Genomic DNA, 57671 nt, shown 5'->3' on the forward strand with positions numbered 1-57671 from the left:
TCTGGGGACGCCTCAACGTCGAAATTTCTCTTCCGAGAGCCGAAATTTCCCTCCCTGGAGGCCCGCGCCCTGCGGTTCGCGCGTCGGACGCGGAGGAATCGGCGCTACGCCGCATCCGGCGTAGCGCCCCTGCGCCAGCCCCCGTCCGCACATCGCGCCCGGGCACGCGCCAGGATCTCCAATTCCGTGGCGAAGCGCCCAGGGAGGACCCATCGCCCCCGTGGGCGCGCGCCCGGCGCGGCGCCGACGCGCACGCCATGCCCGGCGGCGGGCAGAAGGGGCCGGCATGTTTGTGATTGATTCGCGTGCGAGCGCGCGCGCGAGAGAGAAGCGCGGCGAGCGGCTTCAAAGCGGCCCCTTGCAAGGGTTTGGGCCGGCTGCATCCGCCGCACGCCGCGCCGCCTTGGTTTTGCCGCGTCTGCCGGCTCAACATCCCCCTCCCGACCTGCGGCAGTGCTTCGGCGCGTTGACGCAGGAAGGGAGGCGGGGCATGGTCCTGCGCACGTCTGGAGCACGCGCCGTTCGTTGCGGGCTCCATCTCCGATCTCAAGGGCCGCCGACGCGCAAGTCGACCTGATCTGTGCGCCGCGTCCTCCAGGGGCTAGCCGGGTCGCGCCGCTCGCGCGCTCCATCGCTGAAGGGACGGACATTGGTTCAACGACGATCAGCGGGTGCCTGGCGAGACGCCTCGAGCGCCGCCGGGCTCGGAGACGATCCGCCGCTCGGCGTCGACGGCGACGAGGAGGAGATCGACCGTCGCCGGGTTTCGGTCCGCTGGTTCGCCGCCACGCTGCTGACCGCCTTGTGCGGCACCTTCCTCATGGGCGGCGCGGTCTATGCCGCGCTTGAAGGCGAATACCGCTTCGCGCTGATGCCCGAGAAGGTGCGCGCCGCCATCCGCGGCGCCCTCGCCGCCGGCGAGCGCCCGTCGAACGCGGCCCGCAAGGGCGATCGCATGTCGCTGCTGGCCGAGGCCTCCAACGCGCGCCAGACCTTCCGCGTCTCCACCACCACCAAGATGGGCGACCGCGAGATCATCAAGGTGCGCCCCTTCACCCGCGTCGCCGCCAACCTGGCCATGACGGCGACCTCGGTGTCGACCGACATCCCGCGGTTCAACCCGACGCAGATCGTCTCCGAATCCATGAAGGACGAGGAGGGCGCCGCCCCGCAGACCGAACCCACCGGCGAGGTCACGGTGGTGATGCGCGAACTCTCGCAGGTGCCGGCCAGCGCCAAGCTCGGCGCGCCCACCCCGATGGAGAGCGTGCTCATCAAGGTGCGCGAGGTGGCCGAGCTTGCCCGGCTGCAGCCGAGCGCCGGCCTGCCCGCCGCCATCACCGGCGCGCCGCGCTTCTCGCCGGCGGCGCCCTATCTCGCCTATGCGGTCGAGGGCGACAGCGCCTTCCCGATGCCGGCGGGCGTCGACAACATGAGCTTCGTGCCGAAGAGCTCGACCGAGACTTCGGGCGGAAACGACTGGTCCGAGCGGACGGCCGTGGTGAAGAAGGGCGAGACGATCGTCTCCATTCTCACCGACAACGGCGTGCCCCAGCAGGAGGCCCGCGCGCTCGCCGGGGTGTTCGGGCGCGGACGCGACGGCGCCGTGAGCGACGGCCTGCGCCTGCGCATGCTGCTCCAGGAGAACGCCGCGAAGAACGTCCAGGCCCTGCGCGTCTCGATCTTCTCCGATGCCGGGCACGAGGGCACGGTGGCGCTGTCCGATCTCGGGCGCTACGTCTCCGTCGCCGAGCCGTCCGAAACCGAGATGGCGGGCGTCTCCGAGGAGGTCGACGACGACAGCGGGCCCGGCATCCGCCTCTATGAGAGCGTCTACGAGACCTGCCTGCGCAATGACGTGCCGCGCAACGTGATCGCCGACATCATCCGCGTCTATTCCTTCGACGTGGACTTCCAGCGCCGGGTGCGGCCGGGCGACAATTTCGAGGTGCTCTATTCCGACGACGGCACCAGTTCCAACGAGGTGCTGTACGCCGCGCTGACCATCACCGGCGAGCAGCGGCGCTACTACCGCTTCCAGACCGCCGACGACGGCCTGGTCGACTACTATGACGAGGACGGCAAGAGCGCGAAGAAGTTCCTGGTGCGCAAGCCGATGGCGGGGGGCGTCATGCGCTCGCCGTTCGGCTACCGCCGCCACCCCATCCTCGGCTATTCGAAGCTGCACACCGGCGTGGACTGGGCCGACAGCGTCGGCACCCCGATCTATGCCGCCGGCAACGGCACCATCACCTATGCCAACTGGAAGTCGGGCTACGGCAAGCACACCGAGATCCAGCACGCCAATGGCTACGTCACCACCTATTCGCACCAGTCCGGCTTCGCCAAGGGCATCCGCCAGGGCGCGACGGTGCGCCAGGGGCAGCTGATCGGCTATATCGGCTCCACCGGCCTCTCGACCGGGCCGCACCTGCATTACGAGGTGAAGATCAACGGCAGCTTCGTCGATCCCATGCGCATCAAGCTGCCGCGCGGGCGGGCGCTGGACGGCCGCTTCCTGGCCGAGTTCCGCAAGGAGCGCGAGCGCGTGGATGCCCTGCTGAACCACGCCCCGGTGCCGCCGAAGGTGGCAGGCATCGCCGCGAGCGCGCGCACCAAGGCCGCGAGCAATTGAGGCCGGCGGCTCGAGCCGCCGGATACCTCCAACCTCCCCTTGTCGCACCGGGCGCGAAAAATCTTTGGCCGCAGGCGTTTGGGACTGAGCGCCGGGCTGCAAACCGCCACAATTCGAGCTTGACCTTGGGCACTGTTGCGCTACCGCTGCAACCGGGCACCTCGCCCTGCAATCATGCCCCAGGACATCCCCCATGAGCGGCTCAGTCAGAGGCTCACTCACAGGTTTGGTACGCCCGCTCGCTTTCGCGCTCCTGCTTGCCGCAGGCCTGCCTGCCGCGGCCGCGGCGGACGCCCTCAGCGACTATGTGGCGGCGCGCGACAAGGCCATCGCCCAGTCGATCACCGCGGCCAAGGCCGGCAAGAGCGGCGACGAAGCGGTGATGAAGCGCGAGGAGGCGGCCATGAAGGATCTGGCCAAGCGCCTCGCCGCAGTGCTCGGCCCCCTGAAGTTCAAGGGTCTCGGCGCGCCCGAATATTCGATGCACGTGTTCGTCTACGGCGAGAGCGACCCGGCGCGCCAGCTCGACGGCCTCAGGTTCGCCGACAAGGACTTCAACACCCGCATCGTGGTGACGCCGGACAGCGTGTTCCGGACCTGGCTCGCTGCGCGCGCCAAGGACGAGGGCGCCCCGGCGGAACTGGGCAAGGGCGTGAAGGCGGCCATGACCACCAGCGAGTTCTACGGCGAGGCCATCGGCTTCGACGGCGGGTTCTTCCAGCCCTACATGGAGCTTCCCGTCGCCGCGGCGCCCGGGGAGGAGGCCTATGCGGTGCTCGGCCAGCAGGTCGACAGCCCCCCGGGCAACACCATGCCCAACGAGATCGCCATCGTGCGCATCGCGGACGGCAAGGCCATGGCCGGCATCACCATCGCGAAGCTCGGCGCCAAGCCCATCGCCGCCTGCGAGGCGGTGTGGAAGCCCTTCCAGACCAAGGCCGACGCGCTGCAGAAGGCGGTGGAGAAGGACAACAAGGAGCAGGACCCGCGCTGGGACGAAATCACCAAGATCCAGGACGAGGGGTCAAACGCCTTCCGCGCCTGCTTCGCGAAGGAAGCCGCCAGCCAGCCCTTCATGGCAGCCGCCGTAAAGCGGGCGGAAGGCCTCCTGGCGACCGCCCGCGGCCAGTGAGCGCCTGCGTCCCGCCCTCACCCACACCGGAGATCTGACATGACCCGCCCCGCGCGACGCCTGCCGATTGGAACCGCTTTGGTGCTTGCACTGGGCCTTGCCATGGCCGCGGCCGGCCAAGCCGGGGCGGGACCGGCCGAGGATTACATCGCCGCACGGGACAAGGCCGTGGCGGCGCTGGTGGCGGCGGAGAAGGCCGGCACCAGCCCCGAAGTTCTGGAGAAGCGCGACGCCGCCGACCGCAAAGCGCTGGAGCAGAAGATGAGGGCGCTTATCGGCCCGCTCCGCATGAAGGGGTTCACGGCCACCTTCTCGCCCGGCACCCTGCTGGAGGGCAACATCGATTCCGGCGGGCCGGACGGCCTGCTGTTCGCCCACGAGGATTCCAGCACCTACCTTCTGGTGTCGCCGGAGCCGGTGTTCGCCAACTGGCTGGCGGCGCGCGCGAAGGGCGAGGGCGCCGCCCCGGCCCTCAGTCGGGGCATCGCGGCGGCGACCGCGAGCGATGACTTCTACACCCTCGCCATCGGCTCCGAGGCGGCCTTCTCCCGCTACATGGACCTGCCGGTGACGGCGGCGGAGGGCGAGACGGTGCGGGCGGCCATCGGCCTGTTCAGCCAGGACCTGCCCGCCAACACACTGCCCGAATCGGTGGTCGTCACCCGCGTGGCGAACGGCCGGGTCGCGGTCGGCACCTCCGCCGTGGAGCTGGGCATCACCGCCCTGCCCGCCTGCGACAAGGCCTGGAAGGCGGCGGACGCGAAGACGCAGGCGCTGCGCACCGCCGCGGAGAAGTCGAAGAACCAGGACGATCCGCGCTGGGCGCAGGCGAACAGCGCCGAAGTGGACGCCTCGCTCGCCTTCCGCGCCTGCTTCGCCAAGGAAGCCGCCGGCAAGCCCTTCCTCGCCGCCGCCGTCAAGCGCGCCGAGGCCCTGCTCGCCAACGCCCGCAGCAACTGACGCCGCGGGGCCGGGAGCGGGGCGCGGCCCCGCCCCGCCGGCCGCGCTCCTTCATCCTCCGTTCACCGTCGCGCTGGAATGATGCCGGCACCGCAAACCGCCAAGAGCCTCCCATGCACCGCACGGCCCCCACGCTGCTCGCCTGCGCCCTCCTTCTCGCCGCCGGCCTGCCCGCGCAGGCGGGACCGGCCGAGGACTATATCGCCGCCCGCAACAAGGCGGTGGCTGCGGTGGATGCCGCCGTGCAGGGCGGCAAGAGCGATGCGCAGATCGCCAAGATCGAGGACACCGGCCGCAAGGATCTTCAGAAGCGCATGACGGCGATGCTGGGGCCGCTCAAGTTCAAGGGCCTGAACCAGAAGCCCATCTTCTCGCCCGAGACGCTGGTGCGCGACGAACTGGGCTCCGATTCCCCGGATGGGATGGTCTTCATGGACGAGGAGGGCGCGACCTACATCCTGGTCTCGCCCGAGCCGGTCTTCGCCGACTGGCTCGCCGCGCGCGCCAAGGACGAGGGCGCCCCGGCCGCGTTCAAGGACGGCATCAAGGCCGCCACCGGCGACGAATTCTTCTACACCCTCACCGTGAGCCGGGACGCCGCCTTCTCCAATTATGCGGAACTCGCCCCCGCCGCCAATCCGGGCGAGACGGTGCATGCGGCACTCGGGCTGTTCTCGCAGGACATCGCCGGCAATGCGCCGCCCGACACCGTCGTCGTCACCCGCATCGCCGATGGGCGCGTGAGCGTCGCTTCGGCGGACGCGGCGGTGAAGGTGCCCGAGATGCCGGCGTGCGACGCGGCCTGGAAGGCCGCTTCGGCGAAGGCCGATGCGTTGCTCGAAGAGGTCCAGAAGTCCGGCAAGGAGGACGATCCGCGCTGGGAAGAAGGCTTCCGGGCCCAGGACGACGCCTCCCACGCCTACCGGCTCTGCTTCATGAAGGAGGCCGCCGGGAAGCCCTTCCTCGCCGAGGCGGGAAAGCGGGCCGAGGCGATGCTCGACGTGATGCGGGGCAAGTGAGGAGCGGCCCGGAGCGGCCGCCTACCGGCACCGGGGCGAAATCCGCTTGAAATAAAGCAGGGGCATCGCCAGAGTCGCCGGACTCCGCTTTTCCGGAAGCCGGGTCGCCACGATGGATCGGCCGCGGGACCGGCAGGTTGTTTCGCCTGTCGGCCGGCAATCCGGGACGGGAGGCAAGGATGATGGGGCCAACGGCGTGCTTCACCGCGCGGCGGAGTGACCGCCGCCGCTATGGACTGGCGCTCGGCGCGATCCTCGCGCTGGGTTTCGCCTCAACGATCCTCGACATCGGGACCGCGCGCGCCCAGATGCCGGGCCAGATGGCCGCGGACGGCTTTGACGCGAGAATGCGGACGGCGGCGGCGCCGGGCGCGCCCGGCGCCGCCGCCCAATCGGTCGAGCCCGGCGGGGACGTGTTCGGCCTGCCGGTGCCGCGTCCGCGCAAGGGCGCGGGCGGGACCAATTACGCGACCGGGCGGGACATCCATGCCGAGGTCCTGGCCAGCCTCGATGCGGTGCTCTCCTTCTATCGCGGCGCGCTGGCCGCCCTCGGCTGGAAGGAGGACGCGCGCGGCACCGCCATCGGCCCGGAACAGGCGGTGGTGGCCTACATCCTCCCCGAGGGCACGGCGACGCTGAAGCTGGCCCGCCAGGAGGGCCTCACCGCCGTCAGCCTGGTGGAGAAGCTCAACCGGCCGAAGCCGCAGACCCCGCCCGGCCTTGGCGCGCCGGGCGCCGGCATGCCCGGCTTCGGCGGGGCCGGAGACATGCTGAAGCAGGCGCAGCAGATGATGCGCGAGGCCGAGCAGATGGCGCCCGGCGCCAAAATACCCTCTGCACCCGCTGCGCCCCCATCGGGCGACGGAGGCGTCGCGGCGCTGCGCCCGCTCGCCGGCACCGCGACGCCGGTTCCCCTGCCGGAGACGGCGCAAAGCGTCGATTTCGACGGCGAGAAGGGAACCCTGAGCTTTTCGAGCCCGTCCGAGGTCAAGGCGGTCGCGGACTTCTTCCGCTCCGCCCTCGCGCAGTCAGGATGGCGCGCGAAGCCGGGCGTCATCAGCAATGCCAACATGGTGCAGCTCGACGCATCCAAATCCGGCAAGGACATCTCCATCACGGTCATGCGGATGGGGCCGAACACCAACGTGACCGCGCGCGGCTCCGGCCTCGTTGTGGCCGCCGCGAAGCCGGACCGGCCCGCGCCGGCCAAGGACGCCCGCGCGGCGAGCGCGCCGCCCCCCGCGCCGGAAGACCTCGTGGCCGAGGAGCGCGGCGGGCTGCCGGTGCCCAAGCGTCTCACCATGTCGGAGGCGACCAAGACCCCGTTCCGGCGCGAGCTCAATGCCGGCGTGCCCATGGATCTGGCCGTGGTGCTCGACTTCTACCGGCGCGAGCTGGGCCAGCGCGGCTGGAAGGAGGAGGCCGAGGGCCGGACGGTCGCGGCCGACGCCGCCACCCTGCGCTTCACCACGCCCGAGGGGCCGGCGGTGCTCAAGCTCGGCCGCAAGGGCAGCGAGACGACGGTCAATCTCGCGCTGAGGAACCCCGAGGCGGCGAAGGCGGCCGGCATCCTCCCGCCGCCCGGAAAGGCGCGGGTGATGTTCGGCAACATCGAGCCGCAGGCGGCGACGCTCACCTTCGACAAGAAGACCATCAAGGTTCCCGCCAATGCCGGCACCAAGGCGCCGGACGGCCCGATGCTCGACCTCGCGCCGGGCAAATACCGCTATGCGATCAAGGTCGGCGGCAAGACCGAGACCGACGAAATCGAGGTGCGCGCCGACGAGACCTGGGGCCTGATGGTCGGCCCCGGCGGGATTCTGCCGCTGCAGGCCTATTGAGGGGGTGGGGCGGGGGAAATAGGGGAGTTAGGCTTTCCAGTAGTCGGCGGCGCCCTCGGGGAGGGCGGCGAGGACGCGGTCGAGAGTGTCCTCGTCCATGTTCCGCCGCAGCGCCGCTGCCACGTCGGCGATGGCGGAGGCCGGCGCGAAATTGTGGTGCCGGCGCAGGTCCTGCACCTCCGCCGTCAGCGCCGCCCGATCCGCAAACGGCCGCCGCGGCTCGGCCGGGTCCCAGTCCGCCACGAAGATGGCCCGCAGCACGGGCGGCAGCACCCCCGCAAAGCGGATCGCCTCCTCCACCGACAACCGCCGCCGGAACACCGCCAGCACCCCCTCCACCATGGTGTAGGCCTGATTGCGCGTGCCAAGGCCGGCCGTATCCCGCGCGTCTGCGAGAAAGCGGTCGAACTGTTCGGTGGCGTGTTGGAGGTCGAGGGGGATGGGCATATCGTGTTGGTGGGAGTGAGGAGCGACGACGGAGCCATTGGCTCGGGCTGTACCAGTCTTACGGAGCTTTCTCGTCCATATTGAACCGCAAGACCTCTTCGAAGACGCGATTTCGCGCCTTAGCGTCGACAATCAAGGAGGCGGCGGGCACCACATAAAGATGTAAAGGCACACCGCCTCTGGATCCAATGACAAAATCATTATAAACGACACGCTCACTTAATGAAAACACATCTTTAAATCCGGTATTTTTCATATCTCTGTAAAATTCGTCGTCTATTTCGACGACAGCAAAAGCAAAAACCTCTCTTATCGTCCTAATCCGGTCGATAAGTTCATTTGCATAAAGCCTACATTGAACTAGAGATTTGTTATTTTCAAAAATATCAGCGCTTTTCTTTTTAAATTCAATGATAACAAGTTTGTTTGGATTCCCCTCATTGTCCCTCGAATAGAAGGCAGCAACATCTGGCTTTCGTCTTTGCTTTGATTCGGTATCAACGCCAACTTCTCGAACTATTTTTGCAAGCGTCTCGTCACTATATATGCTGCTATAAGATAGAAATTTATCATCTACCAACCAAACATTGTTTTCTCGAATGTCATTCCCATCACTATGCTTGCGCAAAATTGCATTATGAAGCGCATCCTCGGCTGCATCACGCGGCATCTTCGCAAGTGAATCAATAACCAAAGCTCGGTGAACGATAAAACGGGCAAGATCATCGCTCGCGAGATGCGAAACATCGTCAAATGAGACGTAGCGCCCGTCCTCCATTGCTTCAACGAGCTGGTCTTCCCGCCGCGCCTGCTGCGCGCGATAAACCTTAACAATCTCGTCAGCATCCAACATAGCCGCGTCTCCCCCCAAAGATTTAACATCGATGAATGGGTAGTGTTTTTTCAATTTATCAATATTTGATGCTTTGAATGACTCGATATCCCCATACCCAGATTCTTTAATCACCGACATGCACTCATTACGAATGCGCAAAAATAGAGAATCTCTACTTATTTTTAAAATCATGTCTACATCGGAATCGGTCTTAGGAATCTCGAGCTGCTTACGCCCTAAATTAGACGCCCTATCTAAATATGATGATGTAACGGAAATAGTATATCTACAGATGTCAAATCGCCTACTTATTTGCAGCTCTTCTACGCAAACCTCATCCGCGCAGAGCATCGCCACAATACCTTTACGCGGCGCATCGTCACGAAAAAGATAACACTCAAATATTTCACCATCTAAATCAAAATTCCATGTTTTTTTAGCTTCAATATCACCGCCCGAGAAGACGAAATATTCCGAAAAAGGCTGTTGACTATTGTGAGTGAATTTGATTGATACAATATGTCCAGATTGTTTTTTCAGAAACAAAAGAAGACGAAGGTCGTCGCACATTGAATTAACAAGCTTTGCGACTTGAGTATTTATTTTTTCCTTCAATTCCGAAATCGTTATTGTTGTCCGAGGCAGGCCATTCGAGGGCGTTTTACGAACGTCCGCCGGGGTAAAATCTGGAGTATACCGAAACTCAACCAAACCGTTCACAAGCTGGCTTCGGACCTCCACGCGGTGGGCGTACTTAAGAAAGGCTAAACGACCAACGCCCTTACCCCCGATATCATCTTTATGTCCGGTGCAGATTTCATCGAAGTAATTAAGATTATCTTCTGTAAATCCTTCGCCGTCATCTTCTATAACTATTTTGTCAAGGACATTTCGGACATCTTCGCCAAATAGCCCCATCTGGCGATCAAAACTCAGGTCGACAGAGATGTTTCTTGCACCTGCCTGAATCGAATTCGTCACACCCTCACGGATCACGTCTCGCGCTGTGACGCCACCCTTGTAGTGTTCAGCAATGAATTTCTTGAGGTTGATCCGTGCCATGCGCTTTATCTAGCGGGTCATTCATCGGCAGGCAATGCTGCACCAAAGTCCCAAACATCACACGCGCGCCCCACAAAAAAACCCCCGGCGTTCGCACGCCGGGGGTCCGTCCTCACACCCTAGAGCCCAATCCCCTCAGGCCGCCTGATCCACCTTCGCGGCCTCGCTGGTGAAGGTCAGGTGGCCGTCGGCCAGCCCCACCTTCACCTTGGCGCCGTCGAGGATCTCGCCGCCGAGGATCTTCTCGGCGAGGGGGTCCTGCACCAGCTTCTGGATGGTGCGCTTCAGGGGGCGCGCGCCATAGGCCGGGTCGTAGCCCTTGTCGCCGAGGAAGTGCCGCGCCTCGGGCGAGATCTCGATGGTGATCTTGCGATCCTCCAGGAGCTTGCGCAGCCGGCCCATCTGGATGTCCACGATGGTGTCCATCTGGTCCCGCTTCAGGCGGTGGAACATGACGATCTCGTCGATCCGGTTGATAAATTCCGGGCGGAAGTGACGCCGCACGGCCCCCATCACCAGGTCGTAGGCCTCCTCGTCGGACACCACCTCCTCGCCCTCCTTGCCGGGCACCTTGAAGCCCATGGGCTGGCGCGGATCGGCGAGGAATTCGGCGCCGAGGTTGGAGGTCATGACGATGAGCACGTTGCGGAAGTCCACCGTGCGGCCCTGCCCGTCCGTCAGGCGCCCGTCGTCGAGCACCTGCAGGAGGACGTTGAACACGTCCGGATGCGCCTTCTCCACCTCGTCGAACAGCACCACCTGATAGGGCCGGCGCCGCACCGCTTCGGTGAGGGCCCCGCCCTCGTCATAGCCGACATAGCCGGGAGGGGCGCCGATCAGCCGGCTCACGGAGTGCTTCTCCATGTATTCCGACATGTCGATGCGCACCATCGCCGTCTCGTCGTCGAACAGGAACTCGGCCAAAGCCTTGGTCAGCTCCGTCTTGCCGACGCCCGTGGGGCCGAGGAAGAGGAACGAGCCGATGGGCCGGTTCGGGTCCTGAAGGCCGGCGCGGGCGCGGCGCACGGCGGTCGAGACGGCGGCCACCGCCTCCGACTGGCCCACCACGCGCTTCGCCAGCTCCAGCTCCATGCGCAGGAGCTTCTCGCGCTCGCCTTCGAGCATCTTGTCCACTGGCACGCCGGTCCAGCGGGAGACGACGCCGGCAATGTGGCTGGGCGTCACCGCCTCTTCCACCATGCCGCCGGCCGCGCCCGCCTTCTCCAGCTCCGCGAGCTGCTTCTCCAGCTGCGGGATCACCGAATAGGTGAGCTCGCCGGCCTTCTGGTATTCGCCCTGCCGCTGCGCGGTGGCGAGGTCGGCGCGCGCCTGGTCGAGCTTGGCCTTGACGGTGGTCGCCTCGCCCAGCTTCTCCTTCTCGGACTTCCACTTGGAGGTGAGGACGGCGGCCTTCTCCTCGAGGTCCGCCAGTTCCTTCTCGGAGCGCTTCAGGCGGTCCTTGGAGGCGCTGTCGGTTTCCTTCTTCAGGGCCTCCTGCTCGATCTTGCGACGCATGATCTCGCGGTCGAGGCTGTCCAGCTCCTCGGGCTTTGAGTCCACCTGCATGCGCAGGCGCGAGGCCGCCTCGTCCACCAGGTCGATGGCCTTGTCGGGCAGGAAGCGGTCGGTGATGTAGCGGTTGGAGAGAACCGCCGCAGACACCAGCGCGCTGTCGGTGATGCGCACGCCGTGGTGCAGCTCATACTTCTCCTTCAGGCCGCGCAGGATGGAGACGGTATCCTCCACCGTGGGCTCGGAAACGAAGACGGGCTGGAAGCGGCGGGCGAGCGCGGCGTCCTTCTCCACGTGCTTGCGGTATTCATCGAGCGTGGTCGCGCCGACGCAGTGCAGCTCGCCGCGGGCCAGGGCAGGCTTCAAGAGGTTGGACGCATCCATGGCGCCGTCGGTCTTGCCGGCGCCGACCAGGGTGTGCATCTCGTCGATGAACAGGATGATGCCGCCTTCCGCGCTCTCCACCTCGGAGAGCACGCTCTTCAGACGCTCCTCGAATTCGCCGCGATATTTCGCTCCGGCGATGAGCGAGCCCATGTCGAGCGAGAGCAGGCTCTTGTCCTTCAGGCTCTCGGGCACGTCGCCGTCCACGATGCGGCGGGCGAGGCCCTCCACGATCGCGGTCTTGCCGACGCCGGGCTCGCCGATGAGCACGGGGTTGTTCTTGGTGCGGCGCGCCAGCACCTGGATGGTGCGGCGAATCTCCTCGTCGCGGCCGATCACCGGGTCGAGCTTGCCGTCCCGCACGGCCTGGGTCAGGTCGCGGGCATACTTCTTCAGCGCGTCATAGGCGTTCTCGGCGGTGGCGCTGTCCGCGGTGCGGCCCTTGCGCAGGGCCTCGATGGCGGCGTTGAGGCCCTGCGGCGTGGCGCCGGCCTTGGCGAGGATCTTGCCCGCCTCGGTGTCCTTTTCGATGGCGAGGGCCAGCAGCAGCCGCTCGACGGTGACATAGCCGTCGCCCGCCTTCTTGGCCGCCTGCTCGGCGGTCTCGAACACCTTGGCCAATTGCTGGGACAGGTACACCTGGCCCGAGCCGCCCTGCACCTTGGGCAGCTTCTTGAGCGCGGCCTCGACATCGGCGCGCACCAGCGTGGGATTGCCGCCCGCGCGCTGGATCAGGCCGGAGCACAGGCCCTCGGGGTCGTCCATCAGCACCTTCAGGAGGTGCTCCGGCGTGAACTGCTGGTTGCCCTCGCGGACCGCCAGCGACTGGGCGGACTGGACGAAGCCCCGCGCGCGCTCGGTATAGATCTCGAAATTCATGTGTCTGTTCCTCCTTCTCGCGCCGGCCGCCTTCGAGAAGCACGGCGGCACGCTGGGGCACGGCACCGGCATCCCCGGCTACCGCCGCGCGGATGGACCACACCCGCGCTGTCGCTCATGTGGGTGTGGCCCCGCGGCAACGGAAGGGGGGCGCCCGGCCCGCCGTGGAATTTCTCCGCAACGCGCCGGCCCGTCATTGATCCGGCCCGGGTCCGAGGCGCCGGGCGGCACCGACACAAAAGCTTCGAACAGCGTGGCTATAAGGTTCCGCTCCCGCGCGGCCGCCGGCTCCGGGGGCGGATGGCGTGTGCCCGGCTCACGGGCGCCCTGGGAGGACCTCATGTCGAGCTCGGCCGAACCGCACCGCGCGTACAATGTCCTGTTCCTGTGCACCCACAATTCCGGCCGCTCGCTGATGGCCGAGGCGATCCTCAACAAGGACGGCGCCGGCCGCTTCCATGCCTTCTCCGCCGGCACCAGCCCGGATGCCGAGACCCATCCCATGGCGATCGAGACCCTGGAGCGGCTGGGCTATTCCACCGAGGGGCTGCACCCGAAGAGCTGGGACGTCTATGGCGGCCCCGACGCGCCGCACATGGACTTCGTCTTCACCGTCTGCGACGACGCGGCGGACGAGGAATGCCCGATCTGGCCCGGCCATCCCATGACCGCCCATTGGGGCATCGAGAACCCGGCCAAGGTGGACGGCGGCGAGATGGACCGCGGCGCGGCCTTCAACCAGGCGTTCCGCCACCTGAAGAACCGCATCGCGGTGTTCGCCAACCTGCCGCTCGCGAGCCTCGACCGCCTGGCGCTGGAGATGCACCTGAAGGAGATCGGGATGATGGAAGGCACCACCCGCGGCGCGGCCGCCGCCGGCTGACCGCCGGCCGACCGGACGTCCCTGCGGCGCGGCTCCGAGCCCCGCGCCCTTGCCGCGCCGCATTGGCCATGACCATATCGGCGCGGCAGCCCCGCCATCGGGGCGCGATTGGGGGCGCCCATGATCGATTTCGGCCCGAACCTCTTCGTCCTCGTCCTGCTGGTGCTCGCCGTCGCCGTGGTGTTCTCCGGCGTGAAGACCGTGCCGCAGGGCTACCAGTACACGGTCGAGCGTTTCCGCCGCTACACCAAGACGCTGATGCCGGGGCTGAACCTCATCGTCCCGTTCATCGACCGCATCGGCAACAAGGTGAACGTCATGGAGCAGGTGCTCGACGTTCCCACCCAGGAGGTCATCACCAAGGACAATGCCACCGTCTCGGTGGACGGCGTCGCCTTCTTCCAGGTGTTCGATGCGGCGCGGGCCTCCTACGAGGTGGCGCAGCTCGACCTCGCCATCCTGGCGCTGACCATGACCAACATCCGCACCGTCATGGGCTCCATGGACCTCGACCAGCTGCTCTCGCACCGCGACGAGATCAACGAGCGCCTGCTGCGGGTGGTGGATGCCGCCGCCGCGCCGTGGGGCGTGAAGATCAACCGCATCGAGATCAAGGACATCGTGCCGCCCAAGGACCTGGTGAACGCCATGGCGCGGCAGATGAAGGCCGAGCGCGAGAAGCGCGCGGTGATCCTGGAGGCGGAGGGCCAGCGCCAGTCGGAGATCCTCAAGGCCGAGGGCCAGAAGCAGGGGCAGATCCTGCAGGCCGAGGGCCGGCGCGAGGCCGCCTTCCGCGACGCCGAGGCGCGCGAGCGCCTGGCCGAGGCCGACGCCAAGGCGACGCAGATGCTCTCGGTGGCGATCACTGCGGGCGATCCGGCGGCGCTCAATTATTATATCGCCGAGAAGTACGTGAAGGCGTTCGAGACCCTGGGCGCGGCGCCGAACCAGAAGGTGGTGCTGATGCCCTATGAGGGCACGGCGCTGCTCTCCTCGCTGGCCGGCATCGGCGAGATCGCCAGAAGCGCGTTCGGCGCGGAGGCGGCGCGGACGCCGGCGCCCGGCACGCGCCGGCCCACCGGCCCGGCCAGCCCGCCGCCGGCGGAGTGAGGCCATGGGCCTCCTCACCGATCTCGGGCCGTGGGCGTGGTTCGTGCTCGGCGGCGTGCTGCTGCTGGCCGAGATCGCCGCGCCCGGCGCCTTCCTGCTGTGGCTCGGCATCGCCGCCCTCGTCACCGGCGTGCTCGCCTATGTGATCGACCTCACTTGGCAGATGGAGGTGCTGATCTTCGCCGCGCTGGCGGTGGCCGCGGTGCTGGTGGGCCGCCGCATCTCCCCGGCGCCGGGCAAGGCGTCGGACAAGCCGTTCCTGAACCGGCGGGCGGAAGGCTTCATCGGCCGGGTGTTCGTGCTCGACGAGCCCATCCTCGCCGGCGTCGGCCAGGTGCGCATCGACGATTCGGTCTGGCGCATCGAGGGCCCGGACACCTCGGCCGGACAGGCGGTGAAGGTGGTGGCGGTGGACGGCGCGACGCTGCGGGTGGAGCGGGCGTAGGGGGTGATCGGCTGCTGGGATTGGCCGGAAGCGGACGCGTTGGGGGCAGGTCCGATTTTAGTCAGTGACGCTCGGTCCGGGCAATGCCGCACTTTGCGATCCACCGCTGCGGCAACACATTGACCGCAGCGTCCGGCGGCAATTTGTAGAATGACTGTGTCCGATAGCTCCATGCGTAAGGCGTGCAGCCTTTGAGGGCTGCCGTGTGGAGAACGAACTGAAAATCTTGTGGAGCCTCGCGGATGGATGTGAAGAACGAGTTCTCTTCGACTTCGTCTGCTCCGAAAGCGCGAACCCCGCGGCGCCGCTCGCTGTCCGCATAGAGACCCACTATCGTCGTCGGCAGGACAATCGCAAGTGCCACAAACATCGGTAGCCGGAACACGCGAGCAGTCGGGCTTGTAAGGGGGATTGCAAAGATCAGCGTGGAGGCTGCGAGGCACAGAACAGCGATCCAACCCCAAAGGGGAAGGCCAAGCCTATCAGGCCAGAGAATTGCCAAAGCAGCCAAATTAAGTGGCTGACCTACGCTGCCGAAAAAAATCACCGACACAACCATATAGGCGAGCGCGGCGTGGAGTAGCTTTAGGGCAAACATGTCGAGCCGAAGTCGCTGTCACAAACGTGGGCATAACGTGTAACAGGCGGCAGGATGGTGGTCACTGCATTCGCGTCGGCAATGGGTCATCACCGACCCTATGGAACTGAGCTGGGACATCCAAAGCCTTCGCCCCAAAAAACAGGGCGCCCGGCCATCGCCGAGCGCCCCGTCCCCTCAATCCCGTCAGTTCACTTCAGGAACAGCGGCACGTCGCCGGGCGTCGCCTTGAACTTGGCGGCGGCGTCGCAGAAGTCCTTCTTGTCGCCGTTGCCCTCGGCCAGGAAAAGGCCGTAGCGGGCGCCGAAGGCCACCAATACGGCGGCGCCGAATTCCTTCTCCTGCTTCTCGTTGAAGTCCTTGTCCGGGCTGGTCAGGACGCCGGCGATGCCCTTGCCGAAGGTCTCGGTGTCGAGCGTGTAGCCGTCGCACACCCGCACGATCGCCGCCTGATAGGCGAGATTGTTGAGCGCGGTGTATTGCGGCCCCGGAAGCAGGCCGTTCTCGGATTCGAGAAGGTCGTTCCAGGCATTGTCCATCCGGTCGTCGTCCGGAAGCGCGGCCCCGGACTGGGGGGCGGCCGACTGGGCGAGCGCGGGGGCGCAGGCGGCGGCGGAAAGCGCGAGGGCGAGGAGCGCGCCGCGCAGAGGCTTGAGCATGGTCATGGGATCTCAGTTCCTGCCGTAGACGCGCCAAGTCCAATCGGCGGCATAGGCGCCGCCGTTGTAGTAGCAGGCCCGCTGGCCCGGATAGCAGACCACGTTGGAGGCCGGCGAGAACGGCGCCGGCGGCACATAGACGGGCGGCGGCGGCGGCCCGTAGACATAGGTGTTGCGGTGCGCGCTGTCGGCGATGGCCGCGCCGACCGCAAGGCCGACGATGCCCGCCGTCACGGCCGCGGCGCCCGAGCTCATGCGCGCGGCGCTGGGGGCGGCCTGCGCGAGCAGCAATGCCGGCGCCAGAAGTGCGACGGCAAAAAGTCTTCGGCTCATTGTATTGATTCCAATCCCTGTTCACGCAACCCAGGATATTGAGCGCCCCTGGCCCGATAAATCAAGCATACCGGTTGTGCATTCGGCGCGATTCAACAACGCTGGCGAGCACAGCACGCCAAGCTTGGCATTTGCATTTGGCGCGCGGCGCCGCCTCCACTGGTTTTCCCGCGGCCTGCCCGGCGCGGCGCAAGTATCTGAAAAACAACGATTGCGAGCGCGGTATCCCGATGAGGCCGCGGCGCGCAGACGTGTCCCGCCCCGCGCGGGGCGGCGGCGCGCGCGGGGCGGGACACGACGGTAAAATTTTCTCAACCCCCGGCCGGATGGTCCCCGCTTCCTCACCCCACGGCGGTGCGGATCAGCTCCTCCTCCGCCTCCGCCAGCAGCGCCTCGTTGGCCTCGCCGGCGACGCTTTCGCGGCCGATCTCCAGCAGCACCGGCACCGAGAGCGGGGAGACGCGCTCCAGGGGCTGGTGCACGATCCGCCCCTTGACCCGCGCCAGCATCTCGCCGAGCCGCTTCACGTCCAGGAGGCCGGTGGCGGCGTCCGCCCGCGCGGCGCGCAGCAGCAGGTGGTCGCTCTCGTGCCGGCGCAGCACGTCATAGATTAGATCGGTGGAGACCGTGACCTGCCGCGCGGTCTTCTCCTTGCCGGGAAAGCGCCGCTCGATCAGCCCGGCGATCACCGCGCAGTGGCGGAACGTGCGCTTCATCAGCGCGCTCTCGGCAAGCCACGCCTCCAGATCGTCGCCCAGCATGTCCTCGTCGAACAGCTCGGCGAGCGAGAGCCGGCCCTGGGACACCGCGGCCCCCATGTCGCCGGCCGCCCAGACCGCCAGCGCATAGTCGTTGGCGACGAAGCCCATGGGCTTCAGCCGCGCCCGCTCCAGCCGCCGGGTCAGCAGCATGCCCAGCGTCTGGTGGGCGAGCCGCCCCTCGAACGGATAGGTGACGAGATAGTAGCGGCCGGACTGCGCGAAGGTCTCCACCAGCAGGTCGTCGCGGCCCGGCAGGCGCGAGCGCGCGCGCTGCAGCTCCAGCCAGTCGCGCACCTGCGCCGGCAGCGCCGGCCAGCGCTCCGGCGCCGAGAGCAAGGCGCGTACCCCCGCGGCTAGGAAGGTGGAGAGCGGGAACTTGCCCCCGGCATAGGCCGGCACCCGCGGCTCCTTCGCGGTGGTGCGCGAGACATAGACCTCGTCCTCCACCAGCGCCTCGTAGCGCAGGACCTCCCCCGCGAAGACGAAGGTGTCGCCCGGCACCATGGTCTCGACGAAATATTCCTCCACCTCGCCCAGCATGCGCCCGCCGAAGCGCACCCGCCCCGCCACCCCGGTCTTGGCCGCGCCGCGCGCCGACACCAGGCGCACCTTGAGCATGGCGGCCTCGACGATGGTGCCCACGTTCAGCCGGTAGGCCTGGGCGATCATGGGATTGGCGACGCGCCACAGCCCGTCCTTGGTGCGGCGGATCTTGGCGTAGCGCTCATAGGCCTTCAGCGCATAGCCGCCGGTGGCGACGAAGGCGACCGCCGCGTCGAAATCGGCGCGCGACAGGGCGCGGTAGGGGGCGGCGGAGGTCACCTCGCCATAGAGCGCGTCGGCGTCGAACGGCGCGGCGCAGGCCATGCCGAGGATGTGCTGGGCCAGCACGTCCAGCGCGCCCTGCCGCTCGGGCGGGGTGTCCTGCGCCCCCGCTTTGACCGCCTCCAGCGCCGCCCGGCATTCCAGCACCTCGAAGCGGTTGGCGGGAATGAGCACGGCGCGGGACGGCTCGTCGAGCCGATGGTTGGCGCGGCCGATGCGTTGCATCAGGCGCGAGGCGCCCTTGGGCGCGCCCACATTGATGACGAGGTCCACATCGCCCCAGTCGATGCCGAGGTCGAGCGAGGAGGTGGCCACCACCGCCTTGAGCCGCCCGGCCGCCATGGCGGCCTCCACCTTGCGGCGCTGCTCCACCGCGAGCGAGCCGTGATGCAGCGCGATGGGATGGCTGGCGTCATTGATGCGCCACAGCTCCTGGAACAGGAATTCGGCCTGCCAGCGGGTGTTCACGAACACCAGCGAGAGCCGGTTCTGCCCGATCAGCTCGTAGATCTCGGCCAGCGCATGGTGCGCGGTGTGGCTCGCCCAGGGCATCTTCGCCCGGCTTTCCAGCATGGCGACGTCCGGCGCCGCCCCGCTTTGCGCCACCACGAGATCGGCGAGCGGCGCGCCGGCGCCTTGCGGCACCAGATAGCGCCGAAGATCGTCCGGCTCGGCGACGGTGGCCGAAAGGCCGACGCATTGCAGCCCGGGCGCGATCGCCCGGAGGCGGGCGAGCGCCAGCGCCAGGAGGTCGCCGCGCTTGGAGGTGACGAGGGCGTGCAGTTCGTCCAGCACCACCCGCTTGAGGCCCGAGAACAGGTGCTCGGCATCCTTGGAGGCGAGCAGCAGCGAGATCTGCTCCGGCGTGGTCAGCAGGATGTCGGGCGGGTCGCGCCGCTGGCGCTGGCGGCGCGAGGACGGGGTGTCGCCGGTGCGGGTCTCGACCCGGACCGGAAGGCCCATCTCGGAAACCGGGGCTTCGAGATTGCGGGCGATGTCCACCGCCAGCGCCTTCAGCGGCGAGATATAGAGCGTGTGCAGCGGCGAGGGCGGCCGCTCCGCCTGCCAGCGGGAGAACGGGACAGGGGAGCCGTCGTCCGCTCCGGGCGTGGCCCCCTCCCAACCCTCCCCCGCAAGCGGGAGAGAGCTTTCGGTGCTGGAATCGACTGGGCTCCCTCTCCCGCTTGCGGGGGAGGGCTGAGGAGGGCGAACAGGGGCGGGGGCCGCCCCCTCCCGTCGTCCCTTCGCCTTCGGGCGGCTCAGTTCGATCAAGGTCGGCAGGAATCCGGCCAGCGTCTTGCCGGCGCCGGTGGGGGCGATGAGCAGAACCGAGCGGCCGGCGGCCGCGGCGTCGATCAGATCGAGCTGGTGCGCGCGGGGGGCCCAGCCGCGCGCGCGGAACCACTGGCGGAACACGGGGGGAAGGGCAGCCTCGGCCCTGGGCGCGGCATGGGACACGCCTGGAAGATAGGATGTGCCCGGCGGTTTCGCGATGGCCGCCTTAATGGCCCGTCAACCGTCTTCGCGCACAGTGCGCCGTCAGTTCCCGCGTGGAGTAGCCAAGTCCCATGATGTCCCGCGCCGACCGGACCGTCCTCAGCGAATGGTGGTGGACGGTGGACCGGGCCCTGCTCGCCGCCCTCTTCGGCCTGATGATCATTGGCATCATCCTGTCCCTCGCGGCGAGTCCCGCCGTCACGGCGCGGATCGGCATCGACGATCCGTTCCACTTCGTGAATCGCCAGCTCCTGTTCCTCGTCCCGGCGGTGTGCGTGCTGTTGGCGACCTCCTTCCTCACGCCCCGCGCGCTGCGGCGCACCGCCATCGGCGTGTTCGCGCTGTTCTTCGTGCTGCTGCTGGCGACGCTGGTGTTCGGCCCCGAGGTGAAGGGCGCCCGGCGCTGGCTCACGGTGGCCGGCATCACGGTGCAGCCGTCCGAGTTCATCAAGCCGGCCTTCGTCATCCTCGCCGCCTGGCTGTTTGCCGAAAGCTCCAAGCGGCCGGAAATGCCGGCGCAATCGCTCGCCATGCTGCTCCTGGCGAGCGTGCTCGTCCCGCTGGTGATGCAGCCGGATTTCGGCCAGAGCCTGCTGATCTGCCTCGTCTGGGGCGCGCTGTTCTTCCTCGCCGGGCTGCGCTGGATCTGGATGGTGGGCCTTGCCGGCGCGGGCGTCGGCGCGGGCGTCATCGCCTATCTGTCGGTCTCGCACGTGCAGAAGCGCATCAGCCGCTTCATCAACCCGGATTCCGGCGACACCTACCAGATCGAGGCGGCGCTCAACTCGTTCCGCAACGGCGGCTGGTTCGGCACCGGGCCGGGCGAGGGCACCGTGAAGCGCATGCTGCCCGACGGGCACACGGACTTCGTCTTCGCGGTGGCGGGCGAGGAATTCGGCATCATCCTCAACCTCATCATCCTGGCGCTGTTCGCCTTCATCATCCTGCGCTCGCTCCGCCGCGCCATGGACGAGAGCGACCCGTTCGCGCGCTTCGCCATCACCGGGCTGACGCTGCTGTTCGGCCTCCAGGCCTCCATCAACATGGCGGTGAACGTGCACATCGCGCCCGCCAAGGGCATGACGCTGCCCTTCATCTCCTATGGCGGCTCCTCGCTGATCTCGCTCGCCTTCGGCATGGGCATGCTGATCGCGCTGTCGCGCAAGCGGCCCGGCGCCGCCGCGCTCGCAGCCCTCAGTGAGCCGCGCCGGAAGGTGGAGCCCCAGGGCACGCCGACCGCCACGCCGACCGCCGGCCCTCAGCCGGTCCCGGCCGCCTCCTGAGACGATTTCCGCCCCGGCGCGCGCCGGGGTAGAACGGCGCCGGGTATCCGCGCAGGACCCGGCAGAGGACCACAACCGTGAGCAAGCTCGTGCTTCTCGCCGCCGGCGGCACCGGCGGCCATCTCTTTCCCGCCGAGGCGCTGGCCGGCGTGCTCACGGCGCGCGGCCTGACGGTCGACCTCGCCACCGATGCCCGCGCCGCGCGCTATGCCGGCCACTTCCCGGCGCGCGAGCTGCACGTGCTGCCGGCGGACACGGTGCGCGGGCGCTCCGCCGTCTCGCTGGCGCGCACCGGCATCGCGCTGGTCTCGGGCCTGGTCTCCGGGCTCGCCCTGATGCGGCGGCTGAAGCCCGCCTGCGTGGTGGGCTTCGGCGGCTATCCCACCGTGCCGCCCCTGCTGGCGGCGTCGATCTGCGGCGTGCCCTCGGCGCTGCACGAGGCGAACGGCGTCATGGGCCGGGCGAACCGCATGCTGGCGCGCCGCGTCGGCGCCATCGCCACCGGCTTCCCCGGCCTGTGCCGCGCCGATCCGGTGCTCGACGCGAAGGCGGTATGGACCGGCAATCCGCTGCGCCCCGCGGCGGTGGCGGCCGCCGCCATCCCCTACGATCCGCCGCTGCCCGGCGGCCCCCTGCGGCTCCTGGTGTTCGGCGGCAGCCAGGGCGCGCGCGTCATGTCCGACGTGGTGCCCGATGCCATCGGCCTGCTCGACGGCGCGCTGCGCGGCCGGCTCCAGGTGGTCCAGCAGGCGCGCGAGGAGGATGCGGACCGGGTGCGCGCGGCCTATGCCGCGCTCGGCGTCGCGGCCGAGATCGCGACCTTCTTCGACGACCTGCCGGCGCGCATGGCCGCCGCCCATCTGGTCGTCTCCCGCTCGGGCGCCGGCACGGTGGCGGAGCTTTCCGCCATCGGCCGGCCGTCGATCCTGGTGCCGCTGCCGCACGCGCTCGACCAGGACCAGGCGGCCAACGCCCGGACGCTGGCCGAGGTGGGCGGCGCCAGGGTGCTGCGGCAGGTGGAGTTCGACCCCGAGCGGCTGGCGCTCGAGATCCACACCTTTGCCGGCGAACCCGACGCATTGACGCGGATGGCCGATAAGGCCAGAAGCCAGAGCGTGCTCGACGCCGCCGAGCGCCTCGGCGACCTGATCGAGCACCTCGCCGGCGGCGGCACGGTGAAGACCTTCAAGGACAAGACCATCAAGGAACCGCGCGCATGAAGCTGCCGTCCGGCCTCGGAGCCATCCATTTCGTCGGCATCGGCGGCATCGGCATGAGCGGCATCGCCGAGGTGCTCGCCAATCTCGGCTACACGGTGCAGGGCTCGGACGCCGCCGAGAGCGCCAACGTCAAGCGCCTGCGCGAGCACGGCGTGACCGTCTTCATCGGCCACGACGCGGCCAATCTGGGCAAGGCCGAGGTGGTGGTGGTCTCCTCCGCCATCAAGCGCGACAATCCCGAACTCGCCGCCGCCCGCGCCAAGCGCCTGCCGGTGGTGCGCCGGGCCGAGATGCTGGCCGAGCTGATGCGGCTGAAGAGCTGCGTCTCCATCGCCGGCACCCACGGCAAGACCACCACCACCTCACTGGTGGCGACCCTGCTGGACGCGGGCAGCTTCGACCCCACCGTGATCAATGGCGGCATCATCAACGCCTACGGCACCAACGCCCATCTCGGCCAGGGCAAGTGGATGGTGGTGGAGGCGGACGAGAGCGACGGCACCTTCCTGAAGCTGCCCACCGAGGTCGCCATCGTCACCAATATCGACCCCGAGCACCTCGACCACTTCAAGACCTTCGACAAGGTGCAGGAGGCGTTCAAGGCGTTCGTGGAGAACGTGCCGTTCTACGGCTTCGCGGTGATGTGCATCGACCACCCGGTGGTGCAGGCGCTGGTTGGCCGCATCGAGGACCGGCGCGTCATTACCTATGGCGAGAACCCGCAGGCGGACGTGCGCCTGGTGGACGTGGACCTCAAGGGCGGCGTCACCAAGTTCGGCGTGGTGTTCCGCAACCGCGCCGGCGGCGTGGTGCACGAGATCAAGGGCCTGCGCCTTCCCATGCCGGGCAAGCACAATGCCCTCAATGCTACTGCCGCCATTGCGGTGGCGCACGAGCTGAAGGTGCCGGACGCGGCGATCATCGAGGCGCTCTCGCGCTTCGGCGGCGTGAAGCGGCGCTTCACCCGCACCGGGGAGTGGAACGGCGCCGCCATCTTCGACGATTACGGCCACCACCCGGTGGAGATCGCCGCGGTGCTGCGCGCCGCCCGCGCCGCCAGCGATGGACAGGTGATCGCCGTGGTGCAGCCGCACCGCTACACCCGGCTGGCCTCGCTGTTCGACGAATTCTGCACCTGCTTCAACGATGCCGACCACGTCATCGTCGCCCCGGTCTATGCCGCCGGCGAGCAGCCGGTGGCGGGCGCCGACCGCGACCATCTGGTGGCCGGCCTCGTGGCCCACGGCCACAGGAGCGTGACGGCGCTCGACGGGCCGCAGGACCTCGCGCCCCTCGTCGCCGGCATCGCCCGGCCGGGGGACTATGTGATCTGCCTCGGCGCCGGCAACATCACCCAGTGGGCCTATACGCTGCCGGGCGAGCTCCAGGCCATCAAGCCGGCGGCGTGAGCGGAGGGGCGAGCGCGCCCATCCTCCGTCATGCTTGGGCTTGGCCCGAGCAGCCGCGCATCCCGGCCGGGTCGTCGGGTCACTTGCGCGATACAGCGGTTACAAGATACCGTTTCACTTGAAAATGGTGCGGTGGCACCGCTAATCCTCCTTGGCCCCGTGGCATAGGGATGCAGCTTCGGACGATCGCCCTAAAGATGGCGATATTCCTTGTTCCACAGCCCTTTCGCCACCAAATGACCGCGCCTTTGCGCTAGATTTGCGCAATCAAGACGCATCGATTCGAGAAACCCAGCATGGTCGAACCCGTCCCCGCCGCCTCCCCCGACGACTACGGCGCGCAATCCATTCAGGTCCTCAAGGGCTTGGATGCGGTGCGCAAGCGTCCGGGCATGTATATCGGCGACACCGACGACGGTTCGGGGCTGCACCACATGGTCTACGAGGTGGTGGACAACGCCATCGACGAGGCCTTGGCCGGCTGGGCCAAGGAGGTCACCGTCACGCTGGAGGCCGATGGCTCGGTGACGGTGACCGACGACGGGCGCGGCATCCCCACCGACCTGCACCCGGAGGAGGGCGTCTCCGCCGCCGAGGTCATCATGACCCAGCTGCACGCGGGCGGTAAGTTCAACCAGAATTCCTACAAGGTCTCCGGCGGCCTCCACGGCGTGGGCGTGTCGGTGGTGAACGCGCTGTCCACGACGCTGGACCTCACCATCTGGCGCGACGGCAGGGAGCACTTCATGCGCTTCCGCCACGGCGACGCAGAGGCGCCGCTGAAGGTGGTGGGACCCGCGCCGGCCGGCAAGCGCGGCACGAAGGTGACGTTCACGCCTTCGCCTCAGACCTTCACCCGCATCGAGTTCGACTACGCCACCCTGGAGCACCGTCTGCGCGAGCTGGCGTTCCTGAACTCGGGCGTGCTGATCGTGCTCACCGACGCGCGCGGCCCGGAGCCGAAGCGCGAGGAGCTGCACTACGAGGGCGGCGTCGAGGCGTTCGTGAAGTATCTCGACCGCTCGAAATCGGCGCTGATCCCGAAGCCAGTGGTGATCCGCGCCGAGAAGGACGGCATCACGGTTGAGGCCGCGCTTTCGTGGAACGACGGCTACCACGAGAACGTGCTCTGCTTCACCAACAACATCCCCCAGCGCGACCGCGGCACCCACTTCACGGGCTTCGCCGCCGCGCTGACCCGGCAGGTGCTGGGCTATGCCAACGCGTCCGGCATCTCCAAGAAGGAGAAGGTGGACCCCACCGGCGAGGATTGCCGCGAGGGCCTGACCGCCGTGCTCTCGGTGAAGGTGCCGGACCCGAAATTCTCCTCCCAGACCAAGGACAAGCTCGTGTCCTCCGAGGTCCGCCCGGTGGTGGAGAGCCTGGTCGGCGAGGCGCTCGGCAACTGGTTCGAGGAGAACCCGGCCGAGGCGAGGAACGTGATCGGCAAGGTGGTGGAAGCCGCCGCCGCCCGCGAGGCCGCCCGCAAGGCGCGCGACCTCACCCGGCGCAAGAGCCCGCTGGATGTCGCCTCCCTGCCCGGCAAGCTCGCCGACTGCCAGGAGCGCGACCCGGCGAAGTCCGAAATCTTCATCGTCGAGGGCGATTCGGCCGGCGGCTCCGCCAAGCAGGGCCGCGACCGCGCCTTCCAGGCCGTGCTGCCGCTGCGCGGCAAGATCCTGAACGTGGAGCGCGCCCGCTTCGACAAGATGCTGTCGTCCGAGCAGATCGGCACGCTCATCACCGCGCTCGGCACCGGCATCGGCCGGGACGATTTCGACATCGCCAAGCTGCGCTACCACAAGATCATCATCATGACCGACGCCGACGTGGACGGCGCCCATATCCGCACCCTGCTGCTCACCTTCTTCTTCCGGCAGATGCCGGAGATCGTCGAGGCGGGGCACCTCTTCATCGCCCAGCCGCCGCTCTACAAGGTGGCGCGCAGCAAGTCCGAGACCTACCTCAAGGACGAGCGGGCGCTGGAGGACTATCTCATCACCGCCGGCCTCGACGAGGCCTCGCTCCACACCGCCGCCGGCGAGGTGCGCACCGGCGCCGACCTCGCCTCGGTGGTGGAGGTGTCGCGCCAGTTCCGCGGCGCGCTGAACGCGCTGCACCCGCGCTACAACAAGGCGGTGGCCGAGCAGGCCGCGCTGGCCGGCGCGCTCGATACCGAGGCGCTCGACGGCCCCCGTGCCGCGGCGGCGGTGGCCGAGGTGGCGCGCCGGCTCGATGCGCTGGCGGACGAGACCGAGCGTGGCTGGATCGGCACCGCCGACGAGGCGGGCTTCGGCTTCGCGCGCACCGTGCGCGGCGTGATGGAAGTGGCGCGGCTCGACGCCGCCTTCCTCGCCTCCCCGGACGCCCGGCGCCTGGCCGCGCTCACGCGCGACCTCGACGGCGTGTTCGCCGGCGCAGCGACGCTCAAGCGCAAAAGCGACGAGCACGTGCTGTTCGGCGCCATCGACCTGTTCGACGCCGTCACCGACGCCGGCCGCAAGGGCCTCTCGCTCCAGCGCTACAAAGGCCTGGGCGAGATGAACCCCGACCAGCTCTGGGAAACCACGCTCGACAAGAACGCCCGCTCCTTGCTCCAGGTGAAGATCAAGGAAGTGGACGCGGCCGACGACCTCTTCAACCGCCTGATGGGCGACACGGTGGAGCCCCGCCGCGAGTTCATCCAGGAGAACGCGCTCAAGGCCAGCGTCGACGTGTGAGGGTTGGGGGCGGCGGCCCCGCCCCAACCTCGGACCGTCGCCCTCCGGCTTGACCGGAAGGCCCGCCCTCGCGCCCCAGGACTGGATGCTCCGGTCAAGCCGGAGCATGACGGCGCGCGGGAAATGGCGGCCGTCGGGCTGCGCCGGGCATCCCCGAGAACAAACGAAAAAGAGCCCCGCACACCGATTCGGACGCGCTTCGTTCCGTCGCCGTTCCGCCCGGCGCCATCGGATCGTCCCGGAACAGGACGCCCCTCAGTCCGCCAGCAAAACGAAGCGCAGGAGGACGGTGCGCTGGAGCGGGTTGAAATTGTCGTCGGAGATGATCGTCAGCAGCGTCTCGCCGGCCGCGTTCCGCGTCACGGCGAGGCCCTCCATGTTGTCGATCTGGTAGCCCATGTCGAAGGTGCCGAGCACCTCGCCGTCGATCACCGCCCCCGGCTTCACGGCGTCGAGCGGAAAGCGGCGCAGGCGCATCTTCACGCCGGTCGATCGGGTGTAGTGACGCTCCAGCAGGATCACGTCGCCGTCCGGCGTCAGCGCCGCGTCGGTGGCGGAGAAGGCGTCGTTCCGGCGCACCGAGAACGTGCCCGGCCGGGGTCCGCCGATGATGAAGCCGTCCAGCACGTCGGCGCGCGCCGCACCCGTCTCCGCGATACCCACGAGCGCCCCCTTGAGCGCTCCGGAGGGCACGAAGACGAGCGTCTCCAGGCCCTTGTTGCCGCCGAGCCCGCCGATCGCGGGCGCGTCCACCCGCGTCCCGGTGGCGCCGAGCGGCGGGCGGGGATAGCGCCAGATCTCGTTGCGGCCCTCGAAGCCCACGAACACCGCATCGCGCGCGACCGTCAGGCTCTCGGCATCGCCGCCCGCGCGCGCGATGGGGCCGCCTTTGTCGTCGCGGATGGCGACGGCGCTCACGTCCGCCATCCCCACCGGCCGGTCGCCGTCCAGCACCAGCCGCCCCTCCAGGAACAGGCCGGCATCGGTCACGGCGAGGAAGCGCGCTCCGTCGGCATCGAGCGCGAAGCCGGAAATGCCGCCGAAGCCCGCAAATGTGGAGGACAGCACCAGCCCGCCGCGGAATTCCAGCGCCCCGAACCGGCGCCGCTCGTCATTGAAGGCGAAGGTCTTCACCGGCAGGGCGGCCACCGCCACCGGCACCCTCTCCTCGGGGAGCGCACCCGGCTTGGTGAAGGCGCTGGCGAGCGCCGCCGCGGCGAGGAGCGCAGCTGCGACCACGCCCAGCGTCACCCGGGCTTTGGCCGACCCGAGAAGACGCCGCCCGGCGCGCGCGGTCACGTCCCGCCTCAGTGCAGGCGGCCGCGACCGCCGCCGGCGCTGTCGCCGAACAGCTCGGCGAGCTTCTCGGTCATGGCGCCGCCCAGCTCCTCGGCGTCGACGATGGTGACGGCGCGCTTGTAGTAGCGCGTTACGTCGTGGCCGATGCCGATGGCGATCAGCTCCACCGGCGAGCGGTTCTCGATCTGGGCGATGATGTGTCTCAGGTGCCGCTCCAGATAGTTGCCGGCATTCACGGAGAGGGTGCTGTCATCCACCGGCGCGCCGTCGGAGATCATCATCAGGATGCGCCGGGATTCGGTGCGCACCAGGAGGCGCTGGTGCGCCCAGTCGAGCGCCTCGCCGTCGATGTTCTCCTTCAGCAGCCCCTCGCGCATCATCAGGCCGAGATTGCGCCGCGCGCGCCGCCAGGGCGCGTCCGCCGCCTTGTAGATGATGTGGCGCAGGTCATTGAGGCGGCCGGGTCCGGCCGGCTTGCCGGCGGCGAGCCACGCTTCGCGCGCCTGCCCGCCCTTCCAGGCGCGCGTGGTGAAGCCCAGCACCTCCACCTTCACGCCGCAGCGCTCCAGCGTGCGGGCGAGGATGTCGGCGCAGGTGGCGGCGACCGTGATCGGCCGCCCGCGCATGGAGCCGGAATTGTCGATCAGCAGCGTCACCACCGTGTCGCGGAACTCGGTGTCGCGCTCGCGCTTGAAGGAGAGCGAGGCGGTGGGGTCGGTCACCACGCGCGAGAGCCGCGCCGGGTCGAGAATGCCCTCCTCCAGGTCGAATTCCCAGGCCCTGTTCTGCTGCGCCAGCAGCTTGCGCTGGAGCCGGTTGGCGAGCCGCGCCACCACGCCCTGCAAATGCGAGAGCTGCTTGTCGAGATAGGAGCGCAGCCGCGCCAGCTCCTCCGGATCGCACAGCTCCTCGGCGGCGATCTCCTCGTCGAACTTGGTGGTGAAGGCGTGGTATTCCGGGCCCTTGCTGTCGTGGCTCATGGAGGGGCGCGGCTGCCACGGCTCGGCCGGCTCGTCGCTGTCGCCCAAGTCGTCGGCGTCGGGCACGTCCGCCGGCGGGGCCGCGTCGCTCTCCATGGCGCTCTCGGGCATCTCCTCCTGGGAGAGCTCGGCTTCCACCTCGGTGGCGCCCTGCTGGCCGTCGTCCTCGCGGGTCTCGCCGTCCTCCCCGCTCTGGTCGTCCTCGCCGCCCTCGCTTTCGGCGTCCTGGTCCTGGCTCTCGGAATCGAGCCCGCTCTCCTCGCCCATGTCGAGCGAGGCGAGCAGATCGCGGGCGATCTCGCCGAACCTCTTCTGGTCGTCCATGCTCTCGGCGAAGCGCGAGAGGTCGCCGGCCGCGCGATCCTCGATATAGTCGCGCCACAGCTCGACGATCTTGCGCGCGTCGGGCGGCGGCGCCTCGCCGGTGAGGCGCTCACGCACGATCAGGGCGATCGCGTCGGACAGCGGCGCGTCGGCGCGGTCGGTGATGTCGGCATAGTTGCCGCGGTGGTAGCGGTCCGCGAGCATGGCCGAGAGATTGGTCTTCATGCCGGACATGCGGCTGCCGCCGAGGGCCTCGACGCGCGCCTGCTCCACTGCCTCGAACACGGCGCGGGCGACCTCGCCGGAGGGCAGCATCTTGCGGTGCGTCGCGGGGTCGTGGCAGGCGAGCCGCAGCGCGAGCGAATCCGCATGCCCGCGCACGATCGCCGCGTCGTGGGCGGAGAGCCGGCGCGGCGGCTCGGGCAGGCGCACCCGGTCCGGGCCGAGCGCGGGACGCTCGGCGGCGAAGGCGACCTCGAACTCGGCCACGCCGGCCACCGCCTTGAAGCAGGCAGAGACCGCGCGCTTGAAGGGCTCGACGGGCGCTTCCTTGGGACCCTTGGCGGTGGTGCGGTTCGTGGGGGCCATGTCCGGCTCATCCAAGGCGGGACGGCCCGGCGGGAAGCCGGGCGCGTCGGGGTCAGGAGAGGGCGACGTTCACCGTGCTCTCGGGCAGTTCCTGCCCGAAGCAGCGCTGGTAGAACTCGGCCACCAGGGGCCGCTCCAGCTCGTCGCACTTGTTGAGGAAGGTCACGCGCAGCGCGAAGGCGATGTCGCGGAAGATCTCCGCGTTCTCCGCCCAGGTGATGACCGTGCGCGGGCTCATCACGGTGGAGAGGTCGCCGTTGATGAAGGCCGAGCGCGTCAGGTCGGCGAGGCGCACCATGCGGTTGGCGGTGTCGCGCCCTTCCGGCGTGCGCAGGTGCTTCGCCTTGGCGACGATGATGTCCACTTCCTTGTCGTGGGCGAGATAGTTCAGCGTGGTGACGATGGACCAGCGGTCCATCTGCGCCTGGTTGATCTGCTGCGTGCCGTGATAGAGGCCGGTGGTGTCGCCGAGGCCGATGGTGTTGGCGGTGGAGAACAGCCGGAAGGCGGGGTGGGGGCGGATCACCCGGCTCTGGTCGAGCAGGGTCAGGCGGCCGGAGCTCTCCAGCACGCGCTGGATCACGAACATCACGTCCGGGCGGCCGGCATCGTACTCGTCGAACACCAAAGCGACGTTGTTCTGGTAGGCCCAGGGCAGGATGCCGTCACGGAACTCCGTCACCTGCATGCCGCCCTTCACCACGATGGCGTCCTTGCCGATCAGGTCGATGCGCGAGATGTGGCTGTCGAGGTTGATGCGCACGCACGGCCAGTTGAGGCGCGCCGCCACCTGCTCGATGTGCGAGGACTTGCCGGTGCCGTGATAGCCGGTGACCATCACGCGACGGTTGTGGGCGAAGCCGGCGAGGATGGCGAGGGTGGTGGTGCGGTCGAACAGATAGTCCGCGTCCAGCTCCGGAACGTGCTCGTCCGGCTCGGAGAAGGCCGGCACCTCCATGTCGATGTCGATGCCGAAGGTCTGGCGCACCGACACCTTCATGTCCGGGGTAGGCGCTGGGGTCGCGGTGGCACTCATGAAACCTCCGTGGGCGCTCCGTCCGCGCCGCCTGCTGCTTTTGTTCTGCCATGGCGCGCCATCCGGCGCGCCGCGGCCGTTCGGGCCGGCCGGTCCTGCGGACCGGTCAGCAAAATCCCGCCTGCTTGAGGCTGTTATAGGCCTGGATCACGTTCCGCAGCCGATCCTCGGCCGAGCGGTCGCCGCCATTGGCGTCCGGATGGTGGAGCTTCACCAGGGTCTTGAAGCGGGCCTTGATCTCGCCCGCATCGGCGGACATTTCGAGGCCCATCACCTCCAGCGCGCGCCGCTCGGCGGTGCGGATCACGCGGCCCTCGGCCTCCGGGCGCTCCGCGGCGACGCTCTCGCCGAACTCGGTGCCGAAGCCGAACGGGTCGCCGTAGCCGGCGGCGCGGAAGCCGGCGCCGGCCGCCCCGTGGGCGCCGCCGGGCGGGCCACCCGACTTGGCGCCCATCTTCCAGGTGGGGCGATGGCCGGTCAGCGCGTCCTTCTGGTAGGCGTAGACCGCGTCGTCGGTCATGCCCGCGAAATAGTTGTAGGACTGGTTGTAGGCGCGCACATGGTCGAGGCAGAAGCGCCAGTACTGGCCTTCCTGGTGCCGGCCCTTGGGCGCGCGATGGGTCCCCGCCTGCGCACAGCCCGCCCATTCGCAGCACGCGGTGTGCGTGCGGCGCGTCCGGTCGTCGCCGGGCTTGACGCGGATGCGGTCGAAGAGCGGGGAGTCGAGCTTCATGGCCGGGCGATTATGCGGGCCGCGTTTCGGCACCGCAAGAAATTGAGAGGGGAGAAGCGCCGGGGCCGCTGAGCAGCCCCGGCGCCGCGCGCGGATGGCAGCGCGGGCGCAAGCCACATATAGTATGCCGACCGCGAACGCGCCATCGTCGCGGATCATTGCCGGCGCCCCGATTGCTTCACAGATTGGTTCGATCATGAGCGAGACCCACCTTTCCGCCATCCGCCAGACCCTGGAGCAGGGCCTGACCCCGCTCGCCCTCGACCTCGTGGACGAGAGCCACAAGCATGCCGGCCATGCCGGGGTGCGCCACCTGGAGCGCGGCCCCTCCGGCCGCGACGACGGCGGCGTCACCCACATCCGCGTGCGGGTCGTGGCGCAGGACTTCGCCGGCAAGAGCCGCATCGAGCGCCACCGCATGGTGAACGCGCTGCTCGCGGGCGAGATCGCCCGCGGCCTGCACGCCATCGCCATCGAGGCCAAGGCGCCGGGGGAATAGGCACGCCATGCGCGCAAGCGGGATTGCCGGAGAGGGCGCGCTGGTCCTGTTCTCGGGCGGGCAAGATTCCACCACCTGCCTCGCCTATGCGCTGGAGCGGTTCGGCAGGGTCGAGACGCTCGGCTTCGACTACGGCCAGCGCCACCGCGTGGAGCTGGAGCGCCGCCCGGTGCTGCGCGACGCGCTCGCCGGGCTGAAGCCGGGCTGGGCCGAGCGGCTCGGCGCCGACCACACGCTCGATCTTTCCGTGCTCGGCGCGCTGTCCGAGACCGCGCTCACCCGCAACGTCGCCATCGAGATGGAGGACGGCGGGCTGCCCAACACCTTCGTGCCCGGCCGCAACATTGTGTTCCTCACCTTCGCCGCCGCGCTCGCCTACCGGCGCGGGCTGCGCCACATCGTCGGCGGCATGTGCGAGACCGACTTCTCCGGCTATCCCGACTGCCGCGACGACACCATCAAGGCGCTGCAGGTGGCGCTCAATCTCGGCATGGACCGGCGCCTCGTGCTGCACACGCCGCTGATGTTCATCGACAAGGCCGAGACCTGGGCGCTCGCGGAGCGCCTCGGCGGGCCGCCGCTGGTGGATACCATCGTGGAAGAGACGCATACCTGCTATCTGGGCGAGCGCGGGACCCGGCGGGACTGGGGCTATGGCTGCGGCGCCTGCCCGGCCTGCGCCCTTCGGGCCGACGGCTTCGCCCGCTACCGCAACACTCTGAGGAGCGCCCCGCGATGACCCGTTCCGCCCGCTTCCCGCTCACTGTGCTCGCGCTCGTCGCGCTCCTCGCCGGCGCGGCGCCAGCCGCGGCCCAGAGCTTCAGCTGCGCCACCAATACCGGGCCCGACGAGCGCGCGATCTGCGCCGATTGCGGCCTCGCCCAGCTCGATGTGAAGCTGGCTGTGATGTACGAGGTGCTCACCAAGACCTCCGGCATGGGCGTCCGCGCGGACCTGCGCGAGGCGCAGCGCGCCTGGCTCTCCACGCGCGCCGCCTGCGGCGGCAACGTCTCCTGCCTCACCGGCGCCTACCAGACGCGCATCGCCGCGCTGCAGGCTTCTCTCGACGAGTTCTATTCGCGCGGACCGTTCTGAACCGCGGCGCCAACCCACCGGAACCCGCCATGACCGCCGATCTGCGAAGCGCCGCCGACGGGCGCGCCGGTTTCCACCATGTGGAGACCTGGGTGTTCGACCTCGACAACACCCTCTATCCCGCCCGGCACGATCTGTGGGCGCAGATCGACGCGCGCATGAAGGCCTACATCACCGATCTGCTCGGCATCACGCCGGAAGAGGCCTTCACGCTGCAGAAGGACTATTACCGCCGCTACGGCACCTCGCTGCGCGGGCTGATGCTGGAGCATGGCATCGACACCGCCGCCTTCCTCGACCATGTCCACGACGTGGACCTCGCCGGCCTCGACCCCTCGCCGCGCCTCGCCGCCGCCGTCGAGGCGCTGCCCGGCCGGAAGCTGGTCTACACCAATGGCTCCGAGCGCCATGCCCGCAACGTGCTGAACAAGCTCGGCATGGGCGGCCACTTCGCGGCGGTGCACGACATCGTCGCCGCCGAGTTCCACCCCAAGCCCACGGAGGAGGCCTATCTGCGCTTTCTCCGGGCTCACGGGGTGGAGGCGCCGCGCGCCGCCATGTTCGAGGACCTCGCCCGCAACCTCGAAGTGCCGCACCGGCTCGGCATGGCCACTGTGCTGGTGGTGCCGCCCGGAGAGCGGATCGAGGCGCGCGAGAGCTGGGAGTTCGAGGGCCGCGAGGCGGCCTATGTGGACCACGTGACCGAGGATCTTGCCGGTTTTCTGGAGCAGGTTGCCGCCGCCTGAGACAGGCCCGCTCCGACAGGTTTTAGCCCAGGCGGATTGCGCGTCGGATGATTGGCCTTTACGATCCCAGGTTGAGTCATCTGTCAGAATTGCATTGGAATGGGCAATGGTCTCGCGCCGACGCGGTATCTGCATGCGAACCGGAAAGCGCGACCCGGACCTGACGTGACCCGCGAGCGCGCGGGCCGGGAATCGCGGCGAAGTGTCACATTCATTCGTCCAAAGTGCGTGCCAGTCTCCTTTCGGGGCGGCATCGGGATCGTGGCTTTCCAGAAATGACCGCTGACAGCCTGGCCTGGGTGGATCTGGTTCAGGTGCCCCTCCTGGTGGTGAACGCCGGAGACAGCCGGGTTGTGCGCGGCAATCCGCGGGCGCGGAGCCTGCTCGGCAGCGCGAGCCTTGCCGGCGATCTCTCCGACTTCCTCGGCGCCTATGCGGCCGGGCGGCTTCGGCCGCTGATCGGCGGGGAGGTGGAGGATGCCGGCGAGCTGATGCTCTATTGCCGCATGCCGGCCGGCCTTGCCACGCTCGGCTTCAGGGCGGCGCGCATTCCCGAGCAGGACCTGTGCGTTCTCACCGTCCGCTCGCTTGCGGCGGACGCGGCGACGCAGAAGCGCACCGAAGCCGGCATCGAGAATTTCGGCGTCATGCTGGAGGAGATCGTCCGCTCGCTGCCGGTGGGTGTCGAGATCTATGACGGCAACTTCCGCGAGCTGTTCTGCAACACCGTGTCCGACGAGCTGTTCGGCTACGCCTATGACGGCCAGGTGCCGCATCACGACGACTGGTGGGAGCGCGGCTTTCCCGACGACGCCGCCCGCGCCCGCGTCATCCGCGACTGGCGCGAGCGGTGCGAGAGCGTGCGCGCCGCGCCGGGCGAGGTGCAGCGGGCGGAATGGGACGTGGTCTGCCGCGACGGGCAGCAGCGCACGGTGCAGTTCCGCTTCCGCTTCATCGGCTCCAACTACATCGTGGTGTTCTGGGACGTCACCGAGCGCCGGCGCCTGGAGGAGGAGCTGCGCCATCTCGCCGGCACCGACGAGCTGACCGGCCTGCACAACCGCCGCCGCTTCTTCGAGGAGGCCGAGAACGCCTTTTCCGCCGCGCTCGCCGCGGCCACCCAATTGTCCATCCTCATGCTCGACATCGACCACTTCAAGTCGATCAACGACCGCTTCGGCCATGCCGCCGGCGACAAGGTCCTGTCCGAGGTGGCGCGGCGCTGCGCCGGCGCCCTGCGCGCCGGCGACGTCGCCGCGCGCGTCGGCGGCGAGGAGTTCGCCGTCCTCCTGCCGGCCACCGACGCCGCGGGCGCCGAGCAGGTGGCGCAGAACCTGCTCGGCGCCATCCGCCACGCGCCGGTGCGGGTGAACGGGCACGCGCTGGCGGTGCAGGCCTCCATCGGCGGCACCTTCCGCCTCGCGGGCGACCGCTCGGTGACCACATTGATCGAGCGCGCCGACCGGGCGCTCTATGCCGCCAAGGGCGGCGGCCGCGACCGGGTGGTGGTGCTGCCGCGCTTCTTCGACGAGGTGCGCCCGGCGCGGCTGCGGCTCCCGCGCAGCAAGGCGCCGGAACCGGGATGATGCCCGACGGCGCATCGGTGCGCGCGCTCGCGCCGGACGAAGCGGCGATCGCCCTCGACTGGGCCGCGCGCGAGGGCTGGAACCCCGGCCTCGCCGACGCCGGCGCCTTCCTCGCCCAGGATGCGCAGGGCTTCCTCGGCCTGTTCGCGCCGGACGGGAGCCTCGCCGCGACCATTTCCGCCGTGCGCTATGATTGCGGCTTCGCCTTTGTCGGCTTCTACATCTGCCGGCCGGACCTGCGCGGGCGCGGCCTCGGGCTGGCCCTCTGGACCGCGGCGATGGCGCGGCTCAAGGGCCGGGTGGTCGGGCTCGACGGGGTGGTCGCGCAGCAGGCGAACTATGCCCGCTCAGGCTTCGTCCTCGCCCACCGCAACGTGCGCTTCGGCGGGCCGGTGCCGGGCGGCGCCACGCTCCCGCCGGGCGCATTTTCCGGCGGCGACATCCGCCCGGTCGGTCCCGCGCTGCGCGCGGCGGTCGCGGCCTTTGACCGCGCCTGCTTCGGCTTTCCCCGGCCGGCCTTCCTCGACGCCTGGCTGAGCCCGCCGGCCGGCCGCGCCCTCGCTCTGGTCGCGGACGGGACCGTGCGCGGCTTCGGCGTGGTGCGCCGCTGCCGCGAGGGCGCCAAGATCGGCCCGCTGTTCTGCGACGACGCGGTCACCGCCCGCGCGCTCGCCTTCGCGCTGGCCCAAGCGGCGGGTGAGGTGGCGGGCGGGGTGGCGGGCGAGGGCCCGCTCTTCCTCGACGTGCCGGAACCCAACCAGGCGGGCGCGGCGCTCGCCGGCGAGCTGGGCCTTGCCCCGGTGTTCGAGACCGCCCGCATGTATCGCGGCCCGGCGCCCGCCCTTCCGCTCGACCGCATCTTCGGCATCACCAGCTTCGAGCTCGGCTGAGAAATCCGGCGCGCGCGAAAATGCTCTATGTTCGCGCGCGGGCAGGAAGGGGCGGACCGGCGACACATGACCTCGCGGCTCTACTGGATTTCCACCGGCGCGGTGCTGGCCGCCGGGCTCGGCCTGATCCTCGCCGACCCGTCCCCGCTCGTCGATGTGCGCAACGGCCTGTTCGACCTCTACCAGCGCGCCGCGCCGCGGCCCTACGACCCCGAGGCGCCGGTGAAGGTGGTGGACATCGACGACGCCTCGCTGGCGCGCGATGGCCAGTGGCCCTGGCCGCGGGCAAAGCTCGCCGCGCTGGTGGAGCGCCTTGCCGAGAAGGGCGCGGCGGCGGTGGCGTTCGACGTCACCTTCTCCGAGCCCGACCGGCTCGACCCCGCGACCCTCGCTGAGCTGCTTCCCGCCGAGGTCCGCGCGAGCGTGGTCGGTGCCCTTGCGGGCCAGGAGAGCAGCGACGCCCTCTTCGCCCGCGCGCTCGGCACCCTGCCCTCGGTGCTCGGCGCGGTTCTGACCGGATCCGGGACGGAGGCCGCGCTGCCGGCGAAATGGGGGATCGCGGCGGCGGGCGACGACCCGCTCGCCTTCCTGCCGCGCTTTCCCGCCGTGGTGGCGCCCCTGCCGGCCCTGGCGCAGGCGGCGGCCGGCATCGGCGTGCTCAACTGGCTGCCCGACCGCGACCAGGTGGTGCGCCGGGTGCCGCTGCTGCTGGGCCTCGGCAACGAGGTGGTGCCGAGCCTCGCCGCCGAGGCGCTGCGGGTGGCGCAGGGCGCCTCCACTTATGTGGTGCTGTCCTCCAACGCATCCGGCGAGCAGGCGTTCGGCGCGTCCACCGGCATCGTCGCGGTGAAGATCGGCGCCGTGGAGGCACGCACCGACGCGCAGGGCGAGGTCCGGGTGCGCTTCTCGCCCTCCGATCCGCGCCGCTTCGTGCCGGCCCATGCGGTGCTCGACGGCACGGCGGACCGCGCGGCGCTGGAGGGCCGCATCATCCTCGTCGGCACCAGCGCGGCGGGACTCAAGGACACGCGGGCGACGCCGCTCGACGCCGCGGTCGCCGGCGTCGAGATCCAGGCCCAGCTGATCGAGCACCTGGTGGCGGGTGCGAACCTCGTGCGGCCCGACTGGGCGCGCGGCGCCGAGCTGGTGCTGGCGGCGGCGCTCGGCCTGCTGCTGGCGCTCGCGCTCCCGCGGGTGCCGCCGCTGGTGGCCGGGCTCGGCGGATTGGCACTGGTGGCGGGGCTCGGCGCGGCCTCGTTCCTCGCCTTCACCCGGCTCGACCTGCTGATCGATCCCCTGGCGCCCGGCGCAACGGCGCTCGCGGTCTATCTGGTGGGCGTGTTCGCGCTCTACCGCGAGGAGCAGCGCCAGAAGAAATGGGTGCGCTCTGTGTTCGGCCGCTTCGTGTCGCCGAACGTGGTGTCGAAGCTCGCCGCCGATCCCTCGCGCCTGGTGCTCGGCGGCGAGACGCGCCAGATCACCATCCTGTTCTGCGACCTGCGCGACTTCACCACCTTGTCCGAGACCATGGACGCGCAGGCGCTCACGCGCTTCATGCACGCTTACCTCACGCCCATGACCGAGGTGGTGCTGGCCCATGGCGGCACCATCGACAAATATATCGGCGACGCCATCATGGCGTTCTGGAACGCCCCGCTGGACGATCCCCACCACGCCCGCAACGCCACATTGTGCGCCCTCGCCATGAGCGCCCGGCTCGATGCGCTCAACGTCGAATGGCGCGTCCAGGCGGAGCGGGAGGGGCGGCCCTACCACCCGGTGCGCTGCGGCATCGGCCTCGCCACCGGGCCGTGCTGCGTCGGCAATCTCGGCTCCGACCAGCGGCTGGAATATTCCTGCCTCGGCGACGACGTGAACCTCGCCTCGCGCATCGAGGGCGCCACCAAGGGCCTGCGCACCGACATCCTCGTGTCCCAGGCGACGCGGGACGCCGCGCCCGGCCTCGCCTTCCTGGAGGCGGACGAATTGACGCTGAAGGGCAAGACCAAGGCGAGCCGGCTCCACCTTGTGGCGGGCGACGCCGCCTTCGCCGGCTCGCCCGGCTTCGAGGCCCTGGCCCGGCGGCATGGCGCGCTGGTGGATGCGCTGGACCGCGGCGACGCCGGGCAGGCGCGGCTTCTGGCGGACGACCTCCGCCAGACCGCCCCCGCGCGTCTCACCCGCTTCTATGGCCTGTGCCTGGAGCGGGCGGCCGCGACGGTGGCGGCAGCCCAGGATTGAGCACCCACAAGGGATTTCCGCTTCTTTGGGTGCCGATCCATCCGTTGCGGCCGTGTTAATTTTTCCCTAGGAAAATAAAACCGCTCTGATTATTGTCCCGGCTAAGGAAGCGTGATTTCTTCCCGCTTGTATCGAAGCGCGGGCGGCCTCACCATAGGTTCGGGTTTACTGGGAGGCATGTCATGCGAGGACTGAAGATCGCCTTGGCGCTCGCCTTGGCGCTGAGTGTGTCCGCCTGTTTCGAAGGGGCGCAGGGCCCGGCCGGTCCCGCCGGCCCCGCAGGTCCGGTCGGCGCCGCGGGCGCGGCGGGTCCCACCGGCCCTGGCGGACCTGCCGGTCCCGCAGGCCCCACGGGTCCCGCCGGTCCGACCGGGCCTGCCGGCCCGGCCGGTCCCCAGGGTCCGGCGGGTGCGCCCGGCGCCTCGGCCGCCGCCGGCATCATGCTGCGCGCCAGCGCCTGCCCGGCCGCGGGCTGCCGCGCGAGCTGCGAGACCGGCGAGAGCTTCATCAGCGGCTATTGCGTGAACGACCAGCGCGGCCTCCAGCACATCGGCGTCATCTCCGCCCAGGAGGGCAAGACCGAGGTGGAGTGCCTGCACCCGGTCAAGCAGGTGGTCGCGGTCTGCCTGAAACCGTGAGCGCATCCCGCTCCGCCCGCCGTGCGGGGGGAGCGGGCCATGGCGAAGACTCCTTCCGGCCAGCCTTTGCCGGCCGGAAGGGCATCAGCCGCGCCGGCGCAGGATCTTGAGGCGCCCCAGCAGCTCGGCCACCGCCTCTGGCGGCAAATGCGCGATCTCGCGGGCGATGAGGTTGGCGAGCTCTGTCGCCTGGGGCGAGAGGCCGGCGGTATCCACCGTCACCTTGGGATGCGACACCTCGGCGAGGCGCGCCAGGTCCTCGGCCTCGTCCCAGATCACGTTGAAAAAAGCGATCACGCGCTGCACCAGCGCCCAGGTGGGCCGGCCGCGCCGGCCGTTCTCCAGTGCCGAGAGATAAGTGGGGCTGACGCCGATGGCATGCGCCATCTGCGTCAGCGTCACGCCCTTCTCGGCGCGCAGATCGCGCACGCGGCGTCCGAACGGCGTCATGGCCGCCTTCCTCCCTCAGGGGCGAGAGCCCGAACCGGGATGGAAGCCGATTCGCGCCCGGCGGACAAAGCCGCGCGCGATCCTCTCAGACGAAACGGATGGCAGGATCGGAAGGCGAAGGCTCCGGCCCCAGGGTGCGGGGCCGGAGCCGAACGTTCGAGCGCCGCGCGAGCGCGGGCGGACGCGATCAGGCCCAGGAGCCGTCGTCGTCGCCGCCCCAGTCGCCGCCTTCGTCCTGGGCGAAGTCCTGTCCGCCCTGATCCTGGCCCTGGTCCGCGTTCCAAAAATTCTCCTCGGCCGCGGGCTGGCCGCCGAGCGCGTTCTGGGCATCGGCGCCGAGATCGGTGCCGCCGGCGCCGGCGTCGGACTTCGGCAGTTCCGCGGCGGCGGCCTGCGCCACCGGGCCGGACCCGCCCGCCATCATGTTCTTGATGCCGTCATAGAGCAGCGCGCCGCCGGCGACGCCCGCCGCGGTGGCCAGCGCCCCCTGGAGGAAGCCGCCGCCACCGAAGCCGCCGCGCTGCGGCGCCGCCGGCTGGCCCCACGGACCCGGCTGGCCCTGCTGGGCATAGCCCGGCTGCTGGCCGTAGCTGGGCGGCACGCCCATGGGCTGCTGGCCGTAAGGCTGGCCGGAGGCGACGCGTGCCCCGGCCGAAGGCACCGACGAACGGGCCCCCCCGAACAGGCCGCCCAGGAAGCCGCCGCTCGACTGCGGCGGCGGCTCCACGGCCGCGCGCGCCTGCGCCTCCAGCTCCTGGACCCGGGCATAGGCCTGCTGGAGCGCGTGCTCCTGCACCAGCACGGTCTGGGCGAGGGCATAGGGCGCGTGGGGTGCCTCGGCGAGGCGGCGCGCGATCAGCGCCTCCGCCTCCGCGTCCCGCGGCTGGTTCTCGATGCCGCGCATGCGGTCGAACAGGCCGTCGATCAGGGCACGTTCCTCGGGGTTCATTTCCGTCTCCGGTGAGGTTGACGCAACCCATATGAGGACGCCTTCCAGGCGCCGGAAGGGCGGCTGGATGAATTTTTCGTAACGTTACGTAAGGTCCGCCGGGACATCCCAAACCGCCGTCATGGCCAGATTCGACCGGAGCGTCCCTGTGTCATGTCCGGGACAGCGGGCAGCACCCATGGGCCCTCCGATCAAGTAGAGGGCGACGGGGGCAGGGAATACGAAGGGGAAACCTATCACCCCGTCATGCCCCGGCTTGTCCGGGGCATCCACCCAGCGGCCAGGCCGGCGCTTCACTTCCGGCCGCCCTCCAGCGGCCTGGTGGATCCCCCGGACAAGCCGGGGGATGACGCCGACGAATGGCGTGACAGGGTGGGAGCGGGAGAACCGCCTACATCCCTCTCCCGCCCTGCGCCCGGCCGCGGAATGGGACCTATTCGGCCGCGTCGGCGCCCGCCTTGTCCGCCGGCGCCGAGGCGACGCCGAAGCGGCGCGCCACATAGTCTTCCACCAGCTGGCGGAACTCGGCCTGGATGTTCGCCCCGCGCAGCGTCACCGCCTTCTTGCCGTCGATGAAGACCGGGGCGGACGGGGTCTCGCCGGTGCCGGGCAGCGAGATGCCGATGTCGGCGTGCTTGCTCTCCCCTGGCCCGTTCACGATGCAGCCCATCACCGCCACGTTCAGCGTCTCGACGCCGGGATAGCTCTGCTTCCACACCGGCATGCGCTCGCGGATCATGGTCTGCACGCTCTGCGCCAGCTCCTGGAACACCGTGGAGGTGGTGCGCCCGCAGCCGGGACAGGCGGCCACCAGCGGCACGAAGGTGCGCAGGCCCATGGTCTGCAGGATCTCCTGCGCCACCTGGACCTCCAGCGTGCGATCGCCGTTCGGCTCGGGCGTCAGCGACACGCGGATGGTGTCGCCGATGCCTTGCTGGAGCACCACGCCCATGGCGGTGGAGGAGGCGACCACCCCCTTCGAGCCCATGCCGGCCTCGGTGAGGCCGAGATGCAGCGCATAGTCGGAGCGGCGCGACAGCTCGGAATAGACCGCGATCAGGTCCTGCACCGCCGAGACCTTGGCGGACAGGATGATGCGGTTGCGCGGCAGGCCGATTTCCTCGGCCAGCGCCGCCGAAAGCAACGCCGAGCGCACCAGCGCCTCGCGCGTCACCGCGCGCGCCTCGGCGGGCTTCGGCAGGCGGGCGTTCTCGTCCATCAGCGTGGTGAGCAGCTCCTGGTCGAGCGAGCCCCAATTGGCCCCGATGCGCACCGGCTTGTCGTGGCGGATGGCGGTCTCGACGATGGCGGCGAACTGCCGGTCCTTCTTGTCGCCGAAGCCGACATTGCCGGGATTGATGCGGTATTTGCCCAGCGCCTCGGCGCAGGCGGGATGATCGGCGAGCAGCTTGTGGCCGATATAATGGAAGTCGCCGACGATGGGCACGTCGATGCCCATGCGCAGCAGCTTCTCCTTGATGTGGGGCACCGCGGCCGCCGCCTCGTCGCGGTCCACCGTGATGCGCACCAGCTCGGAGCCGGCGCGGGCGAGCGCCGCCACCTGCCGCACGGTGCCATCGATGTCCGCGGTGTCGGTGTTGGTCATGGACTGGACCACCACCGGCGCGCCGCCGCCCACCATCACCTTGCCGACGGGAACGCCCACGGTCAGCCGCCGCCCGGCGGGGCCGGCCTGGAGCAGGTCGTCGGGAACCACGGGAGCGCTGTCGGTCATGGCGGACGTCATGGAGCGAAACCTCGGGCCGGTGCTCGGGTCCGGCGCGCGCGCATGCGGCGGGCCGGCGTGTTCGAGGTAGGCGCGGGCCGGGCGGGCGTCAACTGCCGCGCACCGAAAGAGGCGGCCCGGTCACGCGCAGGTTGCGGCATTCCGGCGCCACTTCGGCAAATCCGGGGCAACCGCCGCCAAACCCGGAAACCTCCGGTCACCAATTGGAAAAGCTTTGTCTCGGCAGCAACCTATTTCGGACGCAGCCGCCTGGAATCCTCCGTGCCGTGGGCAATGAAAACCTGCGGTCGATGCGGCGGCCGGCCATGCGAGGTGGGTGCGATGGAGTCTTGCCGGTCGTCGACGGATGTGTCGGAAACCCCGCCGCCCGCTCCCCGCCGGGAGCGGCTGGCGTTCCTTTCGCTGCCAGATATCCGGCGGCTCAAGCGGAACATGCCCTGGCGGGTGCTCACCGCCGCCGCCATCGTCGGCGCGGCGGCCTATGCGGCGAGCCAGTTCCCGCTGCGCCAGCGGCTGCGGCTCCAGGCCCAGCTGACCGCCCTGTTCACGCAGGCGCCGGTTCTGCTGGTGGGCGACAGCATCACCTACCAGGCGGGCCCCGGCCAGCTGTGCGGGGCCGAGGTGTTCAACGCCGCGGTGCCGGGAGACCGCGTCGCCGACCTCGTGGCGGACGCGCCGGACTATGCCCGCCAGCTTGCCGCCACCCGGGTGGTGATCGCCGTGGGCGTGAACGATGCCTGGCCGAACCACCGCGACCTCGACGGCTGGATCGCCGACTATCGCCGCCTCGTCGCCCACTATGCCGGGCGCGAGCTGGTGCTGGTGGAGATCAACCCGCCCGACATGACCATGCCGCTGTTCGTGCAGCGGCTCGATTTCGGCTTCATCGCCGGCGCCAACGCCGCGATCCGGGAGATCGCCGCCGAAACCGGCGCCCGGCTGGTGCCGGCTCCGGTCCGGGTCAAGACCCGCGACGGGCTGCATCCCACCCCGGCCGGCGCCGATCTGTGGCGCGCGCGCCTGACCATGGCGACCTGCGGCTGAGCGCGATCCGCGGCCCCGGCGCCTCAGTCCGTCGCGTCGGACGCCTCGCGGCAGCGGGCGCACCGGCCGGCGATCTCCAGCACCCGCTGGCGTGGCGTGAAGCCCGAGGCGCGCGCCGCCCAGGCGAGGTCGCGCCCCACCGCATGGGAGGACACCTCCTTGGTCAGCCCGCACTGCTCGCAGATGAGGAACACCACCACCTCGTCCGCCGCGTCGTGCGCATGGGCGCAGGCGAGGAAGGCGTTGCGGCTCTCGATGCGGTGGGCGAGGCGCTCGGCCACCAGGAAGTCGAGCACCCGGTAGACCGACATGGGCGGCACGCTCTCGCCTTCGCGGGCGAGGCGCTCGACGATCTCGTAGGCGCCGAGCGGCACGTGGCTCTCGGCCAGGATGCGCATGACGTTTCGCCGCAGGGGCGTGAGTCGCAGCCCCTTGTCGGCGCAGCGCGCCTCCATGCGCGCCACCGCCCCCGCCACGCACTGGGCGTGGTCATGGTCGTGCTCGGCGTGCGGAACCGGATGAACGCTCACGGACATGCCGCAAATATAGGCGAACGCGCGCCTGCCGCCATAGGGCAATCGCCGCCTTGCGCTTCACGTACGAGCGTGGGCATGCTCGGCGCCGCCGGCGCGTCGCGTGACAGCAGCGTCACACCGCTTCGGTACATCGGACAGCCGTGCACGGCCGGATCACGCCGCGCCATTCTGAGGGAAAAGCCATGCTGAAGGGAAAGGTCGCCGTCGTCACGGGGTCCACCAGCGGGATCGGGCTCGCTTATGCGCGCGCCTTCGCCAAGGAAGGCGCGAACATCGTCATCAACGGCCTCGGTGACGCCGCCGCGATCGAGAAGGAACGCGCGGCGATCGAGAGCGACTTCGGCGTGAAGTGCGCCTATTCCCCGGCCAACATGCTCAAGGCTGACGAGATCGAGGGCATGGTCCGCCTTGCCGAGACCACCTTCGGCTCCTGCGACATCCTCGTGAACAATGCCGGCATCCAGCATGTGGCGCCGATCGAGGACTTCCCGATCGACACCTGGAACATGATCATCGCCATCAACCTGTCGGCGGCGTTCTTCGCCATGCGCGCGGCCATCCCCGGCATGAAGGCGCGCAAGTGGGGCCGCATCATCAACACCGCCTCGGCGCACGCGCTCGTCGCCTCGCCCTTCAAGTCGGCCTACGTCTCCGCCAAGCACGGCATCGCAGGCCTCACCAAGACCGCGGCGCTGGAGACCGCCACCTTCGGCATCACCTGCAACGCCATCTGCCCCGGCTATGTGTGGACGCCCCTGGTGGAGAAGCAGATCCCCGACACCGCCAAGGCGCGCGGCATCTCCGAGGAGGAGGTGAAGAAGAACGTGATGCTGGCGGCCCAGCCCACCAAGGAGTTCGTTACCGTCGAGGAGGTGGCCGCGCTCGCCGTGTTCCTGTGCTCGGAGAACGCCCGCTCGATCACCGGCTCGATGCAGCAGATCGACGGCGGCTGGGTCGCGGAATGAGAGGCGCGGCGGGGCGCCGGGCCGGCCCATGAGCCGCGCCGGCGCCCGGCGCATCTCGCTCGCGCTCCAGGGCGGGGGCGCCCACGGCGCCTTCACCTGGGGCGTGCTGGACCGTCTGCTCCAGGAGGAGAGCCTTTCCGTCTCCGGCATCTCCGGCACCAGCGCCGGGGCCATGAACGCGGTGGTGCTGGCCTCGGGCCTCGCCAAGGGCTCGGAGAGCGGCGAGAGCGGCGCCGACGCGGGGGAGGCGCGGCGCGCGCTCGCCCAGTTCTGGCGCGACGTCTCGCGCGACGGGCGCATGTCGCCGCTTCAGCGCACCGCCTTCGACCGGCTGCTCGGCAACTGGTCGCTGGCGCGCAACCCGGCCTATCTCGCCTTCGAGGTGGCCTCGCGCTTCTTCTCGCCCTACGACCTCAACCCGCTGAACATCAATCCGCTGCGCGAGATCATCGACGCGCACGTGGACTTCGAGGCGATCCGCGCCTCGCAGGTGGCGGTGTTCATCTCCGCCACCAACGTGCACACCGGCCGCGCCCGCATCTTCGACCACAGGGAGATGACCGCCGACGCGGTGATGGCCTCGGCCTGCCTGCCGTTCCTGTTCCAGGCGGTGGAGATCGACGGCGTGCCCTATTGGGACGGCGGCTACATGGGCAACCCGCCGCTGGTGCCGCTCTACGAGAAGGCGGAAGCCGACGACATCATCCTGGTGCAGATCAACCCGGTGGCGCGCGAGACCACGCCGCGCACCGCGGCCGAGATCCAGAACCGTATCAACGAGATCACCTTCAACGCCTCGCTGCTGGCGCAGCTGCGCTTCATCGACCAGGCGGCGAAGCTGATCGACCAGGGCTTCATGAGCCGCCTGACGCTGGGCGGGTCCAGCTTCCGCCGGGTGCGCCTGCACCGCATCGGCGGCGCCGACCAGCTCGCGAAGCTGGACGCCACCTCCAAGCTCAATGCGGAATGGGGCTTCCTCCAGCACTTGCGCGACCTCGGCCGCGCCGCGGCCGAGGACTTCCTGGAGACGCACGGCGCCGACATCGGCCGGCGCTCGACCCTGGACCTGAGGCTGGAATTCGCCGACTGAGCGATCAGCCGCGCGAATCCTTCCTCGCCTGCGCCACCGCCACGAACTTGGTGACACGCCCCGCCTCGCCGGCGGCGCCGATGGGATCGATGCGGGTGCGCTCCTTGGGGCGCATACCCTTGTTGGCGCGCGGCAGGGTGGCCGGGCGGGTGGCGCGCTTGGAATCGCGCTTCAGCTCCAGGGCGCGGTGCGCGTTCGCCACCAGCTCGGAGCGGGACTCCTCGGCCTCGCGCCGCTTCACCTCGCGCCGGGCGCGGGTGAGGGCGTCGTTCAGCACCGAGGCCTTCTGGCGGTTGCCGGAATCGGCCTTGTCATAGGCCGCCTCGCCGCGCCCGCCCTTGCCGCGCATGGCCCGGCGCTGGTTGTTGGCGATCGTGAGCGCGCGCTCGCGGCGCTCGCGCAGGTGGCGCACCAGGGCATGAAGGTCGGCGTCGGACAGCATGCCGATGGCCGGCTGGCGGGTCTGGTCGACGAAGCCCAGTTCGTCGACGGTGAGCACGCGCTGCTCGGTCTTGCGGGGATGGGCCATCTTCTTCCTCCGTTGCGTGGCTTGAATTGCCTGGCTTGATCGGCGCGGCGCGCGCACCATGTTGAACCAGAACGCTATTTCACCCGAATGCGTCGGCCTTAAGACGGCCGGCGGTGGGAGGGGGTGGCGCATGAGCGCAGACCATGTGCCGGCCGTGTTCCAGGCCGGCGGCGCACGCATCGAGGTCATGGTGGGCGACATCACCGCCCTCGCACTCGATGCCATCGTGAACGCCGCCAATTCCACGCTGCTGGGCGGCGGCGGGGTGGACGGGGCGATCCACCGCGCCGCCGGGCCGGAGCTTCTGGTCCATTGCCGCACGCTCGGCGGCTGCCCCACGGGCGAGGCGCGCCTCACTCCCGGCTTCCAGCTGAAGGCACGGCACGTGATCCACACCGTGGGGCCGGTCTGGCAGGGGGGCGGGGCGGGAGAGGATGGCCTGCTGGCGCGCTGCTACCGGGAAAGCCTCGCCCTCGCCGAGGCGGCGCGTCTCGGCTCCATCGCCTTCCCCGCCATCTCCACCGGGGTCTACGGCTTTCCGGCCGAACGGGCGGCGCCGCTTGCGGCGGCGGCCGTGCTCGACCATGTTCGCGCACGGCCGCTCGTGACGCGCGTCGTGTTCTGCTGCTTCTCGCAAGGCTCCGCGAACCTGCACCATGCCGCCCTCCGCGCCCAAGGCCTCAAGCCCATCGACCTCGAGCCCCACCCCCTCGATCCGTGAGGACCAGCCGCCGCCGGTGCCGATCCTGCACCGCGACGGCATGATGCTGATCGTCGACAAGCCGGCGGGCCTGCCGGTGCACAAGGGGCCGAAGGGCGGCGAGACGCTGGCGGACCATCTCGACGCCTTGCGCTTCGGCCTGCCCCGCACGCCCGAGCTGGCGCACCGGCTCGACAAGGACACCTCCGGCTGCCTGGTGCTCGGCCGCCATCCCAAGGCGCTGGCGCTGCTCGGCAAGCTGTTCGCCTCCGGCGCGGTGGACAAGACCTATGTGGCGCTCACCCAGGGCGCGCCGGCCGCGGACGAAGGCCGCATCGACCAGCCGCTGGCCAAGCGCTCGCCCCATCGCGGCTGGTGGATGCAGGCGGTGCCCAAGGGAACGGCAGGGGCGCAGGAGGCGATCACCGACTTCAGGGTGCTGCACCGGGGCGATCATCTGAGCGTGGTCGCGCTCTCCCCGGTCACGGGGCGCACCCACCAGTTGCGCGCCCACCTCGCCCATCTCGGCTGCCCGATCCTCGGCGACGCCATCTATGGCGGCGCCTCGCGCCTGCCGGGCGGGCCGATGCTGCATCTGCATTCGCGGCGCATCGCCGTGCCGCTGGCGAAGAGCGGGCCCGCCGTTACGGCAACCGCCCCTTTGCCGCCGCATATCTGCGCCAGCCTTCAGGTGCTCGGCCTGGTGCCGGAGGAGATCGGCGCGGCGGCCGACCGGTGGGCGCAGACGCAGGAGCAGGTCCCGCGCTCCGCCTGACCCATATGTGAAGGCCCGCCTCGGCGGCTCCGGCTGGCCCGCTCCTTGCTACGTGTTAAGGTTGTCGATCTGGGCTGTCGCCGGACGCCGCTCCGCGCCGATGCAGCGTGATGGAGGTTGCGTGACCACGCCTCGCGAGAACAAGCATTCGCGCCGCCGGGCCGAGGGCCCCGAGGGCCTGCTCGCCAAGGCGGTGGAGCGGGCGCGCCTGGTCATCGCCTGGGAGCGGGCGTGGCCGATCCTGGTGCGCATCGCCGTGGTGGTGGCGGCCTTCCTCGCGGTCTCGTGGGCCGGCCTTTGGCTGGCGCTGCCGGTTTATGGCCGCGCCGCGGGCGTCGCACTGTTCGCACTGGCGTTGGGTTTCGCGGCCTGGCCGCTGCTCGCCTTCGCTTGGCCGACCCGCAGGGATGCCATCGCCCGTCTTGACCGCAAGAGCGCGCTCGCCCACCGGCCCGCCACCGCCATCTCCGACGCGCTCGCCACGAAGCCGGACGACGCCGTCGGCACCGCTCTGTGGCGCGCCCACCTCGTCCGCGCCATGGCCGCGGCGCGCACGCTCGATCCCGGCGTGCCGGTGCCGGGCGTGCCGGCCAAGGACCCGCGCGGCCTGCGCGCGCTGGCGCTGCTCGCCGTCATCGCCGCCTTCTTCTTCGCCGCCGGCGACCGGGCCGGGCGCATCGGCGCCGCCTTCGACTGGCGCGGTATCGCGCCGGCCTCGCCCTATCGGCTCGACGCCTGGGTGGACCCGCCCGGCTATACCGGCCGCGCGCCCATGGTGCTGCCCGGCCTGCGCTCGGACGACCCGGCCTCGCTCAACGCTTTGGCGCTCCAGGTGCCGAGCGGCAGCATCCTGGTGGTGCGCGCCTCCGGCATCGACACCGAGGCGCTCAAGCTCGACGGCGGCATCGCCGAGGAAAAGCCGGAGGCTGCGGCCGAGAGTGCGGACAAGGAGGCCGTGAAGGAGGCGAGGCCCGCCGGCCCCGCGCGCGCCGAACGGCGCTTCGTGATCCGCGAGAATGCGGACGTCTCCTTCCTCGGCCCGGACCAGCGCCGGCTGATGTGGCACTTCAAGGTGCAGCCCGACACGCCGCCCTCCATCGCCTTCGCCAAGGACCCGCAGGTGGGCCTGCGCAACACCACCGTGCTGTCCTACCGGGTGGAGGACGATTACGGGATCAAGGAGGCCGACGCGGTCCTGGTGCCGGCGCCGCCCGAGCCGTCCTTCTTCCCCCGTCCCGGCGCGAACACGGCCAAGGCGGCGCCGAAGCCTCTGGTGCCGGCGCCCGAGGTGAAGCTCACCCTGCCCTCCAGCGGGCGCTCCGGAGCCGCCCAGACGACGAAGGACCTCGTCGCCCATCCCTGGGCCGGCGCCAATGTCGCCATCACGCTCAAGGCCAAGGACGAGGCCGGCAACGAGAGCGTGAGCGAAACCAAGACCTTCCGCCTGCCGCAGCGGGCCTTCACCAAGCCGCTCGCGAAGGCGCTGGTGGACGAGCGCCGACGCCTCGCGCTCGACCCCTCGAACCGCCGCCGGCTGGTGAACGTGCTCACCGCGCTGACCGACGAGCCGCAGAAGTTCAAGCCCGACATGGGCGAGTATCTCGGCCTGCGCACCGGCCTCGCCATGGCGCGCGGCGCCCGCAACGACGAGGACCTGCGCGCGCTGGTCGACTATCTGTGGGACATGGCCGTGCGCATCGAGGACGGCACCCTCACCGACGCCGAGCGGGCGCTGAAGGCGGCCCAGGAGGCGTTGCGCGACGCGCTGGAGCGTGGCGCCAGCGACGAGGAGATCCGCCGGCTGACGCAGGACCTGCGCGCCGCCATGGAGCGCATGATGCGCCAGATGGCTGAGCAGGCCATGCGCGACCGCGGCGCCAACGACCGCCCGCTGGACCAGAACACCCGCATCATGCGGCCGCAGGACCTGCAGAAGATGCTGGACCGCATCGAGGACCTCGCCCGCTCCGGCAACAAGGACGCGGCGCGCGAACTGCTCGACCAGCTCCAGGCGATGATGGAGAACATGCGCCCGGGCAACCGCCAGGCCGGGCAGCAGGGCCAGCAGCAGCAGAGCGAGCTGGGCGCCATGATCCAGGAGCAGCAACGCCTGCGCGACCGCACCTTCCGCCAGGGTCAGCAGCAGGGCCAGCAGCAGGGACAACAGGGCCAGCGCGGGCAACGCGGCCAGCAGGGGCAGCAGGGTCAACAAGGCCAACAGGGCGAAGGCGGCGAGGGGCAGGAGGGCTTCGACCAGCTCCAGCAGGGCCAGCAGGACCTCAGGCGCCGCCTCGGCCGCGTGCTCGACCAGATGCGCCGCATGCAGCCCGGCCAGCAGGGGCAGCAAGGCCAGGGGCAGCAAGGCGACGGCGGCCAGGGCCAGGACGACATGGCGCGCGCCGGCGACCAGCTCGGCCGCGCCGAGCAGGCCATGCGCGAGGCCGAGGAGGCGCTCGGCCGCGGCGACGGCCAGGGCGCGCTCGATGCCGAGGGCCGCGCGCTCCAGGCGCTGCGGCAGGGCGCCCAGTCGCTGGCCCAGGCCCAGCAGGGCAACGATCGCGGCCCCGGCCCGGGCGGCCCGGGCGAGGACGCGGCCCAGCGCGTCGACCCGCTCGGCCGGCCGCTGCGCAGCCAGGACTATGGCGACGACTTCACCGTGAAGGTGCCCGACGAGGTGGACGCCCAGCGCGCCCGCCGCGTGCTGGAGGAGCTGCGCCGCCGCTTGGAACAGCCCCTGCGCCCGCAGATCGAGCTGGATTATCTGGAGCGCCTGCTGAAGGGGCTGTGAGCCGGCGGCCCGCTTCGGCGACCCGAGGGCGCCGCAGCCGCGCCCGGCCGAAGTCAGTGAAGGGGACGGAGCGGACGGTGACAAAGAAGCCCCGCGGCATCCGCCCTCACCGCCGTCGTGCTTCGGCTCGACCGGAGCATCCACACCACCTCCCGGCGTTTCGCCCGGCCGCAGGATAGGCCCTCGGGTCAAGCCCGAGGGCGACGGCGGGGAGGGGGAGGCGGCGGCGGTTGGCGCCGGAGCGGGGGGGGGCCAGCAAAAAGACGGGGGCGGCGTCCCAAGCGGAGCGCGGCGAAACACCCAGTCGTACCCCATCCCAAACCACCGTCATGCCCCGGCTCGTCCGGGGCATCCACCGTGCCGCATGCGGGCGCCTGAACGCGAAGCGCGGGCTGGCCGCTGCGTGGATCCCCCGGACGAGCCGGGGGATGACGGCGGTGTGGCGATTGAGCGGGCGCTGCCGGCTCCCGGCCACCGTCATGCTCCGACTTGATCGGAGCATCCACGCGACCTTGCCGTCTTGCCGGCCGCGGGATGGACCCTCCGATCAAGTCGGAGGGCGACGGCGGGAAGGGAAATGATGGCGGCAAACGGCGGGGAGGGGCGCTGAAAGCGTTCTCCAACCTCCTCAGCCGACCCGCCTCAAGTCGCCCACTCCGTCGAGTTCCTCTCCGCCGACGCTCGGTGGCCCCCTCTCTACGGCCCCCTCAATCGAGCCCCAGCCTGCGGCAGAGGTCGTCCAATTGATCGAGGCTGGCATAGAGGATGCGCAGCTCGCCGGCCTCGCCCTTGCCGGCGATGGCGACCGTGAGGCCGAGCGCGTCGGCGAGGCGCTTCTCCAGCGCCCGCACGTCCGCCGACTTCACCTCCGGCGCACCCTTGGCGGACGCCGCGCCCCCGCCCTTGCCGGCGAGCCGGCCTTCGACTTCGGCGCGCACCTTTGCGAGCGCCTCAACGTCACGCACGTTGAGGCCCTTCTCCACCACCTCGCGGGCGACGCGCTCGGCATCCGGCACGCCGAGCAGCGCACGGGCGTGGCCGGCGGTGAGGCGCCCGTCCGCCAGCATGGCCTTCACGCCCTCGGGCAGCTTCAGCAGGCGCAGGGTGTTGGCGATATGGCTGCGGCTCTTGCCGATCACCTTGGCGAGTTCCGCCTGGGCATAGTCGAACTCGGCCATCAGCGCCTCGTAGCCCAGCGCCTCTTCCACCGGGTTGAGGTCGGCGCGCTGGACGTTCTCGATGATGGCGATCTCCAGCGCCTCGCGGTCGGTGAGGTCGAGCACCACCACCGGCACATCGTGCAGCCCGGCGCGCTGGGCCGCGCGCCAGCGCCGCTCGCCGGCGACGATCTCGAAGCTGTTGGGGCCGGTGAGCGGGCGCACGACGATGGGCTGGATGATGCCCTTCTCGCGGATCGAGGCGGTCAGCTCCTCCAGCCCCTCCTCCATGAAGGCGCGGCGCGGATTGCGCGGGTTCGCCCGCACGTGCTCGATCGGCACCCGCCGGGGGCCGCCGCCCGCGCGCCCGGGAGCGCCGGCGCGCGGGACCGGCGCGTCGTTCGCATCCCCGATCAGCGCCGCAAGGCCCCGGCCGAGCCGGGAGCGCGTCTCATCCGCCATGGACTAAATTCCTATTCCTGGTGCGGGGTGGGCGTCAGGCCGCGGCCTGGGCGCGGGCGGCGCGCTCGCGCTGGATCACCTCGGAGGCGAGGCGCAGATAGGCCTGCGAGCCGACGCACTTGAGGTCGTAGAGCAGCACCGGCTTGCCGTAGGACGGCGCCTCGGACACCCGCACATTGCGCGGGATTACGGTCTCGTAGACCTTGTCGCCCATGAATTGCCGCACGTCCTGCACCACCTGGTCGGAGAGGTTGTTGCGCGCGTCGTACATGGTCAGCACGATGCCGTGGATGGTGAGGTTCGGGTTCAGCCCGGTGCGCACCTGCTCCACGGTCTTGAGCAATTGGGAGAGGCCCTCCAGCGCGAAGAACTCGCACTGCAGCGGCACCAGGATGGCATCCGCCGCCGCCATGGCGTTCACCGTCAGCAGCGAGAGCGAGGGCGGGCAGTCGATCAGCACATAGGAATAGGAAGGCCCGGTCGTGTCGGCGGCGAGCGCCTCCAGCGCCGCGCGCAGGCGGAAGGCGCGGTCGCGCGCGGAGGCGATCTCCAGCTCCACGCCCGAGAGGTCGAGCGTCGCCGGGGCCACGTGCAGCGCGGGAACGCCGGTCTCCATCACGGTCTCGCGCAGGGTCGCCTCGCCCACCAGCACGTCATAGGTGGAGAGGTTGCGCGCGCGCCGGTCGATGCCGAGCCCGGTGGAGGCGTTGCCCTGGGGATCAAGGTCCACCACCAGCACGCTCTCGCCGATGGCGGCCAGCGCCGTGCCGAGATTGATGGCGGTGGTGGTCTTGCCGACGCCGCCCTTCTGGTTGGCGAGCGCGAGCACGCGCGGCGGCGCGCCGGCGCCCCGGTCGGAGAGCGGGGAGATGATGGTCTCGGTCATGGCCTGTTCCTTGGCGCCCGATGGCGGGCAGATGCCTGACGTGCAGGTGCCGGGCGTGCGGGTGCCTGGCGTGTGGTGTCCAAGCCGGCGTCCACGACGGGCGCCTCTCGTCTCGCCGACCGCACCACCAGGATCCGCCCGTCGGGATCGCTGAGGCTCGGCGCGAGGTCGATATCGAGTGTCCAGCCTTTGCGTGCCTCGGTCAATTCGCGTTCGGCATCGCGGCCCTTGGGAAACAGGCCGAGCGCCCCCGCGGCGAGGAAGGGGGCTGCGAGGTCGAGCAGCTTCGGCAGGGGCGCGAGGGCGCGGGCGGAGACCACGTCGGTTCCGGGCGCGAGCGTCGCGGACACGTCCTCGATGCGCCGGGCCGCAACCTCCACCGGCAGCGCAGCGTGCCGCGCCGCCTCGCGCAGGAAGGCGGCCTTGCGGGTGTCGGATTCCACCAGAACCACCCGCGCGCCTTCGCGCTCGGCCATCACCGCCGCGGCCACGAGGCCCGGGAAGCCGCCGCCCGAGCCGAGGTCAACCCAGCGCCGCGCCGTTGCAGGAACATGGTTAACGAGCTGTAAACTGTCGGCGATGTGGCGCTCCCACAGGTCCGGCAGGGTGGCGGGCGAGATCAGGTTCAGCGTCTTCTGCCACTTGGCCAGAAGGGCGGCGATGGTCTCCAGGCGCGCGCATGTTTCACGTGAAACGCGCGCGGCGACCGCGGCCTTGCCCCTCTCCTCGACCATGGACGCATTCCTCCCGCACCCCGAACCGGCCCGTCATCGCGACCGAGCGGGGCCAAACCATGCCGCTCGCGCCCGCAGCGACCGCCGGGGCCGTCCATCCCCATGATCCACAGACCGGACGCCGCGCGCCCGCCGCGTATCGCGCCTATCGCCGCCCGCCCGTCTTGCGCACATGGGTGACGATCAGCGCCAGCGCCGCCGGGGTCATCCCCTCCATGCGGCCGGCCTGGCCCACGGTGCGCGGGCGCACGCAGTCGAGCCGCTGCTTCAGCTCGTTGGAGAGACCGGGCAGCGACCCATAGGCAAGGTCATCGGGCAGCGCGAGCGCCTCGTCCCGGCGCAGCACGGCAATGTCCGCCGCCTGCCGCTCCAGATAGACCGCGTATTTCGCATCGGTCTCCACCTGCGCGGCGATGTCCGCCGGCAGCGCGCCGAGCGCGGGCCAGATGGCGGCAAGCCGCGCCAGGTCGATGTCCGGATAGGCGAGCAGATCGAACGCCGAGCGGCGCTGGCCGTCCTGGTTCAGCGCGAGGCCGTGCCGGGCGCCCTCGGTGGGGGTCAGCGCGAGGCCACGGGCGAGCGCGCGCGCCGCCTCCAGCGCCTCGCTCCGGCGGGTGAAGTGCGCCCAGCGTTCCCCGCCCACGAGGTCGAGATCGCGCCCGAGCGCGGTGAGGCGCTGGTCCGCATTGTCGGCGCGCAGGGTCAGGCGATACTCGGCGCGCGAGGTGAACATGCGGTAGGGCTCGCTCACCCCGCGGGTGACGAGGTCGTCCACCATCACGCCGAGATAGGCGGAGGCCCGATCGATCACCGCCCCGTCCGTCCCGCCGGCGCGGCGCGCGGCATTGAGGCCGGCGAGCAGGCCCTGGGCGGCGGCCTCCTCATAGCCGGTGGTACCGTTGATCTGGCCGGCAAGGAACAGGCCGGCGATGCCCTTCGCCTCCAGCGTGGGGCCAAGCGCGCGCGGGTCCACATGGTCGTATTCGATGGCATAGCCCGGCCGCAGCATCACCACGCGCTCCAGCCCGGGAATGGTCGCGAGCAGGGCCCGCTGGGCATCCTCCGGCAGGGAGGTGGAGACACCGTTGGGATAGACGGTGGGATCGTCCAGCCCCTCCGGCTCCAGGAAGATCTGGTGCCCGTCGCGCTCGCCGAAGCGGACGATCTTGTCCTCGATGGACGGGCAATAGCGCGGCCCCGAGCTCTCGATGCGGCCGGAATACATGGCCGAGCGGGAGAGGTTGGCCCGGATCACCTGGTGGGTCGCCGCGGTGGTGCGGGTGATGCCGCAGGCCACCTGCGGGTTCGGCAGGCGGGTGGTGAGGGCGGAGAAGGGCTCCGGGTCCTCGTCGCCCTGCTGCATCTCCAGCGATGCCCAGTCGATGGTGCGCCCGTCGAGGCGCGGCGGCGTGCCGGTCTTCAGCCGGCCGAGCGGCAAACCGAGCCGCGCCAGAGCCGGGGAGAGGCCAAGGCTCGGCTTCTCGCCCATGCGGCCGGCGGGGTAGCTCACCTCGCCCATATGGATCAGGCCGTTGAGGAAGGTACCGGTGGTGAGCACCGCCGCGCCGCAGGCGAGACGCCGCCCGTCCGCGAGCCGGAGCGCGGCGAGACGGCCGTCCCTCACCTCGATGTCGACGGCCTCGCCCTCGACGATGGCAAGGCCGGCCTGCGCGGCGAGCGCTTCCTGCATGGCGCGGGCATAGAGCTTGCGGTCGGCCTGGGCGCGCGGGCCGCGCACCGCCGGCCCCTTGCGCCGATTGAGCACGCGGAACTGGATGCCGCCTTGGTCCGCCACCCGGCCCATCAGGCCGTCGAGGGCATCGATCTCGCGCACCAGATGCCCCTTGCCGAGCCCGCCGATCGCCGGATTGCACGACATGGCGCCGACGGTGGCGCGGGCATGGGTGAGGAGCGCCGTGCGCGCGCCGGCCCGCGCGGCCGCGGCGGCGGCCTCGCATCCGGCATGACCGCCGCCCACGACGATCACGTCGAAGGCGGGCAGGGTGACGGCGTCGGGCATGGGCTCTTCGATTCCTGGTGCGCGCGGCGCACGGGTTTGGGACAAGGAGAAACGTCGGCTTTCGGGCCGCGTCAAGGCGGGAGGCGATTCGGCCGGGATTGGACGACACGAGTGAGGCTATGCATGCTCCGATCAAGTCGCCGCATGACAGAAGTTGGGCGGAGGGGTCCGTTGAGGGGATGCGGCGGTTGAGGGGATGCGGCGTTAGAGCGGATGCGGCAGGCTTCTCCGGCTGGTCCGACGCTGCCGTCGCCCCTTCACCGCCGTCGCCCTCCGGCTTGACCGGAGGGCCCATGCTGCGGCTGGGCGCGGCGCGGGGCGGTGGCTTGGATGCTCCGTCAAGCCGGAGCATGACGGCGGTTTTTGGCACCGGGCCTTCCTTTTGCACCCCTCGCCCCTTGTGGGAGAGAGGAGACATCACGTCGATGTTTCACGTGAAACATCTTGCGGCCCCGTCCCTCACTTGCCGATGCAGAAGGTGACGAACAAGGCGTCCAGCACATCCTCCACATCCACCCGGCCGATCACCCGGTCGAGCGCGCGGGCCGCCAGCCGGAGTTCTTCCGCGCGCAGCTCCTCCTGCCCGCCGAAATCGCCAGCGGCGCGGGACAGATGGCCGGCGGCCTCGGCCAGAGCGAGCCGCTGGCGCTCGCGCGAGACGAGGGCCGGCTCGCCGCCGGCGAGGCCCTCGGCCTCCGTCTCCAGGCATGCCAGCAGCGCTTCGACCCCTTCGCCGGTGTGGGTGGACAGGCCGATCCAGCCGTCCGGAACTCCGCCCCCGAGGTCGGCCTTGGTGCGCACGCGGATTGCGCGGGCGAGCGCGGCGGGCGGCGGCTCGCCCGCCTCGGAAAGCCACAGCACCAGGTCCGCCGCCTCGGCGCGGGCGAGCGCCCGGCGCACGCCCTCCTGCTCCACCATGTCCACGCTCTCGCGCAGCCCGGCCGTATCGAGCAGCAGAACCGCCTGCCCGGCCAGCTCCAGATGCACCTCCAGCACGTCCCGCGTGGTGCCGGGAACTGGGGAGACGATGGCCGCCTCGCGCCCCGCGAGGCGATTCAGCAGCGTGGACTTGCCCGCATTGGGCGGCCCGGCGATGGCGACCGTGAGCCCCGCGCGCACCCGCTCGCCGCGATCGGCATCGCTGAGCGCGGCCGCGACATCCGCCGCCAGCGGGCCAATGACGGCCTGCGCCTCGGCGACGAGATCGTCGGGCACGTCGCCCTCGTCGGAGAAGTCGATGGAGGCCTCAACCAGCGCCAGCGCCTGCACCAGCCCCGCGCGCCAATCGGCGATGCGGCGGGAGAGGGCGCCAGAGGCGAGCGCCAGCGCCTGGCGGCGCTGCGCCTCGGTCTCCGCCGCCACGAGGTCGGCGAGGCCCTCCACCTCGGCGAGGTCCATCTTGCCGCGCGCGAAGGCGCGGCGGGTGAATTCGCCGGCCTCGGCGGGGCGCAGGCCGGGCAGGGCGCCGAGCACCCGCAGCACCGCCGCCACCACCGCGCGCCCGCCATGCAAATGGAGTTCCGCCACGTCTTCACCCGTGGTGCTGGCGGGGCCGGGGAAGAACAGCACCAGCGCGCGGTCCAGCACCTCGCCCCGCGCGGGATCGCGCAGCGCGCCGTAGCGGGCGAAGCGCGGCGGCGGCAGATCGCCCAGCAGCGCGCGCACCGCATCCCCCGCCGCCGGCCCGGAGAGCCGCACCACGGCGACGCCGCTCGGCGGGCGGCCGCTGGACAAG

At 70.0% G+C, this 57671-nt stretch carries 47 protein-coding genes (1 of these 47 cut by a window edge); 26 read left to right on the forward strand and 21 right to left on the reverse strand.

The features are described from left to right. Nucleotides 1–649 precede the first annotated feature (649 nt). The 5 genes from D9R14_RS16610 to D9R14_RS23165 all read left to right on the forward strand — a co-directional run bounded on the left by D9R14_RS16610 (nt 650) and on the right by D9R14_RS23165 (nt 7587). Nucleotides 650–2635, forward strand: coding sequence for a M23 family metallopeptidase (locus tag D9R14_RS16610; protein WP_121624465.1), 1986 nt, complete (start codon nt 650–652; stop codon nt 2633–2635). 193 nt (nt 2636–2828) lie between these two features. After that, entirely contained in the window at nt 2829–3767 is a 939-nt protein-coding gene (locus tag D9R14_RS16615) for a hypothetical protein (protein WP_147453051.1), read from the forward strand. Between the two features lie 39 nt (nt 3768–3806). Further along, nucleotides 3807–4727 (forward strand): hypothetical protein, encoded by a 921-nt coding sequence (locus tag D9R14_RS16620; RefSeq protein ID WP_147453052.1) that lies wholly within the window; start codon nt 3807–3809, stop codon nt 4725–4727. A 113-nt stretch (nt 4728–4840) separates the two neighbouring features. Beyond that, complete coding sequence (locus D9R14_RS16625; RefSeq protein ID WP_121624468.1) at nt 4841–5746, forward strand: hypothetical protein; 906 nt, start codon at nt 4841–4843, stop codon at nt 5744–5746. A 179-nt stretch (nt 5747–5925) separates the two neighbouring features. After that, complete coding sequence (locus tag D9R14_RS23165) at nt 5926–7587, forward strand: hypothetical protein (RefSeq protein ID WP_170168647.1); 1662 nt, start codon at nt 5926–5928, stop codon at nt 7585–7587. Between the two features lie 27 nt (nt 7588–7614). Here D9R14_RS23165 and D9R14_RS16640 read toward each other — a convergent pair whose 3' ends face one another. The 3 genes from D9R14_RS16640 to clpB form a co-directional block, all read right to left on the reverse strand. Then, nucleotides 7615–8034, reverse strand: a complete 420-nt coding sequence (locus D9R14_RS16640; protein WP_121624470.1) for a DUF2267 domain-containing protein — start codon at nt 8032–8034, stop codon at nt 7615–7617. 58 nt (nt 8035–8092) lie between these two features. Beyond that, the gene (locus D9R14_RS16645) at nt 8093–9931 is read right to left on the reverse strand and encodes an ATP-binding protein (protein ID WP_121624549.1); all 1839 of its coding nucleotides are present in this window, start codon (nt 9929–9931) and stop codon (nt 8093–8095) included. 135 nt (nt 9932–10066) lie between these two features. Further along, nucleotides 10067–12706, reverse strand: a complete 2640-nt coding sequence (clpB, locus tag D9R14_RS16650) for an ATP-dependent chaperone ClpB (protein ID WP_121624471.1) — start codon at nt 12704–12706, stop codon at nt 10067–10069. A gap of 340 nt (nt 12707–13046) precedes the next feature. Between clpB and D9R14_RS16655 the strand changes: the two genes are divergently transcribed. From D9R14_RS16655 to D9R14_RS16665, 3 genes are all read left to right on the forward strand, one after another. Then, entirely contained in the window at nt 13047–13589 is a 543-nt protein-coding gene (locus D9R14_RS16655; RefSeq protein ID WP_121624472.1) for an arsenate reductase ArsC, read from the forward strand. A 120-nt stretch (nt 13590–13709) separates the two neighbouring features. Beyond that, a complete protein-coding gene (locus tag D9R14_RS16660; RefSeq protein ID WP_121624473.1) occupies nt 13710–14699 on the forward strand; it encodes an SPFH domain-containing protein in 990 nt (329 codons plus the stop codon). 4 nt (nt 14700–14703) lie between these two features. Next, nucleotides 14704–15144: an NfeD family protein gene (locus tag D9R14_RS16665; RefSeq protein ID WP_121624474.1), complete on the forward strand. Its 441-nt coding sequence runs from the start codon at nt 14704–14706 to the stop codon at nt 15142–15144. 61 nt (nt 15145–15205) lie between these two features. Here the strand turns inward: D9R14_RS16665 and D9R14_RS22955 are convergent, their stop codons facing one another. From D9R14_RS22955 to D9R14_RS16680, 4 genes are all read right to left on the reverse strand, one after another. Beyond that, entirely contained in the window at nt 15206–15742 is a 537-nt protein-coding gene (locus D9R14_RS22955; RefSeq protein ID WP_147453053.1) for a hypothetical protein, read from the reverse strand. A gap of 191 nt (nt 15743–15933) precedes the next feature. Next, nucleotides 15934–16407 (reverse strand): hypothetical protein, encoded by a 474-nt coding sequence (locus D9R14_RS16670; protein WP_121624475.1) that lies wholly within the window; start codon nt 16405–16407, stop codon nt 15934–15936. Between the two features lie 6 nt (nt 16408–16413). Next, nucleotides 16414–16734 carry a hypothetical protein gene (locus D9R14_RS16675; RefSeq protein ID WP_147453054.1) on the reverse strand — a complete coding sequence of 107 codons (321 nt, stop codon included), beginning with the start codon at nt 16732–16734 and terminating at the stop codon, nt 16414–16416. Nucleotides 16735–17075: 341 nt separating this feature from the next. Then, nucleotides 17076–19778, reverse strand: a complete 2703-nt coding sequence (locus tag D9R14_RS16680; protein ID WP_245420850.1) for a ligase-associated DNA damage response DEXH box helicase — start codon at nt 19776–19778, stop codon at nt 17076–17078. A 110-nt stretch (nt 19779–19888) separates the two neighbouring features. Between D9R14_RS16680 and ftsW the strand changes: the two genes are divergently transcribed. The 4 genes from ftsW (at nt 19889) to gyrB (ending at nt 26449) form a co-directional block, all read left to right on the forward strand. Further along, the gene (ftsW, locus tag D9R14_RS16685) at nt 19889–21100 is read left to right on the forward strand and encodes a putative lipid II flippase FtsW (RefSeq protein WP_121624477.1); all 1212 of its coding nucleotides are present in this window, start codon (nt 19889–19891) and stop codon (nt 21098–21100) included. A 77-nt stretch (nt 21101–21177) separates the two neighbouring features. Further along, complete coding sequence (murG, locus tag D9R14_RS16690; protein ID WP_121624478.1) at nt 21178–22320, forward strand: undecaprenyldiphospho-muramoylpentapeptide beta-N-acetylglucosaminyltransferase; 1143 nt, start codon at nt 21178–21180, stop codon at nt 22318–22320. Continuing rightward, entirely contained in the window at nt 22317–23729 is a 1413-nt protein-coding gene (gene murC / locus D9R14_RS16695; RefSeq protein ID WP_121624479.1) for a UDP-N-acetylmuramate--L-alanine ligase, read from the forward strand. The genes murG and murC overlap by 4 nt, the downstream gene beginning before the upstream one ends. 296 nt (nt 23730–24025) lie before the next feature. Further along, nucleotides 24026–26449 carry a DNA topoisomerase (ATP-hydrolyzing) subunit B gene (gene gyrB / locus D9R14_RS16700; RefSeq protein WP_121624480.1) on the forward strand — a complete coding sequence of 808 codons (2424 nt, stop codon included), beginning with the start codon at nt 24026–24028 and terminating at the stop codon, nt 26447–26449. 255 nt (nt 26450–26704) lie between these two features. On the opposite strand, the gene D9R14_RS16705 is transcribed toward gyrB, so the two are convergent. From D9R14_RS16705 to D9R14_RS16720, 4 genes are all read right to left on the reverse strand, one after another. Next, nucleotides 26705–27748 (reverse strand): esterase-like activity of phytase family protein, encoded by a 1044-nt coding sequence (locus D9R14_RS16705; protein WP_121624481.1) that lies wholly within the window; start codon nt 27746–27748, stop codon nt 26705–26707. Nucleotides 27749–27756: 8 nt separating this feature from the next. Next, nucleotides 27757–29640, reverse strand: coding sequence for a cobaltochelatase subunit CobT (cobT, locus tag D9R14_RS16710; protein WP_121624482.1), 1884 nt, complete (start codon nt 29638–29640; stop codon nt 27757–27759). Nucleotides 29641–29692: 52 nt separating this feature from the next. After that, nucleotides 29693–30676: a cobaltochelatase subunit CobS gene (gene cobS / locus D9R14_RS16715; RefSeq protein WP_121624483.1), complete on the reverse strand. Its 984-nt coding sequence runs from the start codon at nt 30674–30676 to the stop codon at nt 29693–29695. Nucleotides 30677–30782: 106 nt separating this feature from the next. Continuing rightward, nucleotides 30783–31409 carry a J domain-containing protein gene (locus D9R14_RS16720; protein ID WP_121624484.1) on the reverse strand — a complete coding sequence of 209 codons (627 nt, stop codon included), beginning with the start codon at nt 31407–31409 and terminating at the stop codon, nt 30783–30785. A gap of 196 nt (nt 31410–31605) precedes the next feature. Between D9R14_RS16720 and D9R14_RS16725 the strand changes: the two genes are divergently transcribed. The 8 genes from D9R14_RS16725 to D9R14_RS16760 all read left to right on the forward strand — a co-directional run bounded on the left by D9R14_RS16725 (nt 31606) and on the right by D9R14_RS16760 (nt 39104). Next, on the forward strand, nt 31606–31908 hold the full coding sequence (locus D9R14_RS16725) for a BolA family protein (RefSeq protein ID WP_121624485.1): 303 nt from the start codon (nt 31606–31608) through the stop codon (nt 31906–31908). A gap of 7 nt (nt 31909–31915) precedes the next feature. After that, complete coding sequence (gene queC / locus D9R14_RS16730) at nt 31916–32647, forward strand: 7-cyano-7-deazaguanine synthase QueC (protein WP_121624486.1); 732 nt, start codon at nt 31916–31918, stop codon at nt 32645–32647. Then, the gene (locus D9R14_RS16735; RefSeq protein ID WP_121624487.1) at nt 32644–33003 is read left to right on the forward strand and encodes a lysozyme inhibitor LprI family protein; all 360 of its coding nucleotides are present in this window, start codon (nt 32644–32646) and stop codon (nt 33001–33003) included. The genes queC and D9R14_RS16735 overlap by 4 nt, the downstream gene beginning before the upstream one ends. Before the next feature lie 29 nt (nt 33004–33032). Next, the gene (locus D9R14_RS16740) at nt 33033–33749 is read left to right on the forward strand and encodes a pyrimidine 5'-nucleotidase (protein WP_121624488.1); all 717 of its coding nucleotides are present in this window, start codon (nt 33033–33035) and stop codon (nt 33747–33749) included. A gap of 275 nt (nt 33750–34024) precedes the next feature. Beyond that, a complete protein-coding gene (locus tag D9R14_RS16745; protein ID WP_121624489.1) occupies nt 34025–35335 on the forward strand; it encodes a GGDEF domain-containing protein in 1311 nt (436 codons plus the stop codon). Further along, nucleotides 35335–36225 carry a GNAT family N-acetyltransferase gene (locus D9R14_RS16750; RefSeq protein WP_121624551.1) on the forward strand — a complete coding sequence of 297 codons (891 nt, stop codon included), beginning with the start codon at nt 35335–35337 and terminating at the stop codon, nt 36223–36225. The genes D9R14_RS16745 and D9R14_RS16750 overlap by 1 nt, the downstream gene beginning before the upstream one ends. A 66-nt stretch (nt 36226–36291) precedes the next feature. Further along, nucleotides 36292–38466 carry a CHASE2 domain-containing protein gene (locus tag D9R14_RS16755; RefSeq protein WP_170168648.1) on the forward strand — a complete coding sequence of 725 codons (2175 nt, stop codon included), beginning with the start codon at nt 36292–36294 and terminating at the stop codon, nt 38464–38466. A 182-nt stretch (nt 38467–38648) separates the two neighbouring features. Beyond that, nucleotides 38649–39104 carry a hypothetical protein gene (locus D9R14_RS16760; RefSeq protein WP_121624491.1) on the forward strand — a complete coding sequence of 152 codons (456 nt, stop codon included), beginning with the start codon at nt 38649–38651 and terminating at the stop codon, nt 39102–39104. An 84-nt stretch (nt 39105–39188) separates the two neighbouring features. On the opposite strand, the gene D9R14_RS16765 is transcribed toward D9R14_RS16760, so the two are convergent. The 3 genes from D9R14_RS16765 to ispG form a co-directional block, all read right to left on the reverse strand. Continuing rightward, a complete protein-coding gene (locus D9R14_RS16765; RefSeq protein ID WP_121624492.1) occupies nt 39189–39554 on the reverse strand; it encodes a helix-turn-helix domain-containing protein in 366 nt (121 codons plus the stop codon). Between the two features lie 187 nt (nt 39555–39741). Next, the gene (locus D9R14_RS16770) at nt 39742–40503 is read right to left on the reverse strand and encodes a DUF2076 domain-containing protein (RefSeq protein WP_121624493.1); all 762 of its coding nucleotides are present in this window, start codon (nt 40501–40503) and stop codon (nt 39742–39744) included. Between the two features lie 433 nt (nt 40504–40936). Continuing rightward, nucleotides 40937–42250: a flavodoxin-dependent (E)-4-hydroxy-3-methylbut-2-enyl-diphosphate synthase gene (gene ispG, locus D9R14_RS16775; RefSeq protein ID WP_394010528.1), complete on the reverse strand. Its 1314-nt coding sequence runs from the start codon at nt 42248–42250 to the stop codon at nt 40937–40939. Between the two features lie 432 nt (nt 42251–42682). Here ispG and D9R14_RS16780 point away from each other — a divergent pair, with 432 nt between their 5' ends. Further along, nucleotides 42683–43294, forward strand: a complete 612-nt coding sequence (locus tag D9R14_RS16780) for an SGNH/GDSL hydrolase family protein (protein ID WP_121624494.1) — start codon at nt 42683–42685, stop codon at nt 43292–43294. Nucleotides 43295–43317: 23 nt separating this feature from the next. Here the strand turns inward: D9R14_RS16780 and D9R14_RS16785 are convergent, their stop codons facing one another. After that, nucleotides 43318–43830, reverse strand: a complete 513-nt coding sequence (locus D9R14_RS16785) for a Fur family transcriptional regulator (protein ID WP_121624553.1) — start codon at nt 43828–43830, stop codon at nt 43318–43320. A 182-nt stretch (nt 43831–44012) separates the two neighbouring features. Between D9R14_RS16785 and D9R14_RS16790 the strand changes: the two genes are divergently transcribed. Both D9R14_RS16790 and D9R14_RS16795 read left to right on the forward strand, forming a co-directional pair. After that, nucleotides 44013–44795: a 3-hydroxybutyrate dehydrogenase gene (locus D9R14_RS16790; RefSeq protein WP_121624495.1), complete on the forward strand. Its 783-nt coding sequence runs from the start codon at nt 44013–44015 to the stop codon at nt 44793–44795. A gap of 28 nt (nt 44796–44823) precedes the next feature. Beyond that, nucleotides 44824–45885: a patatin-like phospholipase family protein gene (locus D9R14_RS16795; RefSeq protein ID WP_121624496.1), complete on the forward strand. Its 1062-nt coding sequence runs from the start codon at nt 44824–44826 to the stop codon at nt 45883–45885. Between the two features lie 4 nt (nt 45886–45889). Here D9R14_RS16795 and D9R14_RS16800 read toward each other — a convergent pair whose 3' ends face one another. After that, nucleotides 45890–46414 carry a hypothetical protein gene (locus D9R14_RS16800; protein WP_121624497.1) on the reverse strand — a complete coding sequence of 175 codons (525 nt, stop codon included), beginning with the start codon at nt 46412–46414 and terminating at the stop codon, nt 45890–45892. A 130-nt stretch (nt 46415–46544) separates the two neighbouring features. Here D9R14_RS16800 and D9R14_RS16805 point away from each other — a divergent pair, with 130 nt between their 5' ends. The 3 genes from D9R14_RS16805 (at nt 46545) to D9R14_RS16815 (ending at nt 50677) form a co-directional block, all read left to right on the forward strand. Beyond that, complete coding sequence (locus tag D9R14_RS16805) at nt 46545–47135, forward strand: O-acetyl-ADP-ribose deacetylase (RefSeq protein WP_121624498.1); 591 nt, start codon at nt 46545–46547, stop codon at nt 47133–47135. A gap of 40 nt (nt 47136–47175) precedes the next feature. Beyond that, entirely contained in the window at nt 47176–47889 is a 714-nt protein-coding gene (locus D9R14_RS16810; RefSeq protein WP_245420857.1) for an RluA family pseudouridine synthase, read from the forward strand. A gap of 121 nt (nt 47890–48010) precedes the next feature. Next, the gene (locus tag D9R14_RS16815; protein WP_245420852.1) at nt 48011–50677 is read left to right on the forward strand and encodes a TIGR02302 family protein; all 2667 of its coding nucleotides are present in this window, start codon (nt 48011–48013) and stop codon (nt 50675–50677) included. A gap of 707 nt (nt 50678–51384) precedes the next feature. Here the strand turns inward: D9R14_RS16815 and D9R14_RS16820 are convergent. The 5 genes from D9R14_RS16820 to mnmE all read right to left on the reverse strand — a co-directional run. Continuing rightward, the gene (locus tag D9R14_RS16820; protein WP_121624501.1) at nt 51385–52296 is read right to left on the reverse strand and encodes a ParB/RepB/Spo0J family partition protein; all 912 of its coding nucleotides are present in this window, start codon (nt 52294–52296) and stop codon (nt 51385–51387) included. Between the two features lie 34 nt (nt 52297–52330). Next, a complete protein-coding gene (locus D9R14_RS16825) occupies nt 52331–53182 on the reverse strand; it encodes a ParA family protein (protein ID WP_121624502.1) in 852 nt (283 codons plus the stop codon). After that, nucleotides 53179–53916, reverse strand: coding sequence for a 16S rRNA (guanine(527)-N(7))-methyltransferase RsmG (gene rsmG, locus D9R14_RS16830; protein WP_121624503.1), 738 nt, complete (start codon nt 53914–53916; stop codon nt 53179–53181). The genes D9R14_RS16825 and rsmG overlap by 4 nt, the downstream gene beginning before the upstream one ends. 145 nt (nt 53917–54061) lie before the next feature. Beyond that, nucleotides 54062–55936, reverse strand: a complete 1875-nt coding sequence (gene mnmG / locus D9R14_RS16835; protein WP_121624504.1) for a tRNA uridine-5-carboxymethylaminomethyl(34) synthesis enzyme MnmG — start codon at nt 55934–55936, stop codon at nt 54062–54064. 459 nt (nt 55937–56395) lie between these two features. Next, nucleotides 56396–57671 carry the 3' portion of a tRNA uridine-5-carboxymethylaminomethyl(34) synthesis GTPase MnmE gene (mnmE, locus tag D9R14_RS16840; protein ID WP_121624505.1) on the reverse strand. 29 nt of this gene lie beyond the right edge of the window, so the window shows 1276 of its 1305 coding nt (coding positions 30–1305); its start codon lies beyond the right edge, outside the window; the stop codon is at nt 56396–56398.

The organism is Xanthobacter tagetidis (assembly GCF_003667445.1).
Taxonomy (GTDB): Bacteria; Pseudomonadota; Alphaproteobacteria; order Rhizobiales; family Xanthobacteraceae; genus Xanthobacter; species Xanthobacter tagetidis.

Coding starts and splice junctions, on each gene's coding strand:
- D9R14_RS16825 (WP_121624502.1), bottom strand. CDS start 53,182: ATGACCGAGACCATCATCTCCCCGCTCTCCGACCGGGGCGCCGGCGCG.
- D9R14_RS16800 (WP_121624497.1), bottom strand. CDS start 46,414: ATGGCCCATCCCCGCAAGACCGAGCAGCGCGTGCTCACCGTCGACGAA.
- D9R14_RS16745 (WP_121624489.1), top strand. CDS start 34,025: ATGACCGCTGACAGCCTGGCCTGGGTGGATCTGGTTCAGGTGCCCCTC.
- D9R14_RS16670 (WP_121624475.1), bottom strand. CDS start 16,407: ATGACCATGCTCAAGCCTCTGCGCGGCGCGCTCCTCGCCCTCGCGCTT.
- D9R14_RS16620 (WP_147453052.1), top strand. CDS start 3,807: ATGACCCGCCCCGCGCGACGCCTGCCGATTGGAACCGCTTTGGTGCTT.
- mnmG (WP_121624504.1), bottom strand. CDS start 55,936: ATGCCCGACGCCGTCACCCTGCCCGCCTTCGACGTGATCGTCGTGGGC.
- D9R14_RS23165 (WP_170168647.1), top strand. CDS start 5,926: ATGATGGGGCCAACGGCGTGCTTCACCGCGCGGCGGAGTGACCGCCGC.
- queC (WP_121624486.1), top strand. CDS start 31,916: ATGCGCGCAAGCGGGATTGCCGGAGAGGGCGCGCTGGTCCTGTTCTCG.
- D9R14_RS16755 (WP_170168648.1), top strand. CDS start 36,292: ATGACCTCGCGGCTCTACTGGATTTCCACCGGCGCGGTGCTGGCCGCC.
- cobS (WP_121624483.1), bottom strand. CDS start 30,676: ATGAGTGCCACCGCGACCCCAGCGCCTACCCCGGACATGAAGGTGTCG.
- gyrB (WP_121624480.1), top strand. CDS start 24,026: ATGGTCGAACCCGTCCCCGCCGCCTCCCCCGACGACTACGGCGCGCAA.
- D9R14_RS16760 (WP_121624491.1), top strand. CDS start 38,649: ATGCGAGGACTGAAGATCGCCTTGGCGCTCGCCTTGGCGCTGAGTGTG.
- D9R14_RS16770 (WP_121624493.1), bottom strand. CDS start 40,503: ATGAACCCCGAGGAACGTGCCCTGATCGACGGCCTGTTCGACCGCATG.
- D9R14_RS16810 (WP_245420857.1), top strand. CDS start 47,176: ATGATGCTGATCGTCGACAAGCCGGCGGGCCTGCCGGTGCACAAGGGG.
- D9R14_RS16750 (WP_121624551.1), top strand. CDS start 35,335: ATGCCCGACGGCGCATCGGTGCGCGCGCTCGCGCCGGACGAAGCGGCG.
- D9R14_RS16660 (WP_121624473.1), top strand. CDS start 13,710: ATGATCGATTTCGGCCCGAACCTCTTCGTCCTCGTCCTGCTGGTGCTC.
- D9R14_RS16820 (WP_121624501.1), bottom strand. CDS start 52,296: ATGGCGGATGAGACGCGCTCCCGGCTCGGCCGGGGCCTTGCGGCGCTG.
- D9R14_RS16675 (WP_147453054.1), bottom strand. CDS start 16,734: ATGAGCCGAAGACTTTTTGCCGTCGCACTTCTGGCGCCGGCATTGCTG.
- D9R14_RS16615 (WP_147453051.1), top strand. CDS start 2,829: ATGAGCGGCTCAGTCAGAGGCTCACTCACAGGTTTGGTACGCCCGCTC.
- D9R14_RS16780 (WP_121624494.1), top strand. CDS start 42,683: ATGCCCTGGCGGGTGCTCACCGCCGCCGCCATCGTCGGCGCGGCGGCC.
- D9R14_RS16795 (WP_121624496.1), top strand. CDS start 44,824: ATGAGCCGCGCCGGCGCCCGGCGCATCTCGCTCGCGCTCCAGGGCGGG.
- D9R14_RS16655 (WP_121624472.1), top strand. CDS start 13,047: ATGTCGAGCTCGGCCGAACCGCACCGCGCGTACAATGTCCTGTTCCTG.
- D9R14_RS22955 (WP_147453053.1), bottom strand. CDS start 15,742: ATGTTTGCCCTAAAGCTACTCCACGCCGCGCTCGCCTATATGGTTGTG.
- D9R14_RS16665 (WP_121624474.1), top strand. CDS start 14,704: ATGGGCCTCCTCACCGATCTCGGGCCGTGGGCGTGGTTCGTGCTCGGC.
- D9R14_RS16765 (WP_121624492.1), bottom strand. CDS start 39,554: ATGACGCCGTTCGGACGCCGCGTGCGCGATCTGCGCGCCGAGAAGGGC.
- D9R14_RS16735 (WP_121624487.1), top strand. CDS start 32,644: ATGACCCGTTCCGCCCGCTTCCCGCTCACTGTGCTCGCGCTCGTCGCG.
- D9R14_RS16625 (WP_121624468.1), top strand. CDS start 4,841: ATGCACCGCACGGCCCCCACGCTGCTCGCCTGCGCCCTCCTTCTCGCC.
- D9R14_RS16645 (WP_121624549.1), bottom strand. CDS start 9,931: ATGGCACGGATCAACCTCAAGAAATTCATTGCTGAACACTACAAGGGT.
- ispG (WP_394010528.1), bottom strand. CDS start 42,250: ATGACGTCCGCCATGACCGACAGCGCTCCCGTGGTTCCCGACGACCTG.
- D9R14_RS16720 (WP_121624484.1), bottom strand. CDS start 31,409: ATGAAGCTCGACTCCCCGCTCTTCGACCGCATCCGCGTCAAGCCCGGC.
- clpB (WP_121624471.1), bottom strand. CDS start 12,706: ATGAATTTCGAGATCTATACCGAGCGCGCGCGGGGCTTCGTCCAGTCC.
- ftsW (WP_121624477.1), top strand. CDS start 19,889: ATGATGTCCCGCGCCGACCGGACCGTCCTCAGCGAATGGTGGTGGACG.
- D9R14_RS16785 (WP_121624553.1), bottom strand. CDS start 43,830: ATGTCCGTGAGCGTTCATCCGGTTCCGCACGCCGAGCACGACCATGAC.
- D9R14_RS16640 (WP_121624470.1), bottom strand. CDS start 8,034: ATGCCCATCCCCCTCGACCTCCAACACGCCACCGAACAGTTCGACCGC.
- D9R14_RS16805 (WP_121624498.1), top strand. CDS start 46,545: ATGAGCGCAGACCATGTGCCGGCCGTGTTCCAGGCCGGCGGCGCACGC.
- D9R14_RS16725 (WP_121624485.1), top strand. CDS start 31,606: ATGAGCGAGACCCACCTTTCCGCCATCCGCCAGACCCTGGAGCAGGGC.
- rsmG (WP_121624503.1), bottom strand. CDS start 53,916: ATGGTCGAGGAGAGGGGCAAGGCCGCGGTCGCCGCGCGCGTTTCACGT.
- cobT (WP_121624482.1), bottom strand. CDS start 29,640: ATGGCCCCCACGAACCGCACCACCGCCAAGGGTCCCAAGGAAGCGCCC.
- murC (WP_121624479.1), top strand. CDS start 22,317: ATGAAGCTGCCGTCCGGCCTCGGAGCCATCCATTTCGTCGGCATCGGC.
- D9R14_RS16740 (WP_121624488.1), top strand. CDS start 33,033: ATGACCGCCGATCTGCGAAGCGCCGCCGACGGGCGCGCCGGTTTCCAC.
- D9R14_RS16790 (WP_121624495.1), top strand. CDS start 44,013: ATGCTGAAGGGAAAGGTCGCCGTCGTCACGGGGTCCACCAGCGGGATC.